The 54,838-nt window shown below is 72.7% G+C and carries 55 protein-coding genes (1 of these 55 cut by a window edge); 26 read left to right on the top strand and 29 right to left on the bottom strand.

The genetic code is table 11. From position 1 onward, the window contains the following. The first annotated feature begins 330 nt into the window (after positions 1 to 330). Positions 331 to 1,335, top strand: a complete 1,005-nt coding sequence (locus tag AB0M93_RS13195) for a pirin family protein (RefSeq protein ID WP_364272198.1) — start codon at positions 331 to 333, stop codon at positions 1,333 to 1,335. Here AB0M93_RS13195 and AB0M93_RS13190 read toward each other — a convergent pair. After that, a complete protein-coding gene (locus AB0M93_RS13190; RefSeq protein WP_364272195.1) occupies positions 1,309 to 2,154 on the bottom strand; it encodes an alpha/beta hydrolase in 846 nt (281 codons plus the stop codon). The genes AB0M93_RS13195 and AB0M93_RS13190 overlap by 27 nt on opposite strands. Positions 2,155 to 2,199: 45 nt before the next feature. After that, positions 2,200 to 2,874, bottom strand: a complete 675-nt coding sequence (locus AB0M93_RS13185) for a GntR family transcriptional regulator (protein WP_364272192.1) — start codon at positions 2,872 to 2,874, stop codon at positions 2,200 to 2,202. 41 nt (positions 2,875 to 2,915) lie between these two features. On the opposite strand from AB0M93_RS13185, the gene AB0M93_RS13180 reads away from it, so the two are divergent. Continuing rightward, positions 2,916 to 4,547, top strand: a complete 1,632-nt coding sequence (locus AB0M93_RS13180; protein WP_364272189.1) for a thiamine pyrophosphate-dependent enzyme — start codon at positions 2,916 to 2,918, stop codon at positions 4,545 to 4,547. Here AB0M93_RS13180 and AB0M93_RS13175 read toward each other — a convergent pair. Next, a complete protein-coding gene (locus AB0M93_RS13175; RefSeq protein WP_364272186.1) occupies positions 4,544 to 5,929 on the bottom strand; it encodes a pyridoxal-dependent decarboxylase in 1,386 nt (461 codons plus the stop codon). The genes AB0M93_RS13180 and AB0M93_RS13175 overlap by 4 nt on opposite strands. A gap of 294 nt (positions 5,930 to 6,223) precedes the next feature. Continuing rightward, positions 6,224 to 7,186, bottom strand: a complete 963-nt coding sequence (locus AB0M93_RS13170) for a phosphatase PAP2 family protein (RefSeq protein WP_364272882.1) — start codon at positions 7,184 to 7,186, stop codon at positions 6,224 to 6,226. A gap of 116 nt (positions 7,187 to 7,302) precedes the next feature. Between AB0M93_RS13170 and AB0M93_RS13165 the strand changes: the two genes are divergently transcribed. The 3 genes from AB0M93_RS13165 to AB0M93_RS13155 are packed head-to-tail and all read left to right on the top strand — an operon-like array spanning position 7,303 to position 9,880. Continuing rightward, complete coding sequence (locus AB0M93_RS13165) at positions 7,303 to 7,992, top strand: response regulator transcription factor (RefSeq protein WP_364272183.1); 690 nt, start codon at positions 7,303 to 7,305, stop codon at positions 7,990 to 7,992. Then, positions 7,989 to 9,398, top strand: coding sequence for a HAMP domain-containing sensor histidine kinase (locus tag AB0M93_RS13160; protein ID WP_364272180.1), 1,410 nt, complete (start codon positions 7,989 to 7,991; stop codon positions 9,396 to 9,398). The genes AB0M93_RS13165 and AB0M93_RS13160 overlap by 4 nt, the downstream gene beginning before the upstream one ends. After that, a complete protein-coding gene (locus AB0M93_RS13155) occupies positions 9,395 to 9,880 on the top strand; it encodes a hypothetical protein (RefSeq protein ID WP_364272177.1) in 486 nt (161 codons plus the stop codon). Before AB0M93_RS13160 ends, AB0M93_RS13155 begins: the two co-directional genes overlap by 4 nt. A gap of 25 nt (positions 9,881 to 9,905) precedes the next feature. Here the strand turns inward: AB0M93_RS13155 and AB0M93_RS13150 are convergent, their stop codons facing one another. Then, complete coding sequence (locus tag AB0M93_RS13150; protein WP_364272174.1) at positions 9,906 to 10,496, bottom strand: NAD(P)H-dependent oxidoreductase; 591 nt, start codon at positions 10,494 to 10,496, stop codon at positions 9,906 to 9,908. A gap of 94 nt (positions 10,497 to 10,590) precedes the next feature. Here AB0M93_RS13150 and soxR point away from each other — a divergent pair, with 94 nt between their 5' ends. Beyond that, positions 10,591 to 11,073 (top strand): redox-sensitive transcriptional activator SoxR, encoded by a 483-nt coding sequence (soxR, locus tag AB0M93_RS13145; protein ID WP_364272171.1) that lies wholly within the window; start codon positions 10,591 to 10,593, stop codon positions 11,071 to 11,073. A 2-nt stretch (positions 11,074 to 11,075) separates the two neighbouring features. Here soxR and AB0M93_RS13140 read toward each other — a convergent pair whose 3' ends face one another. The 3 genes from AB0M93_RS13140 to AB0M93_RS13130 form a co-directional block, all read right to left on the bottom strand. Continuing rightward, positions 11,076 to 11,585 (bottom strand): DUF664 domain-containing protein, encoded by a 510-nt coding sequence (locus AB0M93_RS13140; RefSeq protein ID WP_364272168.1) that lies wholly within the window; start codon positions 11,583 to 11,585, stop codon positions 11,076 to 11,078. A 71-nt stretch (positions 11,586 to 11,656) separates the two neighbouring features. Further along, positions 11,657 to 12,235: a hypothetical protein gene (locus AB0M93_RS13135; RefSeq protein ID WP_364272165.1), complete on the bottom strand. Its 579-nt coding sequence runs from the start codon at positions 12,233 to 12,235 to the stop codon at positions 11,657 to 11,659. A gap of 2 nt (positions 12,236 to 12,237) precedes the next feature. Then, positions 12,238 to 12,963: a hypothetical protein gene (locus AB0M93_RS13130; RefSeq protein ID WP_364272162.1), complete on the bottom strand. Its 726-nt coding sequence runs from the start codon at positions 12,961 to 12,963 to the stop codon at positions 12,238 to 12,240. A 253-nt stretch (positions 12,964 to 13,216) separates the two neighbouring features. On the opposite strand from AB0M93_RS13130, the gene AB0M93_RS13125 reads away from it, so the two are divergent. After that, on the top strand, positions 13,217 to 13,957 hold the full coding sequence (locus AB0M93_RS13125; RefSeq protein WP_364272159.1) for an SDR family oxidoreductase: 741 nt from the start codon (positions 13,217 to 13,219) through the stop codon (positions 13,955 to 13,957). Here AB0M93_RS13125 and AB0M93_RS13120 read toward each other — a convergent pair. Then, positions 13,954 to 14,382 carry a DUF6314 family protein gene (locus AB0M93_RS13120; protein ID WP_364272156.1) on the bottom strand — a complete coding sequence of 143 codons (429 nt, stop codon included), beginning with the start codon at positions 14,380 to 14,382 and terminating at the stop codon, positions 13,954 to 13,956. The two genes, AB0M93_RS13125 and AB0M93_RS13120, sit on opposite strands and share 4 nt — an antisense overlap. Positions 14,383 to 14,450: 68 nt before the next feature. Here AB0M93_RS13120 and recQ point away from each other — a divergent pair, with 68 nt between their 5' ends. Further along, positions 14,451 to 16,289 carry a DNA helicase RecQ gene (gene recQ, locus AB0M93_RS13115; protein ID WP_364272153.1) on the top strand — a complete coding sequence of 613 codons (1,839 nt, stop codon included), beginning with the start codon at positions 14,451 to 14,453 and terminating at the stop codon, positions 16,287 to 16,289. A 1-nt stretch (position 16,290) separates the two neighbouring features. On the opposite strand, the gene AB0M93_RS13110 is transcribed toward recQ, so the two are convergent. Continuing rightward, positions 16,291 to 16,512, bottom strand: coding sequence for an antitoxin (locus tag AB0M93_RS13110; RefSeq protein WP_364272150.1), 222 nt, complete (start codon positions 16,510 to 16,512; stop codon positions 16,291 to 16,293). Between the two features lie 153 nt (positions 16,513 to 16,665). On the opposite strand from AB0M93_RS13110, the gene add reads away from it, so the two are divergent. After that, complete coding sequence (add, locus tag AB0M93_RS13105) at positions 16,666 to 17,640, top strand: adenosine deaminase (RefSeq protein ID WP_364272147.1); 975 nt, start codon at positions 16,666 to 16,668, stop codon at positions 17,638 to 17,640. Here the strand turns inward: add and AB0M93_RS13100 are convergent. Next, positions 17,618 to 18,985, bottom strand: a complete 1,368-nt coding sequence (locus tag AB0M93_RS13100; protein ID WP_364272145.1) for a VWA domain-containing protein — start codon at positions 18,983 to 18,985, stop codon at positions 17,618 to 17,620. The two genes, add and AB0M93_RS13100, sit on opposite strands and share 23 nt — an antisense overlap. Then, positions 18,982 to 19,863 (bottom strand): MoxR family ATPase, encoded by an 882-nt coding sequence (locus AB0M93_RS13095; RefSeq protein ID WP_364272142.1) that lies wholly within the window; start codon positions 19,861 to 19,863, stop codon positions 18,982 to 18,984. Before AB0M93_RS13095 ends, AB0M93_RS13100 begins: the two co-directional genes overlap by 4 nt. 167 nt (positions 19,864 to 20,030) lie before the next feature. On the opposite strand from AB0M93_RS13095, the gene mgrA reads away from it, so the two are divergent. Together mgrA and AB0M93_RS13085 are read left to right on the top strand one after the other, a co-directional pair. After that, on the top strand, positions 20,031 to 21,059 hold the full coding sequence (gene mgrA, locus AB0M93_RS13090) for an L-glyceraldehyde 3-phosphate reductase (RefSeq protein ID WP_364272139.1): 1,029 nt from the start codon (positions 20,031 to 20,033) through the stop codon (positions 21,057 to 21,059). A gap of 58 nt (positions 21,060 to 21,117) precedes the next feature. Then, positions 21,118 to 21,270, top strand: coding sequence for a hypothetical protein (locus AB0M93_RS13085; protein ID WP_364272136.1), 153 nt, complete (start codon positions 21,118 to 21,120; stop codon positions 21,268 to 21,270). 35 nt (positions 21,271 to 21,305) lie between these two features. Here the strand turns inward: AB0M93_RS13085 and AB0M93_RS13080 are convergent, their stop codons facing one another. After that, positions 21,306 to 22,169: an SDR family NAD(P)-dependent oxidoreductase gene (locus tag AB0M93_RS13080; protein ID WP_364272133.1), complete on the bottom strand. Its 864-nt coding sequence runs from the start codon at positions 22,167 to 22,169 to the stop codon at positions 21,306 to 21,308. 113 nt (positions 22,170 to 22,282) lie between these two features. Here AB0M93_RS13080 and AB0M93_RS13075 point away from each other — a divergent pair, with 113 nt between their 5' ends. From AB0M93_RS13075 to AB0M93_RS13065, 3 genes are all read left to right on the top strand, one after another. Next, entirely contained in the window at positions 22,283 to 22,948 is a 666-nt protein-coding gene (locus AB0M93_RS13075) for a helix-turn-helix domain-containing protein (RefSeq protein ID WP_364272130.1), read from the top strand. Positions 22,949 to 22,966: 18 nt separating this feature from the next. After that, positions 22,967 to 23,836 (top strand): TIGR03564 family F420-dependent LLM class oxidoreductase, encoded by an 870-nt coding sequence (locus AB0M93_RS13070; RefSeq protein ID WP_364272127.1) that lies wholly within the window; start codon positions 22,967 to 22,969, stop codon positions 23,834 to 23,836. 143 nt (positions 23,837 to 23,979) lie between these two features. Next, positions 23,980 to 24,102, top strand: coding sequence for a hypothetical protein (locus AB0M93_RS13065; RefSeq protein WP_364272124.1), 123 nt, complete (start codon positions 23,980 to 23,982; stop codon positions 24,100 to 24,102). On the opposite strand, the gene AB0M93_RS13060 is transcribed toward AB0M93_RS13065, so the two are convergent. The 4 genes from AB0M93_RS13060 to sigC all read right to left on the bottom strand — a co-directional run bounded on the left by AB0M93_RS13060 (position 24,099) and on the right by sigC (position 28,881). Continuing rightward, positions 24,099 to 25,322: a helix-turn-helix domain-containing protein gene (locus AB0M93_RS13060; protein WP_364272121.1), complete on the bottom strand. Its 1,224-nt coding sequence runs from the start codon at positions 25,320 to 25,322 to the stop codon at positions 24,099 to 24,101. The two genes, AB0M93_RS13065 and AB0M93_RS13060, sit on opposite strands and share 4 nt — an antisense overlap. 135 nt (positions 25,323 to 25,457) lie before the next feature. After that, positions 25,458 to 25,916, bottom strand: a complete 459-nt coding sequence (locus tag AB0M93_RS13055; RefSeq protein WP_003056009.1) for a (2Fe-2S)-binding protein — start codon at positions 25,914 to 25,916, stop codon at positions 25,458 to 25,460. 11 nt (positions 25,917 to 25,927) lie between these two features. Continuing rightward, on the bottom strand, positions 25,928 to 28,165 hold the full coding sequence (locus AB0M93_RS13050) for a molybdopterin cofactor-binding domain-containing protein (protein ID WP_364272118.1): 2,238 nt from the start codon (positions 28,163 to 28,165) through the stop codon (positions 25,928 to 25,930). A gap of 164 nt (positions 28,166 to 28,329) precedes the next feature. After that, on the bottom strand, positions 28,330 to 28,881 hold the full coding sequence (gene sigC, locus AB0M93_RS13045; RefSeq protein ID WP_364272116.1) for an RNA polymerase sigma factor SigC: 552 nt from the start codon (positions 28,879 to 28,881) through the stop codon (positions 28,330 to 28,332). 113 nt (positions 28,882 to 28,994) lie between these two features. On the opposite strand from sigC, the gene AB0M93_RS13040 reads away from it, so the two are divergent. Continuing rightward, the gene (locus AB0M93_RS13040) at positions 28,995 to 29,681 is read left to right on the top strand and encodes a hypothetical protein (protein WP_364272879.1); all 687 of its coding nucleotides are present in this window, start codon (positions 28,995 to 28,997) and stop codon (positions 29,679 to 29,681) included. A 31-nt stretch (positions 29,682 to 29,712) separates the two neighbouring features. On the opposite strand, the gene AB0M93_RS13035 is transcribed toward AB0M93_RS13040, so the two are convergent. After that, a complete protein-coding gene (locus tag AB0M93_RS13035) occupies positions 29,713 to 30,225 on the bottom strand; it encodes a helix-turn-helix transcriptional regulator (protein WP_364272113.1) in 513 nt (170 codons plus the stop codon). An 89-nt stretch (positions 30,226 to 30,314) separates the two neighbouring features. On the opposite strand from AB0M93_RS13035, the gene AB0M93_RS13030 reads away from it, so the two are divergent. Further along, the gene (locus tag AB0M93_RS13030; RefSeq protein WP_364272110.1) at positions 30,315 to 30,875 is read left to right on the top strand and encodes a hypothetical protein; all 561 of its coding nucleotides are present in this window, start codon (positions 30,315 to 30,317) and stop codon (positions 30,873 to 30,875) included. Beyond that, complete coding sequence (locus AB0M93_RS13025; RefSeq protein ID WP_364272107.1) at positions 30,872 to 32,152, top strand: carotenoid oxygenase family protein; 1,281 nt, start codon at positions 30,872 to 30,874, stop codon at positions 32,150 to 32,152. The genes AB0M93_RS13030 and AB0M93_RS13025 overlap by 4 nt, the downstream gene beginning before the upstream one ends. 4 nt (positions 32,153 to 32,156) lie before the next feature. On the opposite strand, the gene AB0M93_RS13020 is transcribed toward AB0M93_RS13025, so the two are convergent. Further along, the gene (locus AB0M93_RS13020) at positions 32,157 to 32,897 is read right to left on the bottom strand and encodes a DUF427 domain-containing protein (RefSeq protein ID WP_364272104.1); all 741 of its coding nucleotides are present in this window, start codon (positions 32,895 to 32,897) and stop codon (positions 32,157 to 32,159) included. A 100-nt stretch (positions 32,898 to 32,997) separates the two neighbouring features. Between AB0M93_RS13020 and AB0M93_RS13015 the strand changes: the two genes are divergently transcribed. The 3 genes from AB0M93_RS13015 (at position 32,998) to AB0M93_RS13005 (ending at position 35,915) form a co-directional block, all read left to right on the top strand. Next, entirely contained in the window at positions 32,998 to 34,197 is a 1,200-nt protein-coding gene (locus tag AB0M93_RS13015; RefSeq protein WP_364272101.1) for an ROK family protein, read from the top strand. Positions 34,198 to 34,290: 93 nt separating this feature from the next. Then, positions 34,291 to 34,728 carry a MarR family transcriptional regulator gene (locus AB0M93_RS13010; protein WP_364272098.1) on the top strand — a complete coding sequence of 146 codons (438 nt, stop codon included), beginning with the start codon at positions 34,291 to 34,293 and terminating at the stop codon, positions 34,726 to 34,728. After that, entirely contained in the window at positions 34,725 to 35,915 is a 1,191-nt protein-coding gene (locus tag AB0M93_RS13005) for a cytochrome P450 (protein ID WP_364272095.1), read from the top strand. Before AB0M93_RS13010 ends, AB0M93_RS13005 begins: the two co-directional genes overlap by 4 nt. Positions 35,916 to 35,922: 7 nt before the next feature. Here the strand turns inward: AB0M93_RS13005 and AB0M93_RS13000 are convergent, their stop codons facing one another. Beyond that, positions 35,923 to 36,384 (bottom strand): pyridoxamine 5'-phosphate oxidase family protein, encoded by a 462-nt coding sequence (locus AB0M93_RS13000; protein WP_364272092.1) that lies wholly within the window; start codon positions 36,382 to 36,384, stop codon positions 35,923 to 35,925. On the opposite strand from AB0M93_RS13000, the gene AB0M93_RS12995 reads away from it, so the two are divergent. Then, complete coding sequence (locus tag AB0M93_RS12995) at positions 36,383 to 36,859, top strand: MarR family transcriptional regulator (RefSeq protein WP_364272089.1); 477 nt, start codon at positions 36,383 to 36,385, stop codon at positions 36,857 to 36,859. The two genes, AB0M93_RS13000 and AB0M93_RS12995, sit on opposite strands and share 2 nt — an antisense overlap. 21 nt (positions 36,860 to 36,880) lie before the next feature. Here the strand turns inward: AB0M93_RS12995 and AB0M93_RS12990 are convergent, their stop codons facing one another. After that, the gene (locus AB0M93_RS12990) at positions 36,881 to 37,381 is read right to left on the bottom strand and encodes a PaaI family thioesterase (protein WP_364272086.1); all 501 of its coding nucleotides are present in this window, start codon (positions 37,379 to 37,381) and stop codon (positions 36,881 to 36,883) included. Positions 37,382 to 37,499: 118 nt separating this feature from the next. On the opposite strand from AB0M93_RS12990, the gene AB0M93_RS12985 reads away from it, so the two are divergent. Genes AB0M93_RS12985 through AB0M93_RS12975 form a run of 3 tightly spaced genes read left to right on the top strand, consistent with a single transcriptional unit; the run spans position 37,500 to position 40,996 of the window. After that, entirely contained in the window at positions 37,500 to 37,859 is a 360-nt protein-coding gene (locus AB0M93_RS12985) for a metalloregulator ArsR/SmtB family transcription factor (protein WP_364272083.1), read from the top strand. A gap of 9 nt (positions 37,860 to 37,868) precedes the next feature. Further along, a complete protein-coding gene (locus tag AB0M93_RS12980) occupies positions 37,869 to 38,600 on the top strand; it encodes a beta-phosphoglucomutase family hydrolase (RefSeq protein WP_364272080.1) in 732 nt (243 codons plus the stop codon). Beyond that, positions 38,597 to 40,996 carry a glycosyl hydrolase family 65 protein gene (locus AB0M93_RS12975; RefSeq protein WP_364272077.1) on the top strand — a complete coding sequence of 800 codons (2,400 nt, stop codon included), beginning with the start codon at positions 38,597 to 38,599 and terminating at the stop codon, positions 40,994 to 40,996. The genes AB0M93_RS12980 and AB0M93_RS12975 overlap by 4 nt, the downstream gene beginning before the upstream one ends. Here the strand turns inward: AB0M93_RS12975 and AB0M93_RS12970 are convergent. Both AB0M93_RS12970 and AB0M93_RS12965 read right to left on the bottom strand, forming a co-directional pair. After that, entirely contained in the window at positions 40,977 to 41,162 is a 186-nt protein-coding gene (locus AB0M93_RS12970; protein WP_364272074.1) for a hypothetical protein, read from the bottom strand. The genes AB0M93_RS12975 and AB0M93_RS12970 overlap by 20 nt on opposite strands. Positions 41,163 to 41,203: 41 nt before the next feature. Further along, entirely contained in the window at positions 41,204 to 42,142 is a 939-nt protein-coding gene (locus AB0M93_RS12965; RefSeq protein WP_364272071.1) for an exopolyphosphatase, read from the bottom strand. Positions 42,143 to 42,398: 256 nt separating this feature from the next. Here AB0M93_RS12965 and AB0M93_RS12960 point away from each other — a divergent pair, with 256 nt between their 5' ends. Then, positions 42,399 to 42,983, top strand: a complete 585-nt coding sequence (locus AB0M93_RS12960; protein ID WP_364272068.1) for a class F sortase — start codon at positions 42,399 to 42,401, stop codon at positions 42,981 to 42,983. A 248-nt stretch (positions 42,984 to 43,231) separates the two neighbouring features. Here AB0M93_RS12960 and AB0M93_RS12955 read toward each other — a convergent pair whose 3' ends face one another. From AB0M93_RS12955 to AB0M93_RS12940, 4 genes are all read right to left on the bottom strand, one after another. After that, a complete protein-coding gene (locus tag AB0M93_RS12955; protein ID WP_364272065.1) occupies positions 43,232 to 44,272 on the bottom strand; it encodes an LLM class F420-dependent oxidoreductase in 1,041 nt (346 codons plus the stop codon). Positions 44,273 to 44,356: 84 nt separating this feature from the next. Further along, positions 44,357 to 45,568 (bottom strand): fumarylacetoacetase, encoded by a 1,212-nt coding sequence (fahA, locus tag AB0M93_RS12950; protein ID WP_364272062.1) that lies wholly within the window; start codon positions 45,566 to 45,568, stop codon positions 44,357 to 44,359. Beyond that, entirely contained in the window at positions 45,565 to 45,729 is a 165-nt protein-coding gene (locus tag AB0M93_RS12945; protein WP_364272059.1) for a hypothetical protein, read from the bottom strand. The genes fahA and AB0M93_RS12945 overlap by 4 nt, the downstream gene beginning before the upstream one ends. 272 nt (positions 45,730 to 46,001) lie before the next feature. Then, positions 46,002 to 52,646 carry a DUF885 domain-containing protein gene (locus AB0M93_RS12940; protein WP_364272056.1) on the bottom strand — a complete coding sequence of 2,215 codons (6,645 nt, stop codon included), beginning with the start codon at positions 52,644 to 52,646 and terminating at the stop codon, positions 46,002 to 46,004. Positions 52,647 to 52,780: 134 nt separating this feature from the next. Between AB0M93_RS12940 and AB0M93_RS12935 the strand changes: the two genes are divergently transcribed. Then, positions 52,781 to 53,785, top strand: a complete 1,005-nt coding sequence (locus tag AB0M93_RS12935) for an AsnC family protein (RefSeq protein WP_364272053.1) — start codon at positions 52,781 to 52,783, stop codon at positions 53,783 to 53,785. Here the strand turns inward: AB0M93_RS12935 and AB0M93_RS12930 are convergent. Further along, positions 53,779 to 54,708: an RluA family pseudouridine synthase gene (locus AB0M93_RS12930; protein ID WP_364272050.1), complete on the bottom strand. Its 930-nt coding sequence runs from the start codon at positions 54,706 to 54,708 to the stop codon at positions 53,779 to 53,781. The two genes, AB0M93_RS12935 and AB0M93_RS12930, sit on opposite strands and share 7 nt — an antisense overlap. Next, positions 54,705 to 54,838 carry the end of a signal peptidase II gene (lspA, locus tag AB0M93_RS12925; protein ID WP_364272876.1) on the bottom strand. 439 nt of this gene lie beyond the right edge of the window, so the window shows 134 of its 573 coding nt (coding positions 440-573); its start codon lies beyond the right edge, outside the window; the stop codon is at positions 54,705 to 54,707. The genes AB0M93_RS12930 and lspA overlap by 4 nt, the downstream gene beginning before the upstream one ends.

Genomic DNA, 54,838 nt, shown 5'->3' with positions numbered 1-54,838 from the left:
CCCAGCCCCGCGCCCGACCCGCCCCGGCAGCCTCGACAGCAGGCCCAGCCCACGCCGGACCCGCCCCGGCAATCCCGACAACTGGGCCCACCCCACGCCCGACCCGCCCCGGCAATCCCGAGAACAAGGCCCGCCCCGGACCCGCCCCGCCAGTCCCGAGAACAGGGCCCGGCCCGTCCGCCAGTCGAACCGGCCCCCCGGAACCAGCGCCCGGTCCGCTCGGCAGCCACCGAAGACGGCGTCCGGCCCGTCCGGAAGCACCGGCCACCCGGCCGCCACCGGTCCGTGCCCCACCCACGCCCCAGCGGGATCGCGACTACCGTGGCGGGCATGAGCAACACCGAGGCCGCCCCCGCCGAGCTCGCCTGCGGCGACCGGCCCGCGACGGCCGACCCCGTCCGCCCGGCCGTCGAGGTCCTCACCCCGCGCGAGGTACCGCTGGGCGGCCCCCGGGCGATGCGCGTCCGCCGGACCCTCCCCCAGCGGTCGCGCTCCCTGATCGGCGCGTGGTGCTTCGCCGACCACTACGGCCCGGACGAGGTCGCCGGGCCTCGCGCGATGGACGTGGCCCCGCACCCGCACACCGGCTTGCAGACGGTGAGCTGGCTGTTCGCCGGCGAGATCGAGCACCGCGACAGCCTGGGCACGCACGCGATGGTCCGGCCCGGCGAGCTGAACCTGATGACCGGCGGCCACGGCATCTGTCACTCGGAGGTCTCGACCGCGGCCACGAAGACACTCCACGGCGTCCAGCTCTGGGTGGCCCTGCCCGAGCGGCACCGGCACACCGCACGGGCCTTCGACCACTACGTGCCGTCGGTGAACCGGATCGAAGGCGCGGAGATCCGGGTGTTCCTCGGGTCGCTGGCCGGGCGCACGTCCCCGATCCCGACGTTCACCCCGCTGCTGGGCGCGGAGGTCGTGCTGGGCCCGGACGCCCACATGTCCCTCGGCGTGGACCCGCGTTTCGAGCACGGTGTCCTGGTCGACACCGGCGACGTCGTCGTGGCCGGCACCCGCGTCCGCGCGGCGGAACTGGGGTACGTCGGCACCGGCGTGCGCTCCCTGACCCTGAGCAACCGCGGCACCGCCCCGGCCCGGTTCCTGCTGCTGGGCGGCACCCCGTTCGACGAAGAGATCCTGATGTGGTGGAACTTCGTCGGCCGCACCCACGAGGAGATCGCCGCGTTCCGCGAAGCGTGGCAGGCCGGGTCGGACCAGTTCGGCAGCGTCACGGGCTACCCGGGCGACCGGCTGCCCGCGCCGGCCCTGCCGGCGGTCCGCATCAAGCCCCGCCGCAACCCGGCCTCAGGCCAGGAACCCGTCCACGGCTGAGGTGAACGCGGCCGCGTCGTCCAGCCACGGGTAGTGCGCCACCCCGGGCAGCACGACGACCCGGCCGTCCGTGAACAACCCGGCGAGGCGCTCCGCGACCGCCGGGCTGGCGATCCAGTCCAGGTCGCCGGCCAGCACCAGCACCGGAGCGGTGACGGCGCCGAGCGCGGCGCGGGTGGGTTCGGGCTCGAACGCGCCCGCGGAGTTGTAGATCCGCGCGGCCTCGCCGTTGCGCTGGAGGCGTTCCCCGGCGTGGTGCCGCTGGGCCGCGGAGTCCCAGCGGCCGTAGTACAGCGGCGCGACGGCGGCCCAGTCGGCGCCGGTCGCCGTCTTCGCGGCGATCGCGTCGTAGGCGGCGGACGCGGCGGCGAACCAGGGCGCGCCGGCGCGCCGGGCCACGATCCGCCGTCGTTCGGCGGCGGGCAGTTCGAAGCCGACGGCCCGCGGGCTGGGCGCGATCAGCGCGAGCCGGCGCAGCCGCTCCGGGTACCGGGCCGCGTACCGGAGGGCCAGGCTCGCCCCGGCCGAGTGCCCGAGCAGGTCGAACCGTTCGAGGCCGAGGTGCTTGCGCAACGCCTCGACGTCTTCGACCTGCCGGTCGCACCGGTAGGTGGCCGGGTCGCGCGGCTCCTCGGAGTCACCGGTGCCCCGGAGGTCCAGCACGGCGACGCGGCGCCGGGCGGTCAACCCGCCGAGATCCCCGAGATAGCCGCCGGCCCGCATCGGCCCACCGGGCAGGCACACCAGCGGCGGCTCGGCACCGGCGCCGCGCAGCTGAACGGCGAGCCCGGTTCCGTCCGGGGCGGGGAAGATCGGCACGTTCCGACCCTGGCATCCGGCGAGCGGGGAAACAACCGGCCGCCCTCACCGATCCCGGGCGAGATAGGCCTCCAAGGTCGCCATGCGATGTCCCCGGGCGAACCGCTCGACCTCCTCCGGGCCGGCCCCGCCTTCGATCAGCGCGAGCAACTGGTCGTGCTCCTCGACCGACACGGGCGCACGCCCGGGCACCGAGGTGAACGTGCTGTCGCGGACGGCGGCCAGGCGGGTCCAGCAGCGCTGCACCAGGTCCACCAGGTTCGGGTTGGGGCAGGCGCTGAACAGCACCTCGTGGAACTCGGCGTTCAGCGCGGTGAACGCCAGCGGGTCGAACTCGGCGAGGCTGCGGCGCATCCGGTCGTTGAGTTCGCGGGCCCGCCCCAGGGCCTCCGCCGTGAGCAGCGGCGCGGCGAGTCCGGTGGCCGCGCCCTCGACGATCGCCACGGTCTGCATCGCGTGCTGGTAGGCGGTGGGGTCGATGGCCACCACCCGGGCTCCGACGTTGCGCTCGAACTCGATCAGCTCTTCGGCCTCCAGCCGGCGCAGCGCCTCGCGGACCGGCACCGCGCTGACGTCGAGCTCGCGGCCGATCTGGTCGAGCACCAGCCGGTAGCCCGGTCCGTACCGGCCGTCGAGGATCCGGGCCTTGATCGTCTCGTAGGCCAGCTGGGACTTGGTGACCGGTCTTCCCGAGGACGCGCTGATCATGTAGGAAACCATATATGGTTCCGTCGACGGACGACGCTCAGGAGGCCGCGCCGATGCCGATCCCCCCGCCTGCCCCGACCGCGGCCGACCTGATCGTCGACGGGCTGCGGGCCCACGGCGTGGACACCGTCTTCGGCCTGCCGGGCGTGCAGACCTACGACCTGTTCGACAGCCTCGCCCGCACCCGCGGCGAGATCCGGGTGATCGGCGCCCGGCACGAGCAGACCGTGGCCTACATGGCGTTCGGGTACGCCCAGGCGACCGGCCGCACCGGCGTCTACACCGTCGTGCCGGGCCCCGGCGTCCTCAACGCGTCGGCCGCGATGCTCTCGGCGCACGGGGCGAGCGCGCCGGTGCTGTGCCTGACGAGCGAGATCCCGCGCGCGTACCTCGGCCGCGGGCTCGGGCACCTGCACGAGATGCCGGACCAGCTGGCGACCCTGCGCACGATCACGAAGTGGTCCGCGCTGGTCGAGCACCCGTCGGCGGTCCCCGACGCACTGGCAACGGCGTTCCGGGAGGCAGCGGGCGGGCGGCCGCGGCCGGTCGCCCTCGCGGTGCCGTGGGACGTGCTGGGGCTGCGCGCGCCCGCCGAAGCCGCCGGCCCGCTGCCGCTGCCGTGCCCGGCCGTCGACCCGGACGCCGTCGGGAAGGCCGCCGAGCTCCTGGCCGGCGCGAAGCACCCGATGATCATGGTGGGCGGCGGCGCCCGGCACGCCGCCGCCGAGGTCCGGGCGCTGGCCGAGCGGCTGCAGGCGCCGGTGGTGCCGTTCCGCGGCGGGCGCGGCATCGTCGGCGACGACCACCCGCTCGGCTTCACCTGCGTCTCCGGCTTCGAGCGGTGGGCCGAGACCGACGTGGTGGTCGGCATCGGGTCGCGGATGGAGCTGTCGTGGTTCCGCTGGCCGGACAAGCCCGCGGGCCTGAAGACGATCCTGCTCGACATCGACCCGCGGCAGGCGACCCGGCTCGAAGCGGACGTCGCGATCGTCGCCGACGCGGCCGGCGCCACGGCCGCGCTGACCGCGGCCGTCGGTCCACAACGGACGGACCGGACGGCGGAGTTCACCGCGTTGAAGTCCGCCGTGGCGGCGCGGTTCGCCGACGTCGGACCGGAACTGGAGTACCTCCGGGCGATCCGGGACGTGCTGCCGCGCGACGGTTTCTTCGTCGAAGAGATCTGCCAGGTCGGCTTCGCGTCGTACTTCGGGTTCGAGGTGTACGCCCCACGCACCTTCGTCACCTGCGGCCACCAGGGCACGCTCGGCTTCGGCTACCCGACGGCGCTGGGCGTGCAGGCGGCGTTCCCGGGCCGTCCGGTGGTTTCGGTGGCCGGGGACGGCGGTTTCATGTTCGCCGCGCAGGAACTCGCCACGGCCGTCCAATACGGACTGAACGTGGTGGCGGTCGTGTTCGACAACGGCTCCTACGGCAACGTCCACCTCGACCAGGAGCGGCTCTTCGAGGGCCGCGCGCTGGGCGGCCGGCTGCGGAACCCGGACTTCGCCCGCCTCGCCGAGACGTTCGGCGCGCTCGGCCTGACCGCGCGCACCCCGGACGACCTGCGCGGCGCGCTGGACAAGGCGTTCGCGGCGGGCCGGCCGTCGCTGGTGCACGTCCCGTGCGAGCGGGGAGCCGGCGCGTCGCCGTGGAAATACCTGATGCCGAAGTCGGACCGCAGCTAGGCGGCGGCCAGCCGGTCCAGCACGGCGAAGATCCGGTCGACGTCGGCGGCGGTCGTCCGCCAGTTGCTGAAGGCGGCGCGCAGCGCAGGCCGGCCGTCGTACACCGTCGGGGTCAGGAACGTGGTCCCGTCCTCGGCGATCGCGCGGACGAGGGCGTCGATCCGAGCCTGGTCGACCTCCCCGGCCGGGGTGAAGCAGACGACGTTGAGCCGTACCGGCGCGAGCAGGTGCCAGCGGGGCGAGCCGTCGATCCGCGCGCCCAGGTCCCGGGCCAGCGAGACGCAGCGCTCGACGATCTCGCGGTGCCCGGCGCGGCCGTAGGCGACGAGCGAGCACCAGGCGGGCAGCGCGCGCAGCCGCCGGGAGTTCTCCGGGGTGAGGTGCAGGAAATCCGGGATCTCGCCGATTTCGCCGAGGTAGGCGGCGTTGTTGCTGAAGACCCGCAGCTGCAGATCGCGGCGGCGGGTGAACTGGACGGCCGAGTCGTAGGGCACGTTGAGCCACTTGTGCAGGTCGACGACCACCGAGTCGGCCAGTTCGAGCCCCGCGGTGAGGGCGGCGTGCTCCGGCGCGAGCGCGGCGAACCCGCCGAACGCGGCGTCGACGTGCAGCCAGAAGTCGTGCCGCTGCTTGAGCGCGGCGATCGCGCGCAGGTCGTCGAAGTCGACGGTGTTGACGGTCCCGGCGTTCGCGACGACGATCGCCGGACCGTCGAGCGTCTCGAGGACTTCGCCGAGCTTCGCGACATCGACGGCTTCGCGGCCCGGCAGCAGTGGCACCTTCCGCAGCGAAGAACGGCCCATTCCCAGGAACGACAACGCCTTCGAGATGCTCGAGTGCGGCGAACCGGAAAGCACGGTGACGGGCCCGAGCGCGGCGGCACCTTCGGCGGAGACCGTCACGCCGGCTCGTTCGCCGAGCCACTCGCGGGCGATGGCCAGGCCGGTCACCGTGGACATCGTGGCGCCGGTGACGAACGCACCGGAGAACTCCGGGCCCAGCCCGAAGAGTTCGGCCAGCCAGCCGACGGTCTCGCGTTCGAGGTCCTGCGCGGAGGAGTCCATCCCGCTGGCGGGGTTCTGGTCGTAGGCGGCGGTGAGCCAGTCCCCGGCCAGCGACGCGGGGGTCGCCCCGCCGGTCACGAACCCGAGGTACCGCGGCCCGGCACTGGCGGCGAAGCCGGGCTCCCACCGCCGCGAGAACTCCTCGAGCGCACCCCGCGCCCCGACACCTTCATCGGGAAGGGGCGCGGGCACCACGGCCCCGGGCGGAACGGCGGCGGCCCGTCCGGCCAGCCCGGCGAGCGCCGCACCGGCGAGTTTGCTTGCGGCATCGAGAAGATCGGGCAGGGAGTGCAGGTCATCGGCCAACCTCGGGTCCATCCACCCGACGCTAGGCCCACCAGTAACTCCTGTCGCGGTCCAATCCCCCGAAACTGGCCCTCCCCACCACGGCCCCCAACGTGATGCCCGCCCAATCACACGAGATGCCCCCGCAGTCACGCAAGATGTCCGCCCAATCACGGGAGATGCCCCCGCAGTCACGCGAACCGACCCTCCAAGCACGCGAACCGACCGTCCAGGTGCGCGAGCCGACCGTCCGGATACGCGAGCAGACGGCGGGTCGGGACAGCGGCTCAGCACCTCAGCGGCTCAATGGCTCCGCGGCTCGGCACCTCAGCGGTTCGACGACCCAGCAGCCCCAGCGGAGTACGCACCCCGCCCCTCCGGCCGCCGACCGCCCCCGCGACTCACCCGCCGGAGCCGGCGAACCCGCCCCTCCGCCGGGTCGAACGTCACCCGCCGCAGCGGCGCCGCCACCAGCAACACCACCACCTCCGCCGACAGCGCCGCCAGCACCAGCGCCGCCACGAACTGGGCCGCTGCCGATGTTGCCGTTGCCAGTACCGCGAAACCCGCCAGCACCACCACGGGCGGTGCCAGCAAACCCGTCAGCACCGGGATCCACGGCACCCGGTCACCGTCGGGGCGGCGGGCGGACACCACCGCCGCCCCGGCGCAGGTGACCGCTGCGACCAGCAAACAGCCGCCGACGGTGTCGCTCAACCGGTGCCAGCCCAGTGCCACCGCTGCCGCCGAGACCCAGGCGACGCCGAATCCGCCCGTCACCAGGGCCGTCGAGCGGACCCTGCGGGGCAGCACGATCGCCAGTGCCACCAGCACCGCCATCGCCGCGCTCACGTGGCCGCTCGGGAAACTGTTGTGGCTCGCCACGCCCAGGCGGTCGTCCGTGCTCGGGCGGTCCAGGACGTACAGCTTGAGCAGCTGCGCCACCATCAGTGGCGCCGCGAGCAGCAACAGCGCCGTCACGCCGAGGGCGAACCGGCGCCGGGCCAGGGCGATCACCACCAGCAGCACCGCCACGCCGCCGAGCACGACCACCAGGTCGGCTTCGCGCAGCGGGGCCGCCCACTCCACCGTCGTCGACTGGGCGCTGTGGACGACGCCGTTCTCCACGCCGCGGCCCGCCTGCGTGCGGACGAACAACAGGTAGGCCGCGACGAACGCGAGGGCGAACCCGGCCGCGCTCGCCGCCAGGACCGCCGTGCGGGACGCCGCCCGGGTCACGAGCGCGGGGGCCGCCGGGCGGGGCGCGGAGGGTGCGTCGGTGAGGATCACTGCCATGTCCCCGAGTCTGCGGCGCGCGTTTCGGGATCCCGTCAGGACGATGTCATGGTTTTGCTACAAGATCCGCCCGGGTCGCCATGACGTGCGCTTTTCCGAATAATGGCGCCGTGGCCGAGGTACTGGTGGTAGAGGACGACGCGGCGGTGCGGGAGGGTCTGCAGCTGGCCCTGCGCAGGCAGGGACACGTGGTGCACACCGCGGAATCGGGCGAGCTCGGCATCGAGGCGCTCGTGCAGCACCGGCCCGACCTCGTCGTGCTCGACCTGATGCTGCCCGGCATGGACGGCTTCGAGACCTGCCGCCGGATGCGGGCCTCGGGGGCCGTCCCGATCATCATGCTCACCGCCCGCAGTGACGACTTCGACATCGTCGCCGGGCTCGAAGCGGGCGCCGACGACTACGTCGCCAAGCCGGTCGAGCCGCGCGTGCTGGACGCGCGGATCCGGGCCGTCCTGCGCCGGGCCGTCGGCGAACGGCCGGGCGAGCCCGCTGCGGCCGAGGAACGGCACGGCGACCTCGTCATCGACCGCGCCGCGCTCGAGGTGACCAAGCGCGGCGCCCCGGTGTCGCTGACCCCGACCGAGCTGAAGCTGCTGCTGGAGCTCTCGCGCACGCCCGGGCAGGTGTACAGCCGCCAGCAGATCCTCTCCGCCGTGTGGGACCACGACTACCTCGGGGACTCCCGGCTCGTGGACGCCTGCGTGCAGCGGCTGCGCGCGAAGATCGAGGACGTGCCGGCGAAGCCGGAGCACGTGCAGACGGTCCGGGGGTTCGGTTACCGGTTCGGCCGGTCGTGACGGCGCCGCGGATCCGGTCGTGGCTCCCCGGCCTGCGGCCCCGCCTGGTCGCCGCCTTCGCCGTCATCATGATCCTCGGCGCCACCGCCGCCGCGGGCGCGAGCTACGTCTCCGCGCGCCGGGCCATCCTGGAAGGCATCCAGGACCAGACCATGCTGAAGCTGCGCGACCAGATCACCGCGTACCTGCCGACCGTTTCGGTGCCGCCGTCCGCGGGCACGCTCGACGCCTTCGCGACAGCCCTCAAACCCAGCAACGTGCTCGTCGTCTACCACGACCTGCACTCGTCGGCGGGGCTGACGCTCGACGCCGTGCCGGCCGGGCTGCGCCACGCGGTGGCCGTCACCACGAGCATCCAGTTCCAGCGCGTCGACCTCGACGGCGTCCCGACGTTCTTCGTCGGCTTCCCGGTGCAGACCACCAGTGGCCGGCCGAGCGGTCTCGAGGTCTACGCGATGGTGTTCCTGACCGACCAGCGGGACGCCATCGACGAGCTGGCCCGCAACGCCTGGCTGTACTCCGCGCTCGCCCTGCCCTTGGCCGTCGCCGTGGCGCTGCTGGCCGCCCGGCAGGTGCTGCGGCCGGTACGCGCGCTGAACACCGCGGCGAGCCAGCTCGGCCGCGGGCGGCTGGACGTCCGGCTGCGGGCCAAGGGATCCGACGAGCTCGCCCAGCTGGTCACCACCTTCAACCACACCGCCGCGGAGCTGGAGCGCACGATGGGCACGCTGCGCGCGATGGAGGCCGACGCGCGGCGGTTCGTCGCGGACGTCTCGCACGAGCTGCGGACGCCGCTGGCGGCGATGAACGCGGTCACCGACGTCCTCGACGAGGACGCCGAGCAGCTGCCGCCGGACACCGCGGTCGCCGCACGGCTGGTGTCGGCCGAGACCCGGCGGCTGACCCGGCTGGTGCAGGACCTGATCGAGATCTCCCGGTTCGACGCCGGGCGGGCGGAGCTGCGCCGGGAGGACCTGGACGTCGCCGCGGCGGTCGCCGACAGCTTCGCCGCGCGCGGCTGGGAACCCGGCGACGACCTGGTCGCGGACCTGCCGCCGGGGATCACCGCGCGGCTCGACCGGCGGCGGCTCGACATCGTCGTGGCGAACCTGGTCGGCAACGCGCTGCGGCACGGCGAGCCGCCGGTCGAGGTGGTGCTGCGGGAGGAGTTCGGTGACGTCGTGCTCACCGTCACCGACCACGGGCCGGGGATCCCCGCCGACGTGCTGCCGCGGGTCTTCGACCGCTTCACCAAGGCCGACACCGCCCGCGCCCGGTCCGAAGGCAGCGGCCTCGGGCTGTCCATCGCGCGGGAGAACGCGCGGCTGCACGGCGGCGACATCGTCGCGGCCGACACCGGCACCGGCGCCCGGTTCGAGCTGCGGCTGCCCCGGGAGGCGCGGTGAAGAAACTCCTCGTCCTGGCGGTGCTGCTGCTGGTGAGCGCGTGCGGGATCAAGCCGACGCCGGTGCTCGGGGCGGGTCCGGCGCCGACGCTGCGGAACCCGGTGAACGGCGGCCCCGGCACCGACGTGATCCTGTACTTCCTCCGCGACGGCCGCCCGGCCCCGGTGACGCGGCCGGGCGGCTTCCCGGTGACCGTCCAGTCGACCCTGGCGATGCTGCTGGAGGGGCCGTCCTCCGACGAGAAGGCCGACGGCTACACGACCGCGCTGCCGCGGCTGGTCGGCGGGATCACGGTGTCCCCCGGGCCGCCGGCGACGATCACCTTCTCGTCCCCGCTCCGGCCGATCGGCGCCGCCGGGATCAACCAGCTGGTCTGCACCACGTTCGCCGCGCTGACGCTGGACGGCGGGAGCTCCGTCAACGGCACCATCGCCCTGATCGGGCCGGACGTCCAGCTGCCGTACCAGACGTGCCAGGCGTGACGCCGAGTCGACATAGCGCCACGGGTCAGCCGGGATAGGGCCGCGCCGCCCGGGCCTCGGCCAGCGACCGGGCCCACCAGGCGAGCTGGTCGAGCATCGCCTTCGCCGCGACGCCCGCCGCGTCGTCGGTCGGCACGCCGTCGTCGCCGAAGCGCGCGTGGGCGCCGTGGAAGCTGACCGTCTCGCGGATGGTCACCGCGTGGAGTTCCGCGAAGACCGCGCGCAGGTGCTCGACCGCGCGCAGGCCGCCGGAAATCCCGCCGTAGGAAACGAAAGCGACCGGCTTGGCCCGCCATTCCGGCTGGTGCCAGTCGATGGCGTTCTTGAGCGACGCCGGATAGCTGTGGTTGTACTCCGGCGTGACCACGACGAACGCGTCGGCGGCCGCGAGCCGCGGGGCCACCTTCGCGACTTCGGCGACGACCGCCGGGCTCGGCGCGGCCCCGAACGCGGGCATCACCAGCGGGAGGTCGGGTTCGGCGAGGTCGACGACGTCGACCGCGAAACCGCCGTGCCGGCCGGCGACGCCGGCCAGCCAGTCCGCCACCACCGGGCCGAACCGTCCTTCCCGGACACTTCCCACGATCACCGCGACCCGGACCGGCACTTCCGACACGTTTCCTCCTCGGCACAGCGGAACATTGCTGGGCCCAGGATGAAACTTAAAGTTCCCTTGAAGTCAAGCCGGCGGCTGTGGTTGGCTGTCGGCCATGGCGAACGTCGCGGCCCGGCCGCTGCCCGACCTGACGGTAGGCGAACTTTCCCGGCGCAGCGGGGTACCCGCGTCGGCCCTGCGCTTCTACGAGGACGAAGGCCTCATCCACAGCCGCCGTACCGCGGGCAACCAGCGGCGCTACCGCCGCGACACGCTGCGCCGCGTGACCTTCATCCGGATGTCTCAGCGGGTCGGCATGCCGCTGTCGAAGATCCGGGAAGTGCTCGCCCTGCTGTCCGACGACCGGACGCCGACGCGCACCGACTGGGCGCGGATTTCCCAGTGCTGGCAGGAGGATCTGAACGCGCGGATCCGCCAGCTGGAACAGCTGCGCGACCAGCTGGTCAACTGCATCGGCTGCGGCTGCATGTCCATGGCCAGCTGCAAGCTCGCCAATCCGGACGACCGGCTCGGCGCCGCCGGGCCGGGGCCGCAGCGGCTGGCCGACCACCACGGCGACGGCTACGAGGACTGCTGAAACTACCGGCGCTCCAGCAGCCCGCGGACGTACATCGCCTGTCCGGCGTGCTGGATGTCGTCGTCGAGGACGCTGATCAGCCGCACGCCGAGGGACACCGGCGGGTCCCACGCCTCGTCGACGATCCGGTCGAGGGCGGCGGCGTCGAGGCCGGCGACGAACCGGAGAGTCTGTTCGTGCACGGCGTCGTAGTAGCCGGTCAGCAGGTCCGGCTTGGCGACCCGGACCGCTTCGACGTCGGCCGGGCGGTGGCCGTAGCCGGTGTCGCCCGCGGGGAAGGGGAGGCCGAACCGCGAAAGCCAGTCCTCGCCGGTCCACACCTGCTCGGTCCCGGCCACGTCGGCGACGTGGTCGTCCTGGACCCGGGTCAGGTGCCACACCAGCCAGGCGATCGAGTTGGCTTCGTCGTCCAACCGGGCGCCGAGCTGCTCGGCGGTCAGTCCTTCGACCGCCGCGTGCACCGTGCCCTGGACCCGGCTGAACCCATCCGTGAGCAGTTCGGCCACGTTCATTCGGCTGCCTCCCGTTGCTGACCCGTTTCCCGGCGGGCTACCCGATCATGCCCGCCGGGAAACGGTGTCCGCTAGCGGGGCAGCAGCTGGTCGAAGAAGGAGCGGTAGCGGCGCAGCGCGATCCGCAGCTCCTCGGTGGCCGGTTCACCCTGACGCCACTGGTTTTCCAGCTCGCTCTTGTGCTCGGCGAAGGTGTTGGCGAGCGCGCTGATCACGGCGGCGACGAGTTCGTCGGCCTGCTGGACCGCCTGCTTCGGGTCGTCGACGAAGCCGGTCTGGACGTTCTGCCAGCGGTCGCGGAACCCGGTGACCTTCTCCTCGTCGATCAGCGGCGGCGTCTCCACGTCCCCGCCCGACCCCGCGGGCGTCTCCACGTCGCCGCCCGAACCCTGGGGGGTGGTGGTTTCGCCGGTGTCCTGCCGCCCGGCCGAAGCGGAGGCCAGGTCGGCGGTGCTCAGGTTCTGGTCGTCGGCGGCGCGGTCGTCAGCGGTGTGCTCGTCCGCGGTGCCGGGCTCACGGAAGTCGGCCCGGTCCTGGTCCGGTACGTCGGTGCCGCTTTCGTCCCGGAAGCCGCCGGCCTCGTGCACGTCCTCACGGCCGGTGAAGTCCTGGTCGTCCTCGGCGTCGTGGCGCGTCAGGTGCTCGGTCATGGTCAACGTCCTCCGTTCCACTCGGTCCGCGGGTTCGCGGACGCCTGGCGCTCGGTCTCGTGGCGGTCCGCGTCGTGGCGGTCCGCGTCCGGCCGGCTGGTCTCGTGCCGGTCGGTGTCGTGCCGATCGGTCTCGTTCCGCTCGGTGCGGTCGTGGTCGTGGCCGTTCCGGCGGTCGTGGTGGTCGTGGTGCTGCTCGTCGGCGCCGTCGGTCAGCAGGTCCTCGAAGACGGTGCGGTAGCGCACCATCGCGTCGCGCAGGTCCTCAGTGGACGCTCCGTCGCGCTTCTGCTGCGTGGTGTGCGCGGCCCGGTAGTGCTCCAGGGTCTTGGCGTGCCGCACGGACAGGTCCGCCAGCTGCTGCTCGTAGCCTTCGGTGGGGTAGCCGCGTTCGGCCATCAGCGAGTTCAGGAGCTGGTCGGCTTCGGCGACCGCGTCGGACGGCTGGTCGACGAACTTTTCCTGCACCTGCGCCCATTCCCGGGCGTAGCGCTCGCGCGCCGACGCCGAAAGCGGGCGGATGTCGAGCTCCTTGTGCCGGCGTTCCCGCTCGGCGAGCTCCCGCTGCGCGGCACGGGGGCTGTCCTTCTCCGCGACCGTGCGGTCGTACTCGGGACCGAACCGCTGCTGCAACCGTTTTCGTTGCATCTCCTGCGTCACCAGCCAGATCACGGCGCCGAGCACCGCGACGGCCACGACGACGATCAACACGATCAGCCAAGTGGGCATCGCTCAAACTCCTTCAAGGATGTCAAGCCCCCGATGCGTCCGGTGTTCCCGGATCGCACGATCCGAAAACCGTCCGCACGTCGCTGACCTCGCGATTCGGCCGGTCGGCGGCGTCGATACGGCCGGATGCCGCGCGGCGCCACGGGGTGTGACGGCACCAACACGACGCTTATTAGCAGCGTTACCACGCCAGTGATATCATTGATAACAGAAGCGGCGGAGAGAACGCCGTCCCGACCGGAAGAAGGAACCGATGAGCACCACCGGCACCCGCGTCGCGATCGTCACCGGCGGCTCCCGCGGCATCGGCCGCGAGGTCGCCGAGCGCCTGGCCGCCGACGGCATGGCGGTCGTGGTCAACTACGCGGGCAACGAAACGGCGGCCGCGGCCGCCGTCGACGCCATCACCGCGAACGGCGGCCGGGCGATCGCGGTCCGCGCCGACGTGGCCGACCCCGCTGCGGTCGCGGAGCTGTTCGACACCGCGGAACGCACCTACGGCGGAGTGGACGTCGTCGCGCACCTGGCCGGCGTGATGAACCCGCCGACGCCGATCGCCGACACCGACTTCGACGTCCTCGACCGAGTCCACCGCACCAACATCCGCGGCACGTTCGCGGTCGCCCAGCAGGCGGCGCGGCGGGTGCGCGACGGCGGCGCGGTGATCACCACCTCGACGTCGGTGCTCGGGCTGAACCTGCCCGGCTACGGCGTCTACAACGCGACGAAGGGTGCGGTCGAGGCGATCACCATGATCCTGGCGCGCGAGCTGCGCGGCCGCGACATCACCGTGAACACCGTCGCGCCCGGCCCGACCGCGACCGCGCTGTTCCTCGACGGCAAGGACGAGGAGACGATCGCCCGGATGGCCGAGCAGCCGCCGCTGGAACGCCTCGGGCAGCCGGCGGACATCGCCGAGGTCGTCGCGTTCCTCGCCGGCCCGGCGCGCTGGGTGAACGGCCAGGTGCTGCGCGCCAACGGCGGCATCGTCTAACGGGTGAACCGGCTGACGATCACGTGGTCCTTCGCCGGGCCGCGCACCACCCACTCCTGCCGCCAGCGCCCGGCACCGGTCACCCGGTACTCCCCGCGGTAGCGGTCGGCGCGGCAGGGGTGGTCCGCCGTCCAGCGGCCTTCGCGCAGGTCGAGGTCGTGGAAGAAGCCGCCGTGGTCGAAGTGCACCGACGCGCGGCCGGGGCCGGCCGGGCGGTAGTGCAGCGTCCGCGTGACCGGCCCGGTGTGGCCGCCGAGGCGCAGCTCGCCCTCCTCGTGGTAGACGAGGACGCCCCCGGCTTCGGTGAAGGTGGCGGTCCCGGTGACCGCGCCCATCGGCTCGCCGTCCGCGGCGCGGATTTCCCGGTCCAGGCACCATTCGCCGCCGAAATACGCGGCGAGATCGGGAACCGGCCAGTACTGCACGCCCCCATTCTGGCACCCCGCGGCGGGGCGGGCCGGAACTGTCGGACCCCCGCTCTATAGTCGGGCGGGTGGCAGAGACCGACCTCGCACCCGCGTCCGACGCGCTGGAGACCCTCCGGCGCGTGTTCGGCTACGACAGCTTCCGCGGCGACCAGGCGGCGATCGTCGAGCACGTGATCGCCGGCGGCGACGCGCTCGTGCTGATGCCCACCGGCGGCGGGAAGTCGTTGTGCTACCAGATTCCCGCGCTCGTGCGCCCCGGTGTGGGCGTGGTCGTCTCGCCGCTGATCGCGCTGATGCAGGACCAGGTCGACGCGCTGCGCAACGCCGGCGTCCGCGCCGGTTTCCTCAACTCCACGCAGGACTACGCGGCCCGGCAGGAGGTGGAGACGGCGTTCCTGAACGGCGAGCTCGACCTGCTCTACCTGGCGCCGGAACGGCTTTCGGTGGAATCCACCGTGCGGCTGCTCGACCGCGGCAAGATCTCGCTGTTCGCGATCGACGAGGCGCACTGCGTCGCCCAGTGGGGCCACGACTTCCGGCCCGACTACCTCCAGCTCTCCGCACTGCACGAGCGCTGGCCGGACGTGCCGCGGATCGCGCTGACCGCCACCGCGACCGAGGCCACGCACAAGGAGATCGCGGCGCGGCTGAACCTCGGCGAGGCCCGGCACTTCGTCGCGAGCTTCGACCGGCCGAACATCCAGTACCGGATCGTCGGCAAGAACTCGCCGCAGCGGCAGCTGCTGGAGCTGCTGCGCACCGAGCACCAGGGCGACGCGGGGATCGTCTACTGCCTGTCGCGGAACTCGGTGGAGAAGACCGCGGAGTTCCTGGTGCAGAACGGAATCCCCGCGGTGCCGTACCACGCGGGGCTCGACGCGCGCACCCGCGCGAAGCACCAGTCGCGGTTCCTGCGGGAGGACGGGCTGATCGTCGTCGCGACGATCGCGTTCGGGATGGGCATCGACAAACCGGACGTCCGGTTCGTCGCGCACCTCGACCTGCCGAAGTCGGTCGAGGGCTACTACCAGGAGACCGGCCGCGCAGGGCGTGACGGCCTGCCGTCCACGGCGTGGCTGGCGTACGGGCTGCAGGACGTGGTGCAGCAGCGCAAGATGATCGACACGTCCGAAGGGGACGAGGCGCACCGCCGCCGGCTGGGCGCGCACCTGAACGCGATGCTCGCGCTGTGCGAGACGGTCGAATGCCGCCGGGTGCAGATCCTCAACTACTTCGGGCAGCAGGCGGCCCCGTGCGGCAACTGCGACACGTGCCTGAGCCCGCCGGAGAAGTGGGACGGCACGATCCCGGCGCAGAAGCTGCTGTCGACCGTCGTGCGGCTGCGCAACGAACGGCGCCAGAAGTTCGGCGCCGGCCAGGTCATCGACATCCTGCTCGGCAAGTCCACGCCCAAGGTCACGCAGTTCCAGCACGACACGCTCAAGACGTTCGGCATCGGCACCGAGCTGCGCGAGCCCGAGTGGCGGGCGGTGGTGCGGCAGCTGCTCGCCCAGGGCCTGCTCGCCGTCGAAGGCGACTACGGCTCGCTCGTGCTCACCGAGAGCAGCGCGGAGGTGCTCGGCGGTGATCGCCAGGTGCTGTTGCGCCGCGAACCCGAGCGGGCTGCCGCCGCCGCGAAGGTCCGCAGCACGCGGAAGGCCGCCGCCGCGGTGGACATGCCCGCGGAGGCGGCCCCGCTGTTCGAACGCCTGCGTGCCTGGCGGGCCGCCACCGCGAAGGAGCAGGGCGTGCCCGCGTACGTCGTCTTCCACGACGCGACCCTGCGCCAGATCGCCACGCAGCGGCCGTCGTCGCTGGCGGAGCTGGGCACGGTCAGCGGCGTCGGCGAGAACAAGCTCGCCAAGTACGGCGAGGGCGTCCTCGAGGCGTTGACGGCCGGGTGACCTACCGGGTGGCCGGCCCCGGGTGGCCCGGCTGCCCGGTCACCGAGCTGACCTTGCGGACCGCGCCGGCGATCTGCTGGTGGTACTTGCCCTTGGTCTTGTCGTCGACGAACTTCGCGGCCTTCCCGACGGCCTGATTCACCTTTTCGGGGTTCTTCTTGGCGTAGGCACGAGCCGCACCGGCGGCGCCGGCCAGCATGGTCAGCTTCTTCATCAGAGGCACGGTGGCCCTCCCTCGTCGGTTACGGTCATCCTGACAACGCGGACGAACCACCCGGAGGTTCCCCGCGTGACGAGGGCCAAAACCTGGGCCCGCCGCGGCCGGTCCCGGAAATTGCCACGCGGATCGCCGCCGGGCGGCTCTAGGCTCCCGATCATGCGCGACCTGGCCGCCCTGCCGAAAGCCCACCTGCACGTCCACCTGGAGAGCACGATCCGCCCGGGCACGCTCCGTGAGCTCGGCGAGGCCAACGGTGTCGCCGTCCCGGGCGAGCCCCCGGTGTTCGACGGCTTCCGCGCCTTCGCCGACCACAACGCGCTCATCCGCTCGTGCCTGCGGCGGCCGGAGGACTTCGAGCGCATCGCCCGCGAGTACGTCGAGGACGAAACCGCCCAGGGCACGCGCTATGCCGAAATCACCTTCACCGCCGCGTCGCACGGGGAACGCCTGGGCGATCCGGAAATGCCGCTGGCGTCTGTCCTCAAAGGACTTGGCGAAAGCCCGGGCCTCGAATGGCGGCTGCTGCTCGACCACTCGCGGCGCCGTTCGGTCGAACGCGCGGAGCGCACCCTCGACCTCGCGTTGAAGTACGGCGAAGTGTTCGCGATCGGTATGGCGGGCGAGGAAAACCACTCGCTCCGGCCGTTCGCGACGGTCTTCGAGAAGGCCCGCGCCGGCGGGCTCCACCTGCTGCACCACACCGGCGAGGACGCCGGCCCGGACAGCATCCGCGAGGCCCTCGAAGTGGGCCGCACCGAACGGCTCGGGCACGGCATCCGCGTCCTCGAAGACCCCGAACTGGTCGCCGAAGTCCGCGACCGGGGCCTCGCGCTCGAGGTCTGCCCGTCGTCCAACGTGACGCTCGGGCTGGTGCCCTCGCTCGCCGAGCACCCGCTCCCCCGGCTGCGTGAGGCCGGGCTGACCGTCACGCTCAACACCGACGTCCCGTCCGTCACCGGAGCGAACCTGGCCGGCGAGTACGCCCGCGTGCAGCAGGCGTTCGGTTACGACGACGCGACGATGGCGGACTTCGCCCGCGCAAGCGTCACGGCGTCCTTCGCCCCCGAAGCGACCAAGAAGGCGATCCTGCGCGACATCGACGCGTGGCTCACACCGGCAGCAAGCGGGTGACCAGCGCGCCGAGCTGGTGCACCGTGCGGCACTCGTGCATCTCCACGACTTCGGCGTACTCGAGGGCGGCCGAGTCGCCGGTCGACCACAGGGACCGCCGCTCCGGGTTGAGCCAGTAGACGTGCCGGGCGCGGGCCTTGATCGCCCGGACGGCGTCGAGGTTCGGGTCGCCGCCGTTCGTCCGGGCGTCGCCGAGGATCAGCACCGACGTGCGCGGGCCGACCGCGTCGAGCCAGTTCTCCGTGAACTGGCGCAGGGAGCCGCCGTAGTCGCTGTGGCCGTCCCAGCGGACCAGCGCGGCTTCGGCCAGCATGCGCGCGCCGAGGTGCTCGGGGTCGGCCGCGCCGTTGGTGACCAGGTGGGTGACCTCGTCGGCGCTGTCGACGAAGGCGAACACGCGGATCTTGCTGAACTGGTCGCGCAGCGCCTGCACCAGCAGCATGGTGAAGTTCGCGAACCCCGCCACCGACCCCGAGAGGTCGCACAGCAGCACGATCTCGGGCCGGCCCGGACGGCGGTGGCGGTAGGCCGGCCGCAGCGGCACCCCGCCGGTCGACAGCGACCGCCGCAGGGTGCGGCGCAGGTCGATCTGCCCGCGGGTGGTGCGCTTGCGGCGGGCGGCCAGGCGCGTCGCCAGCTTGCGGGACAGCGGCTGGATCGTCCGGCGCAGCTCGGCGAGCTGGTTGCGGCTCGCGATGAGAAAGTCGACCCGGTCGGGTGACGGCGCGATGGCGTGCTTGGCGACGCGCTCGCGGCCGCGGGCCTCGGCCGCGCGGCGGCGCGCCTCGGTGCGGACCTGCCCGCGGAAGCCTTCGACGCGGCGGCGGATCTCGTCGCGGTCGAGCCGGTCGGTGAACTCGCCGCGCGCGCCGCCGCCGCGGACCGCGGCCAGCACCCGCGCGATCAGGGTCTGCGGCTGGAGCCGTTCCAGGGTCTGGTGGGCGGAGAAGCCGCCGCCCGGTCCGGACGCCGAGCCGTACTGCCCGAGCAGCTCCACCGCGAGCCCGGCCAGCTGCCCCAGCGCCTGCTGGTCGCCCTCGGCCAGCGCGGCAGCCAGTTCCTCCCGCAGCTCTTCCAGCGTCGTCGGCCGGTCTTCGCGGGCTCGCTCGGGGGTGCCGATCCCGGCCGGGAAGTACAGGTCGAACGCGGCGTCGAAGACGGCGCGCTGCCCGCCGCGGCGGACCAGGGCCGCGGCCAAGCCCTCGCGGACGAGCGAGCGGTCGTCGAGGCCGAGCACCGCCAGCGCGGCCGCGGCGTCGACCGTCTCGCTCGGGCCCGCCGGGATGCCCTGGGCCCGCAGCGCCCTGACGAACTCCGCGAGCCGCTCGGGCACGCCGCCGGTCACGACGCGTCCAAGACCTGTTCGAGCTTCAGGCCGGCGCCCGCCTTGGCGATGTCGTCCTGGTGCTTGAGCACGACGCCGAGGCTCTCCCGCACGACCTGCTCGTCCAGCGTCGACGCGCCGAGCGCGAGCAGGGTGCGCGCCCAGTCGACGGTCTCCGCGACCGACGGCAGTTTGCGCAGGTCCATCGCCCGCAGCGCGGCGATCACCCGGACGACGGAATCGGCGAGCGCGGCGTCGATGCCCGGGACCTTGAGCCGGACAATGTCGCGTTCGAGGTCCTCGTCCGGGAAGCCGATGTGCAGGAACAGGCACCGGCGGCGCAGCGCCTCGGACAGCTCGCGCGTCGCGTTGGACGTCAGCACGGCGAACGGCGCGCGCGTGGCGGTGATCGTGCCGAGCTCGGGCATGGTCACCTGGAAGTCGCCGAGCACCTCGAGCAGCAGGCCCTCGACCTCCATGTCGGCCTTGTCGGTCTCGTCGATGAGCAGCACGGTCGGCTCGTCGGAGGAGATCGCGGTGAGCAGCGGGCGGCGCAGCAGGAACTCCTCGCCGAAGATGTCGGTGCGGGCCTGCTCCCACGTTTCGTCACGGCCGGCGGTGATCCGCAGCAGCTGCTTGGCGTGGTTCCACTCGTACAGCGCGCGGGCTTCGTCGATGCCCTCGTAGCACTGCAGCCGGACCAGCCGCGACCCGCTGACCTGGGCGACGGCCTTGGCGAGCTCGGTCTTCCCGACGCCGGCGGGCCCTTCGACCAGCAGCGGCTTGCCGAGCCGGTCGGCGAGGAACACGGTGGTCGCCACCGCGGTGGACGCGAGGTAGCCGGCCCCGGCCAGCTTGGCCGACACGTCGTCGACGGAGGTGAAGAATCCGGTGCCCACCACGTGCCTCCTAAGCGATCGCTCACCAGGAGAGTACCCGACGGGCCCCGGCGGCGATCCGGCCGAAAGCAGGCCGCCCCGGCGAACGTCACGCAGCCGTCACTGCGGGCCTGGTCGGCCGTGACTGTGGCCGGATCGCCGGCGAATGGCGCAGTAGCATCGGCCGCGTGACCTACGCTGCGGCTTCCGGCCGATACGACTCGATCCCCTACCGGCGCTGCGGGCGTTCCGGGCTGAAGTTGCCGGCGATCTCGCTCGGCCTGTGGCACAACTTCGGCCACGACCGCCCGCTGCAGACCCAGCGCGACATCACCCGCCGCGCGTTCGACCTCGGCATCACGCACTTCGACCTGGCGAACAACTACGGCCCGCCCTACGGCTCGGCGGAGGAGAACTTCGGCAGGCTGCTGGCCACCGACTTCCGGCCGTACCGCGACGAGCTGGTGATCTCGACCAAGGCCGGCTACGACATGTGGCCCGGGCCGTACGGCGAGTGGGGCTCGCGCAAGTACCTGCTGTCCTCCCTGGACCAGTCGCTCGGCCGGCTCGGCCTGGACTACGTCGACATCTTCTACTCCCACCGCTTCGACCCCGAGACGCCGCTGGAGGAGACCGTCGGAGCGCTCGACGCCGCGGTCCGCGCCGGGAAAGCGCTCTACGTCGGGATTTCGTCCTACAGTTCGGAGCGGACCGCCGAAGCGGCGCGGCTCCTGCGTGAGCTCGGCACGCCGCTGCTGATCCACCAGCCGTCGTACTCGATGCTCAACCGCTGGATCGAAGAGGACGGCCTGCTGGACACGCTCGAACAGGCGGGCGCGGGCTGCATCGCGTTCTCCCCGCTGGCGCAGGGCCTGCTGACCGACAAGTACCTGAAGGGCGTCCCCTCGGATTCGCGGGCGGCGCAGGGCAAGTCCCTCGACCCGGACACCCTCGACGAGAACCGCCTGGGCCGGGTCCGCGCGCTCAACGACATCGCGGCCCGGCGCGGTCAGTCGCTGGCGCAGCTCGCGCTCGCCTGGGCGCTGCGCGACCACCGGGTGACGTCGGTGCTGATCGGCGCGAGCAGCGTCCGGCAGCTCGAGGACAACGTCGGCGCCCTCGGCAACCTCGAGTTCTCCTCCGAGGAACTGACCGAGATCGACGGCCACGCGACCGACGCGGACATCAACCTCTGGAAGCGTTCTTCGGACTCCTGATCCCCGCCCTCACCGGCGCCGCCGCAACGTCCTGTTCGCCACCGAACGCGGAGGCAGCATGAAGAAGGTCCTGGTCCTGGGCCGCGGCGGCGCCGGAAGGTCCACCCTGGCCGCCCGCCTCGGCGCAGCCACCGGCCTGCCGCTGTCGAACTCGACAAGCAGCCCTCGTGAGGTCGACCGGTTCCTGTCGCAGGTCACCCGTTCCGTTTGACGGATGCCATTCGGGGGCGCCCCCCGTTTTCCACTTTACCGGCGGGCACCGACATTTTCGGCCGGAGGCGTGCCCTGCGCTTCCGCCGACAGCCCCTGCCACTCCGCCCAGGTCGCCAGCCGGTCCGCGTAGGCCTGCTGGATCATCGGGTAGAAGCCCTGGCCGAAGAGCACCCGCAGGGGCGGGTTGGCCGAGTCGACGACCTTGAGGAGGGCCTGGGCCGCGGCGGCCGGGTCCCCGGCCGGCTGCCGGCCCGCGACCTCGGCGAGCCGGCGGCGGAGCCCGTCGTAGACCGGGCTGGGCTCGGCGACGTGCCCGTTGGCGAGGGGGTCCGGGTTCCGGCCGTCGCGGGTGGCGTAGCCGCCCGGCTCGACGATCGTGACCTTGATGCCGAAACCGGCCACCTCCCCGGCCAGGGTCTCGTTCAACGCCTCGATCGCCCACCGCGACGCCTGGTAGGCCCCGCCGAGCGGCATCGCGAGGATCCCCGCGGCCGACGACAGCTGGACGAAGTGGCCGGCGCCCTGTTCGCGCAGGTAAGGCAGCGCAGCCTGGATGACCCACACCGGGCCGAACACGTTGGTCTCGAGCTGGTCGCGCAACTGGCCCTCGGTCAGTTCCTCGACGGCACCGATCTGCGCGTATCCGGCGTTGTTCACGACGACGTCGAGGCGGCCGAAGTGCCCGGCGGCCCGCTTCACCGTCTCGAAGACGGCGCCCTTGTCAGTCACGTCCAGCTTCAACGGGAGCACCGCGTCGCCGTAGGTCGCGACCAGCGCGTCGAAGCTCGCGGTGGACCGCGCGGTGGCGGCCACCCGATCGCCCCGGGACAGCGCCGCCTCGACGAAGCGGCGGCCCAAGCCGCGCGACGACCCCGTGACGAACCAGACCTTGCTCATGGGCTCTTCCGTTCTCTGCGGTGGCATCCGATCGCCCACAGGACACCGGGAGCCGGAGACTTGTGACGACCTGACGTTTGACCAAATTTCGAATTTGGTCATAAGATGGCGTCATGCCTCCTGCCGAAGATCGCGCCGAACGGGCCGAGCGCATCCTCGACGCCGCCGCCGAGCTGCTCCTGCGCGCCGGGTACCGGCGGACGACGATCGAAGACGTCGCCGAGCGGGCCGATGTCGGCAAGGGCACCGTCTACCTGCACTGGAAGAACCGCGAGGAGCTGTTCCTCGCGGTCCTGCTCCGCGATTCGGTCCGGGTGCTCGAAGAGCTCGTGACCACGATCGCGGCCGATCCGCTCAGCGTGCGGTTTTCGCGCCTGAGCGAGCTCCAGTACGCCAATGTGCTGAAGCGTCCGCTGCTGCGAGCCGGGTACGCCGACGACACCGAGACGCTCGGCAAGCTGCTGCCGAAGCTGCACGGCAAGCTCGACCCGCGGCACGCCGAGGCCTTCGTCGAGTACCTGGAGCTGCTGGCCGCCAACGACCTGCTCCGCACGGACCGGCCGGTCCGCGAGCTCGTCGTCGTCTTCCAGGCCGTGCTGCACGGGTTCCTCGCGGCCTCTCCGCCACCCGAACCCGCCCTGCTCGCCGACACGATCGCGCGCGCCTTCGAGCCGCTCGCCGTGTCGACGAGGCAGCTGCGCGCCGTGGCTCCGCGGGCACTGGAGCTCTTCATCGAAGCCGTCGCGCTCGACCGCAAACAGCTCGAACGCGCCTACTGAAATCCCTTGGGAGGATCCTTGCGCACCGGAATCCTGATCGACGAACTCGGCGTCGGCTTCGACGCCATGACGGCCCAAGCCCGCGAAGCGGCGAAGCTCGGCTACAGCACGCTCTGGGTCGCGCAGCGCGGCGGCTGGGACGCGCTCACGGCAATGCCGGCGCTCGCGGCGGCCGCGCCCGGCGTCGAGCTGGGCACGTGCGTCGTGCCGACGTACTCGCGGCACCCGATCACCATGGCCGCGCAGGCGCTGACCGCCCAGGCGGCCACCGGCGTGCCCGTCCACCTCGGTCTCGGGCTGAGCCACAAGTTCATCGTCGAAAACGAGTTCGGCTACTCCTACGACCGCCCGATCCGCCACCTGCGCGAGTACCTCCAGGCGCTGCACCCGTTGCTGCGCGGGGAAAAGGCAGACTTCCACGGCGAATCGCTGACCGCCGCGGGCGCGGTGAACGCACCCGGCGCGCAGCCGCCGGCCGTGCTGATCGGCTCGGTGAGCCCGCAGTCGACGCGGCTGGCCGGCGAGCTCGCCGACGGCGTCATCACGACCTGGGCCGGTCCGCGGGCGATCGGCGAGTTCGTGGTGCCGGCACTGGGAGCCGGCTCGCGCGTGGTCTCCGGTCAGCTGATCTGCGTGACGTCCGAAGTGGACGAAGCACGGAAGCGGATCGAGGAACTGTACGGCGCGGTGGGGAGCATCCCGGCGTACCGGGCGATCCTCGACCGCGAGGGCCACGAGCGGGTTTCGGACAGCGCGATCATCGGCGACGAGGAAACCGTGCGGCGCCAGGTGAAATCCCTCGAGGACGCGGGCGCGACGGAACTGCTGGTGATGCCGGTCGGCTCGGCGGAGGAGCAGGCCCGCACGCGCGAACTGCTGGCCGCGTGAGCGGTCTCCGGGCCGACGCCCCGCACGCGGCTCCGGACGCCTGAGCCCACCCGGCCGCGGGGGCGCCCCCCGTTTTCCACTCTACCGGCGAGCACCGACAATTCCGCGCTGTCCGGCGTCCGCCAAGGCGGCAGGCCCACCCGGTGGTGTTGTGGCTGCGCGGGCACGACCGCCGGCCGGCCGAGGTGCGCGGGCACGCCGCCGACCCGGTCGGCCGCGAGTGGCTGACCAGGATGGCGCACCGGTACGGCCCCGGCGTCCGTTAACGCGGGGCCGGCAGGTGGGTCGCCTCCGGGAACAGGTTCAGCGCCCGCAGCGCCGCGCCCAGCTCGGCGATGTCCGCCGGGTTCGTCAACGACCGGCCCAGCTCCTCCGTGATGCGCTTCAGCCGGTGCCGGATCGTGTTGGGGTGGCAGAACATCCGCTCCGACGTCAGCTTCGCCGATCCCTGGCAGTCGAACCACGCGCGCAGGGTCAGCAGCAGCACGTTGCGCTCGTCGCCCGGCAGGTCCAGCACCGGCTGGAGCACGTGGTGGGCCAGCTGCACCGACGCCTCCGGCGCGCTCGCCACCAGCCCGGCCAGCGGTGACTCGGTGAACTGGACCAGCCCCGGTGTTCCCGGCGTCATGCTCGACAGCGCCACCCGCGCGAGGTGCAGCGCGCGGGCGGTGTTGCCGAGGCCGGTGAACACCGGGCTCATCCCGACCCGGCCCACCGGGTGCTCGCGGACCAGCTCGACGATCGCCGCCGCGGCGGCCGGGTCGCGCAGGGACACCACGCCGACCTGCAGATCGGGGGTGAGCCGCCACGCCGACGCGTGCTGCCGCGCGCGCAGCCGCACCTCGACCTGCGGCAGCGGTTCCTGGCCCAGCCGCGGGGTTTCCGCCGCGACGACGACGAACGTGCCGTCCAGGGACAGGTCGAGCACGCGGGCGATGTCCCACAGCGTGCCCTCGGTCGCCGCCCCGCCCGCGAACAGCGCCTCGACGAGCGCCGATCGCCGGTTCTGGTGCGCCACCATGACTTCCGCGGTCGTGTCGCGGTAGGACGTCGTCAGCGCTTCGGCGAGGTCGTCGATCAGCGCCCAGATCGCCGTCGTCGCGGCGACCAGCGCGGCCAGGTCCTGGGCGGCGGCGGTCAGCTCGACGAACCGGTGCCAGACCTCGGTCAGCCCGATCCGGTAGGCGCGCAGCAGTTCCGGCAGCGGCGCACCCTGCAGGGCGCGGGCCCGGCCGGTCGCGCGGGCCTGGGACAGGTCCGGGACGTCGGAGCCGCGCAGCGTGCGCAGCACGTGCTCGAGGTTGGCGCGCACCGAGGTCCGCAGCTCGGTGTGCGTGACGAACCGGGCGTCGGCGTAGACCGGCATTTCGGCCCGGATCTGCCGCACGGTGCTCTCGATCAGCTCGGGCAGCTTCCGCTCGACCTCGGCGGCGAGGACGGCGACGCGCGGTGCGAGCCCGTCGGACAGAAGCGCCGGGTAGTGCATGGTGCCCTCCGGTCCCCGACCTCCTCGTCGAGGCCTGAGACCGACATCTAACCCGAACGGTGCCACCACGTTCGGGTGAACTTGCTACAGGAACCGCGAATGCGGAGGTTCTTTTGTCGAACCTCCGCATCCGCGTCAGGCCATCTTGGCCGCGGCGCTCTTGATCGCCTCCCGGATCCGGAAGTAGGTGCCGCAGCGGCAGACGTTCTGGATGGCGTCGATGTCGGCGTCCGTCGGGTTCTTGGTCTTCTTCAGCAGCGCGACCGCCGCCATGATCTGCCCCGGCTGACAGTAGCCGCACTGCGCCACGTCCTGCTCCAGCCACGCTTCCTGGACCGGGTGCAGCTCGTCGCCGTCGGCCAGCCCCTCGATCGTGGTGACCTCGCGCCCGGCGCACTCCGACACCGGCGTGACGCAGGGGTTGAACGCCTCGCCGTCGAGGTGGCTGGTGCATGCCTTGCAGACGTTGATGCCGCAGCCGTACTTCGGCCCGCGGACCTTGAGCTTGTCGCGCAGCGCCCACAGCATCGGCAGGTCGGCGGGCGCGTCGACGGTGACGGTCTTCCCGTTCACCACGAAGGTGTAGTTGGGCATGGGGACTCTCCTCAGCGCGGGAACGGGTCGAAGTCGACCGGGAAGGTGATCGGGAAGCTGCGGGGCTTGATCCCGGTCGCGCGGGCGTAGGCGTTCGCGATCGCGCCGACCGGCGCCGGCAGGCCCAGCTCACCCGCGCCGCCGATGTCCTCGCCGGTCGCCGGCATGACGTGCACGGTGACGTCCGCCGGCGAGTTCTTCTGCCGCGCGTAGTGGAACTGCGAGTAGCTGCCCTCCAGCGGCAGGCCCTTGTCGATGTGCAGGCCCGCGGTCAGCGTCGTCGAAATCGCGTCGGTCAGCCCGCCGAGCATCTGCGCCTGGATCCCCCGCGGGTTCACCGGCTTGCCGACGTCGACCGCGATGGTCGCCTTGGTGACGCGCGGATGCTTCGTGTCCCGGGCGTCGATCTCGACCAGGCAGGCGGTGTAGGACTTGTACTCGCCGTGCACGGCGATGCCCTGCGCGAACCCGGCGGGCATCTGCTTGCCCCACTCGCCGAGCTCGGCGACCTTGTCCAGCACCGCGCGCTGGCGCTCTTCCTTGATGAACTCACGGCGGAACGCCACCGGGTCCTTGCCGAGCTTCGCGGCGATCTCGTCGACCATGATCTCTTCGGCGCCGCGGGTGTTCGCGGAGTAGACCGAGCGCCACGCCGAGGTGTGGAACTTCAGCGGCACCTCGTTGAGCAGCTGCGTCGTGACGCCGAAGTTGTACGGCGACTTCACGGTCAGCAGGAACACCGTCTGCGCGAAGCTGAGGTTGCCGCCGACGGGCAGCTTCGCCGCGAACGCCGTGAGGATCTCGCCGAGCCCGTGGCTCCAGTCGGTTTCGACGCTCGCGACGCGGTGTTCGAACGTCAGCACCTGTCCCAGAGCGAAGGTCGCACGGATCCGGTGGTAGCTCGCCGCGCGCCCGCGGCCGTGGCGCATGTCGTCGATCCGGCTCCACATCAGCCGGACGGGCTTCTTCATCGCCTTCGAGATGTGCGCGGCTTCGAGGGCCGCATCGAAGAACAGCCGCCGCCCGAAGGACCCGCCGCCCTGCTGGACGTGCACGGTGACCTTGTTCTCCGGCAGGCCCAGCTCCTGGGCGATGGTCTGCTTGGCGACGATCGGCGATTTGAGCCCGGCCCAGATGGTCGCGCTGTCCTCGCGGACGTCGGCGACCGCGGAGTTCGACTCCATCGGCGCGTGGCTGGCGAAGGCGAAGTCGAACTCGCCGTCGACGTACTGCGTCAGCAGCGGCGGCACGACGAACGGCAGCGCGGCGGCCCGCAGCTTCTTCTTGATGGTCTCGTTGTTTTCGCCGTCGACCGTGCCCGGGCCCCAGCTGACGTCGAGGGCGTTCTTGCCGTCGAGGGCCTGGCCGAACGTCTCGGCCATCACCGCGACGCCGGTCTTCACGACGGCGATGTCGATGATCCCGGGCATGGCCCGGACGGCGGCCTCGTTGTTGACCTTCTGCACCGTGCCGTTGATGGTCGGCGGGCGCCGCACCATCACCGGGTTGGCACCGGGAACGTCCAGGTCGAGCGTGTAGACCTGCTTGCCGGTGACCATCGCGCGGGCGTCCTTGCGCGAGGTCGGCGTTCCGACGAGCGTGTGCGCCGACTCGGCCTTCGGCTGGATCGCCCCGACACTCAGGCCCGAGCGCGACGCGGGCCCGGCGAGGACACCGTAGGAGGCGCTGCGGCCGTCGGGCGCCCACACCGCACCGTCGCGTGTGGACAGCCGCGACGCGTCGGTCCCCCACTGCGCGGCGGCCGCGGCGACCATCCGGGCGCGGGCGGTCGCCGCGGTGGCGCGCACCGGGTCGTAGAGCGAACGCATCGTGTTGGACCCGCCGGTGAGCTGGTTGAACAGCAGCTCGGTGCGGGCGTCGGAGAGCACGACGTCGACGCGGTCGAGCGGCAGGTCCAGCTCTTCGGCGACGAGCATCGCCGTCGCCGTGGTGATGCCCTGGCCGACCTCGGCGCGCGGCAGCTGCAGCCGAGCCCGGCCGTCGGAGGTCAGTTCGAGCACGAGCATCCCGGCGGTCGGCGCGCACGACAGCGTCAGGACGTCGCCGAGGTCGAGGATCTCCGCCGGCTGCGGCAAGGTCGGGACGACGGCCTCGGCGCGGGCCGGGGCGACGGCGTCGGCGGTGAGCTTCGTGGCGACGGTGAGCGTGGGCGCGGCGACCAGGTAGGTCAGGAAGCGGCGGCGGCCGACCTGCCTTGGCTCGGGCTGTTCGGTGGTGGGACTGGCCATCGGGAATCCCTTGCTGGGAGGTGGCGGGGTGCGCGCCACGCTAAGGACCCCTTGACACGCCGTCAACGCGGAGTAGCCGGGTTCGCCCATCTCTGTGACGAGATGACAGCGGAAACCGCCGAATGTGTGCGCCGCCACAGTGCCGGACGGCGCAACGGGCTGGTTCAGCCGGCCCCGCGGGCGCGGCGGGCCTGGATCAGGTCTTCGCGGGCGCGGGCGACGCGGGAGCGGACGGTGCCGACCGGGCAGCCGCAGACGTCGGCGGCCTCGGCGTAGGACAGCCCGAGCACCTGCGTCAGGACGAGCACCTCGCGGCGTTCCGGCTCCAGCCCGTCGAGCAGCAGCCCGAGCTCGACGAGGTCCTCGAAGCCGGCCGCGGGGTCGCGGGTGCGTTCGGCGGCGGCTTCCCAGTCGGTGTCGGCGATCTTGGGCCGCGCACCGGCGGCCCGGATCTGGTCGACGACCACCCGGCGCGCGATGGCCAGCAGCCACGTCCGCGACGACGAGCGTCCCGCGAAGCGGTGAAGGCTGCCGAAGGCGCGAAGGTAGGTCTCCTGCGTCAGATCGTCGGCCGCGGCGGCATCGGTGAGGTGCGCGAGGAAGCGCCAGACGTCGGCCTGGGTGGCGCGGACCCACTCCTCCAGCGCACGCCGGTCGCCACGGCCGGCGGACAAGGCCAGAGCCGTGACGCGGTCGTCGTCCTCACGGTGGGTCATGATCCGGAAACATACAGCGGCGCGAAGCGCCTCCGTTGAGGGTGGTGGCGGGGAGGAAGGCGGAGCTAGCAGTGACGGGGAACTCCGCGGATCCGCCGTCCGACTACTGGGGCATGAGGTGCGAGGACTGCCGTGAAGCACTGTCGGCCCGCTTGGACGGTGAGGCCGAGCCGGTTTCCCCGGACGAGCACCTGGCGTCCTGCGTCGCCTGCCAGGAGTGGTTCGCGGGCGCGGAACGGCTGCGGCGCGCGATGCTGCTGCGCCCGGCGCCGCCGGTGCCGGACCTCACCGCGGCGATCCTCGAGCGCACGCCCGCGCCGTCCGGCGAAGGCTGGGGACTGCGGATCGCGCTGACCGTGGTGGCGATCGCCCAGCTGGGCCTGGCGTTCGCGGAACTGCTCGGGACGGCGCACAGCGGCGTCCACCTCGGCCACGAAAGCGGCGCGTGGAACCTGGCGGTGGGTGTCGGCCTGCTGACGGCGGCCCTACGCCCGAAGACGGCAGGCGGCCAGCTGCCGCTGCTCACCGGGTTCGTCGCTGTGCTCCTGCTGTGGTCGGCGAGCGACCTCGCGGCGGGCCAGGTGACGCTGTCCCGGCTGGCCACCCACCTGCTCGTGGTGCTCGGCCTGGCGTTGCTGTACGCGGTCCACCACGCGCACCGCGACCGGGGCACGCCGCTCCCCGCGGCGACGGCCGGCGACGGCACGCCGGCGTCCGGGTCCACTGTGGACGCTCCCGCGGCGGGACGGCCGCGGCCACGCGCCTTCCGGCGCCAAGCCCACGGCCGGCACGCGGCCTGAACGACCTGCCGCATAGGACGTTATACGCCGGTCATTCGACCTGCTTGACCGCCCACTCCGCCCACTCGCGCTGCATGACGGAGAAGCGCTTGCCCCACTCCAGGACGAGCCGGCCGTACAGCGACTGGTTGTCCTCGCCCCAGTCGATCGTGGTTTCCAGCTCCTCGAGCCGCCGCTCGCGCTCCCGCCCCGTCTCCCCCATCGAGGCGAGGTAGCCGCGAGCCTGGTCCGGGGTGACCGAGCCGAGGAAGTACACCCGCAACAGGGTGGCGCTGCGCGGCGGCCCGCCGGGTTCGACCTCGATCAGCCAGTGCCGCAGCTCCGCGAGCCCGGCTTCGGTGATCTCGTACTCCTTGCGCCCGCGCGGCCCCTCGGCGAGGACGCGGATCATGCCCGCGGCCTCCAGCTTGCCGAGCTCGCCGTAGAGCTGGCTCTGCGTCGCGGGCCAGACGCTGGCCATCGCCCGCTCGAACCGTTTCAGCAGGTCGTAGCCGCTTCCGGGCTCGTCGGCCAGCATCCCCAGCACCGCGTGTCGAAGGCTCATGCCCCCATTCTGACATTCCACTATTGACATGTCCAACCGGCACGTTCTAACTTCGACATGTCAAAGTTGGAACGTCAGGAAGGACCGTCGTGAACTACTTGAAGAGCCTGCTGCCGTGGATCGCGTTCGCCGTGGTCGCGACCCAGTTCGACTGGCGCTGGTCGGGGCTGACCGGCCTGGCGATCTCGGCCGTGCTGCTCCTGCTCGCCCGCCGCGACGGCCGCAAGGCCGACACGCTGATCATCGAATGGAGCGGGTTCGCCTTCTTCACGCTGCTCACCGCCCTCGCGTTCAGCGTCCCGGCGTCACCGCTGAAGACCTACACCGGCGCGCTCACCGACGCGTGGCTGGCGCTCACCGCCTGGGGCTCGCTCGCCATCGGCAAGCCGTTCACCCTCGGCATCGCCCGCACGTCGACCCCGGAGGCGCTCTGGGACAACCCGCTCTTCAAGCGCGTCAACGTGATCATCACGCTGGTCTGGGCGGCGAGCTTCACCGTCGGCGGGGTCGCGGGCATCGCCCTGCTGAACTTCGCGCCGCACGCCACCTTCGCGCTCATCGCGCTCAAGGTGCTCTGCTTCGCCGTCCCCGTCGCCTTCACCATCCGCTACCCGCGCATCGTGCGCGCCCGCGCCCGGGAAGCCGCATGACCACCTCGGAGTTCCACCTCACCGGCGCCTACGCCCCCGTCCACGACGAACTGACCGCGTTCGACCTCCCGGTGACGGGCACCCTGCCGCCCGAGCTGACCGGCTGGTACCTGCGCAACGGCCCGAACCCGCGCGGCGACAGCAAGCACTGGTTCACCGGCGACGGCATGGTCCACGGCGTCCGCCTCGAGCACGGCCGCGCCGCCTGGTACCGCAACCGCTGGGTGCGGACCGAGAGCTTCGAAAACCCGGACCTGGAGCTGTACAACGAAGACGGCACGCGGAACCTGCACAGCAGCGTCGCGAACACGCACGTCGTCAACCACGCCGGCCGCACGCTCGCGCTCGTCGAGTCGTCGCTGCCGTACGAGATCACGACGGACCTCGAAACCGTGGGCGTGTACGACTTCGGCGGCGAACTGGCCGACGCGATGACCGCACACCCGAAGATCTGCCCGGTGACCGGGGAATTGCACTTCTTCGGCTACGGCAGCATCACCGCGCCGCACGTGGGCTACTACCGCGCCGACGCGGCCGGGAAGCTCGTCGTCAAGCAGCCGATCGACGTGCCGGGGCTGACGATGATGCACGACTTCGCGCTCACCGGCGAGCACGTCGTGTTCTACGACCTGCCCGTGGTGTTCGACCGGGCGTCGGTCGGCCGGGGCATGCCCTACCGCTGGGACGCCGGCTACGGCGCCCGCCTCGGCGTGCTGCGCCGCGACCGGCCCGCGGCCGGCGTGCGCTGGCTGGAGATCGAGCCCTGCTACGTCTTCCACACGCTCAACGCGTTCGACACCCCGGACGGCCGGATCGTCGTGCACGTCATGCGCTACGACCACCAGTGGTGGGCCGGCCACGACGACCCGCCGGCGTCGCTGTGGCGCTGGACGATCGACCTCGCGGCCGGCACGGTGACCGAAGACCGGCTCGACGACCGGCCGGGCGAGTTCCCCCGCATCGACGACCGGCTCGCCGGGTCCGACGCGCGCTTCGGTCACGTCACCGGCCACGACGTCCTGCGCCGCTACGACCTGCACACGGGCACGGCCACCGAGCACGTCTTCGCGCCCGGCCGCGTTCCCGGCGAAGCGGTGTTCGTTCCCGCCGAGCACGGCGAAGGCTGGCTGCTCACCTACGTCCACGACGCGGCGGAGGACCGCAGCGACCTCGTCGTGCTCGACGCCGGGAACCTCGCCGCGGCGCCGGTGGCGGCGGTCCACCTCCCGCAGCGGGTGCCCGCGGGCTTCCACGGGAACTGGCTGCCGGACGCGTGAGTGCTCAGGCGAACTTCGTCTTCGGCCGGTCCTGCCGGACGCCGTCGACGTAGACGTCCACCTTCTCGTCGAGGAACGCCACCAAGCCGGCGACGCGGGTGCTCTCGGGCAGCGGCGTCGGGTAGCTCCAGGCGAGGTCCTCGTGCCCGGCGACGTCGAAGTGGTCGGCGGCGCCCTTGTACGGGCAGTGCGTCACGACCTCGATCTTCTCCAGCAGGTCCATCCGGACGTCGACGCGGGGCAGGTAGTAGCGGGTCGGCAGGCCGGTCTCGAACAGCAGGTGCGGGCGCACCGAGTCGGCGACGGTGACGCCGTCGACCTCGATCCGGACGTGCCGCGAGCTCGGCAAGATGTCGACGCGGACGCCGGGGTCGCGCGGGTGCGTGAAGATCTGTTCGTCCTCTTCGAACCAGTCGAACGCGCCGAACTCGAACCGGACGTGGCCGCGGAGCTCTTCGATCGGCGAATCCGGGTACTCCAGCGCGCCGTCCACCGCCTCGGCTCCGGCACCCTTTATCGTCGACAGAACAGCTTCTCCGCGGCTCGGCGAGTGCGCCGTCCGGCCGGAGGGGGTGAGAACGCCGCTCACGACGTCCGCGCGCGGGATGTAGTACGTGGGGTAGTACGGAACTTCCCACACCAGGAGGGGGTGCACCGTGTCCGCGACGACCTGCCCGCCGAGGAACACCCGTACCCGCTTCGCGCCTTGTGCCACGCGGACCCGGCCGCGTACCGGAGTGCTCATGATGCGGTCAACCGGCCCCGGAGTGCGCGTATTCCGGCGGGATCCGGGGCGGGACGGCTAGCGTGGCAGGCAGCACGAGGACGACAGGAGGCGGGCACGGGTGGCCGGCGTAGAAGTTCCCACGGTCGGTACCCCCGCCGGGATGCGCAAGATCAACCAGCGGGCGGTGCTGGACCTGCTGCGCCGCCGCGGCCCGGCGACCCGGCCGCAGGTGGCGAAGGACACCGGGCTGTCGAAGCCGACGGTCAGCCAGGCCCTGCTGGCGCTGGAGGCCGCCGGGCTGGCCCGGCCGACCGGGCAGACGTCCACCGGCACCGGCCGGTCGGCGGTGCTGTACGAGGCCGACCCGACCGCGGGGTACGTGCTGGGCGTCGACATCGGCCGCGAGCACCTGCGGGTCGCGGTGTCGGACCTCGGCCGCACGCTGGTGGCGCGCCGCGACGAGCGCAACACGGCCCGCTCCGGCGCGGCGCTGGTGACGGCGGTCGGCAAGATCGCGGCCGCGGCGGTCGCGGAGGCCGGTCTTGCGGCGGCCGACATCGTTGTCCGCGTGGTCGGCTCCCCCGGCGTCGCCGATCCGGAGAAGCGGTGCTTCCGGCACGCGCCGAACCTGCCGGGCTGGGGCCGCGCGGGCCTGATCGACGACCTCGAAGCAGCACTGGGCCCGGACCTGATGGTGGAGAACGACGCGAACCTCACCGCGGTCGGCGAGTGGGAGAGCGGCGCGGCCCGCGGCGCGTCGGTGTTCGGCTGCATCACGATCGGCACCGGCGTCGGCATGGGCATGATGGTCGACGGCCGGGTGTTCCGCGGCGCGACCGGCGCGGCGGGCGAGATCGGCTACCTCCCGTACGGCCGCACGCGCGCGGCCGACGAGCCCGGCACCCCGCCCGCCCGCGGCCACCTCGAAGAGGCGACGGCGGCCCAGTCGGTCGTCCAGGGCGCCCGCGAACTCGGCCTGGGCACGGCGAAATCGGCCCGCGAGGTGTTCCGCCTGGCCCGCGAAGGCGACGAGCTGGCCCGCCGCGCAGTGGAGACGGAAGCGGACCGCCTGGCGTACACGGTGGCCTCGGTGGCGGCGGTGATCGACCCCGAGCTGATCGTCCTGGGCGGCGGCATGGGCACGGCCGCGGACCTGCTGCTGGAGCCGATCGACCGCGCCCTGCGCGCGTTCACGCCGCTGGTGCCGAAGGTGGTCCAGGGCGAACTGGGCGAGGACGCGGTGCTGACGGGCGCGATCAGCGTGGGCCTGCGGGCGGCGGAAGGCCTGGTGTTCGAGCGCCGGGTCGGTGCCGCCTAGCCACCTGTCGCCCGAGAACTACTAACTATCTGACCAAGTCTCCCCCTGCACTCGCTTGCGCCCGAAAGTTAGTAAGCAATACAGTACTAACTCGTGGACGACGAGTCAGTGCAGGCGTTGCGCCGGAGTGTGCTCCGGCTCGCGCGGCGGTTGCGCGGCAGCCGCTCGGCGGGGGCACTGAGCCCCGCCAAGGTGGGCGTGCTGGCCTACCTCTCCCGGCACGGTGCGAGCAGCCCGGGCGAGATCGCCGCCGCCGACGCGCAGCGGCCGCAGGCGCTGACGAAAGTGTTCACCGAACTGGAGGCCGACGGGCTGATCAGCCGCTCGCCCAACGAAGACGACGGGCGCAGCGTCGTCCTCGGCCTCACCGCGCCCGGGGCAGCCGCCCTGGAAGCCGACATGCGGGAACGCGACGAGTGGCTGGCCGCCGCGTTCGGCACGCTCGGCGAGACCGAGCGCGGTGTCATCCGGCTGGCCGCTCCCCTGCTCGAGCGCCTCTGCGACCACCCCGCCCCGAAGGGGAAACCATGAGCGACGTCTTCCCGCCGCCCCGCGCGTGTCCGTACACGCCGCCGTCCCGGCTGACCGAACTGCAACGCGAGGCGCCGATCACCCGGGTCCGGATCTGGGACGGGAGCACGCCGTGGCTGCTGACCCGGTACGCCGACGTCCGCGCGGTGCTCGCCGATCGCCGGTTCAGCGTCGATCCCACCCGGCCCGGCTACCCCGCCCGCGGCCCGGCGAGCCGGGGCCGGCGGACCGGACGCGGTTCGTTCATCTCCATGGACGGGCCCGAGCACACCCGGTTGCGCCGGATGCTGATCAGCGAGTTCACCGTGCGCCGCGTCGAGGCCCTGCGGCCGGCGATCGAGCGGATCGCCGCCGGTCTGCTGGACGAACTGACCGCCGGGCCCCAGCCCGCCGACCTGGTCGGCCGGTACGCGCTGCCGCTGCCGTCCATCGTCATCAGCGAACTGCTCGGTGTGCCCTACGAAGACCACGCCTTCTTCGAAAACCGCGCCCGGGCGATGCTCGACGACTCGGCAGGCGGCGCGGCCAACCGGGCCGCCACCACGGAACTCGCCCGCTACCTCGGCACCCTGCTGCACCGGCGGAGCACCCACCCCACCGACGACCTGCTGGGCCGCCTGAGCGCGGAGCAGATCGCCACCGGCGCCCTTTCCCGGGCGGACGCGGTGGCCACGGCGATCCTGCTGCTGGTCGCCGGCCACGAAACCACCGCCAACCAGATCGCCCTCTCCACCGCGTTCCTGCTCGACAACCCCCAGCACGCCAACGCTTTCCGGGGACCGGGCGATCCCCCGTCGACCGCGGTCGACGAACTGCTGCGGCTGCTGACGATCACCCACTTCGGCCGCCGCCGCGTCGCGACCGAGGACGTGGCGCTCGGCGACGTCACCATCCGCGCCGGCGAGGGCGTCATCGCCGCCGCCGACGTGGCCAACCGCGATCCCGGCGAGTTCGCCGATCCGGACGAGGTGGACTTCGGCCGCAGCCCCAACCACCACCTCGCCTTCGGGCACGGCGAGCACCTGTGCCTCGGCCACCACCTCGCCCGCCTCGAACTCCAGGTCGCGCTGACCGCGCTGCTGCGGCGCCTGCCCCGGCTCCGGCTCGCCGTCCCCACCGGCGAACTGCCGTTCCGGCACGCCCACCCGATCTACGGCATCGACCGGGTCCCGGTCGCCTGGGACTGAGGGAGCGCTAAGCCGCCCGCCACGCCTCGCCGCCGGCCGACAACCGCCAGGGTGTCAGGCGCAGCACCGTGATCTTCGGGTCCCGGTGGTCCTCGCCGCCGAGGATCTTCGGGTCGTAGCCCAGCGGCTCCGGCGTCGACGCGAACGGGTCCCACAGGTACTTGCGCGTCTCCTCGTCGTCCGCGAACTCCGCGCGGCACTCCGCCACCGCCACTTCGTGCTGCGGATCCCAGTACGAGCACGACACGTACGGCGAGGCGGTCAGGTGCGCGACCTTCAACGGCGTCGGCCGGGTGAACAGCCAGCCCGTCAGGCCGTCGGGGCCGGTCTCCCAGATCGGGTGGACGACGCGGGAGCGCGGCCTCCCCCGCCGGTCGACGGTCACCAAGGTGCACCAGACGATCCGGTGCGCCACGCGGACGAACCCTTCGGCCAGCTCGGCGGGCACCCTGCTAGATTCCACAACCATGGTTGTGCATCCTAGCACCCTCGACCTGCCGCTGACGGCGCTCTTCGCGGGCTGGGCGATGACGGACGAGGTCCAGCGGCGGCTCGCGGGGCAGGGTTTCGGCGACCTGCGGTTCAACGACGGCGTGGTGATCCAGCACGTCCTGGCCGCGCCGCTGTCGATCACCGCGCTGGCCGAACGGATGGGCGTGACCCAGCAGGCGGCGTCGAAGGCCGTCGCGGACCTCGAACGCCGTGGCCTGCTGCGGCGTCAGGCGGATCCGGCGGACGCCCGCACGAAGCTGTTGCACCTGACCGAGCACGCGGTGGCCGCCGTCGAGGCGACGCGCGTGCTGCGGCGGGAACTCCAGGAGGAACTGGTCGCGGAGTACGGCGCCGAGCGCATCGACGACGCCCGGGACCTGCTGGCGGCGGTCATCGGCCGGTACGGCGGCGACGACGCGGTCCGCGGCCGCCGGGTCCGGCCGCCACGGTGACTCCCGGACGAGGCGACCGCGTCAGCGGGTGATCACACAGGTGCCCGACGCCGTGGCCAGCAGCTTGCCTTCGGCGTCGCGGATCTCGCCCTCCGCGAAGGCGATCCGCGAACCCTCCTTCACCACCCGGCCCGTCGCGCGGATCTCGCCGCGGCCGGCGTGGATCGCGCGCAGGTAGCTCACCTTCAGCTCCACCGACGCGTACCCCACCCCCGCCGGGAGGGTCGTGTGGACCGCGCAGCCGACCACCGAGTCCAGCATCGTCGCCGCCACGCCGCCGTGGACCATGCCGATCGGGTTGTACAGGGACTCGTCCGGCTCGGCGACCGCGACGACCTCGCCCGGTTCGACGCGCTCCCAGCGCATCCCGAAGTGCGCGGCGATCGGCGCCGGCGGGACGCGGCCGTCGGCGATCGCCCGCATGTACTCCAGACCGGACATCGTGGCGCCGAGACGAGCCGTCTCCAGCGGGTCCTGCCACGTGATGGTCTTCGAACGGACCTGTGCTGCGACGTCAGTCATCCCGGCTCCTCGACTATGACAACTGTCTTAAGCCTCGCCCGGGGGACGGCGAGCGTCAAGCGCCGCGTGACCCAGGCCACCGGTGGTCCGCCCGCCACGCGGATGGAATCATCCGGGGGTGAGCACCGACCGCAAGCTGATCGACCCGGAGCGCGTCGCGGCGGCGGTCGACGGGCTCGGCGACCGCGCCGTCATCGACGAGTGGGCGCGGCGCTTCTCCGTGGTCGCCGACCCGTCCCGGCTCGCCCTGCTGGTCTCCATCCACTACGCCCGCGAGATCAGCGTCACCGACCTGGCCGCGGCGACCGGTATGACCGACACCGCGGTGTCGCAGGCCCTGCGGCTGCTGCGGGCCCACGGGCTGGTCACGCCGCAGCGCGCCGGCCGGGTGGTCCGCTACCGCCTCGCGGACGCGACGGTGCACGAACTCATCCACCGCGTGCGCCCACATCCCGCGAACGATCCCTCGGACCGGTAGCGTGCGGGCATGACGGGATTGCCGGACACCATCACCGCCTGCCTGTTCGACCTCGACGGAGTATTGACCGGCACGGCGATCCTCCACCGCGAAGCCTGGAAGCGGACATTCGACGAATTTCTCCGCGCCCGCGACGGCGCCGGGTTCGCGGAGTTCACCGACCACGACTACGCGGCCTTTGTGGACGGCCGCCCGCGCGCCGACGGCGTGCGGGAGTTCCTGCGGTCACGGGAGATCGTGCTGCCCGAGGGCGAGCCCGACGACCCGGTGGACGCCCCGACCGTCAACGGCGTGGGCAACCGCAAGAACGAACTGGTCCTCAAGATCATCGACGAGCGCGGCGTCAACCCGTACCCGGGTTCGGTGCGCTACCTCGAAGCCGTGAAAGCCGCCGGGCTGCGGATCGCCGTCGTGACGTCGTCGGCGAACGGCGCGAAGGTCCTCGACGGGGCCGACCTGAGCAAGTACGTCGAAGCGCGCATCGACGGCATCGTCATCCGCGAACAGCACCTGAAGGGCAAGCCCGCGCCGGACTCGTTCCTGGCCGGCGCCGCGGCGCTCGGCGTCGAGCCCGCGCACGCGGCCGTCTTCGAGGACGCCCAGTCCGGCGTCCAGGCCGGGAAGGCCGGCGGCTTCGGGTACGTGGTCGGCGTGAACCGCGCCGACCAGGCCGCGGAACTGCGGGCCCACGGGGCCGACATCGTCGTCGACGACCTCGCCGACCTCCTGGAGGACCGATGACCGAACCGCACGGCTACGAATGCTCGCCGTGGGAACTGCGGTGGCGCGGCATGGACGTCGACGCCCTGCAGCGCACCGAATCGGCGTTCGCCGTGTCCAACGGCCACATCGGGCTGCGCGGCACCCTCGAGGAGGCCGAGCCGCGCGGGCTGCCCGGCACGTACCTCAACGGGTTCTACGAACAGCACGAACTCCCCTACGCCGAGGCGGGCTACGGCTACCCCGAAGAGGGGCAGACCGTCGTCAACGTGACCGACGGCAAGATCATCCGGCTGCTCGTCGAGGACGAACCGCTCGACATGCGCTACGGCGCGGCCACCGCGCACGACCGGGTGCTGGACTTCCGCAAGGGCACGCTGTCGCGGACCACGGAGTGGTCGTCGCCGACCGGGCGGCGGGTCCGCGTGCGCACCGAACGGCTCGTGTCGTTCACCCAGCGCGCGATCGCCGCGATCCGGTACGAGGTCGAGCCGCTCGACGAGGACCTGCAGCTGGTCGTCCAGTCCGACCTGCTGGCCAACGAGCCGATCGAGTCCGACACGAGCGACCCGCGAGTGGCCGCCGCGCTGGAATCGCCGCTGGTCGGCGAGTTCCACCGCGCGTCGGACTACAACGCCGTGCTGGTGCACCAGACCCGCCGCTCCGGGCTGCGGATGGCCGCGGCCATGGACCACAAGATCGAGGTGGACGACGGGATCCGCGCCCGCATCCACTCCGAGGAGGACCTGGCGCGGCTGACCGTCGCGGTCGACGTGCCGAAGGGCGGCCGGCTGCGCATCACCAAGTTCCTCGCCTACGGCTGGTCCGCGCAGCGGTCGGTGCCCGCGCTGCGCGCGCAGGTCGAGGCGGCGCTGGCCGGCGCCCGCCAGACGGGCTGGAAGGGCCTGCTCACCGAGCAGCGCGAATTCTTGGACGACTACTGGCGGACGTCGGACATCGAGATCGAGGGCGACCCCGAACTGCAGCAGGCGGTCCGCTTCGCCCTGTTCCACATCCTGCAGGCCGGGGCCCGCGGCGAGAGCCGCGCGATCGCCGGCAAGGGGCTGACCGGGCCCGGCTACGACGGGCACGCCTTCTGGGACACCGAATCCTTCGTGCTGCCGGTGCTCACCTACACCATCCCGGACGCGGCGCGCGACGCCCTCCGCTGGCGACACTCCACAATGGACAAAGCGCGGGAACGCGCGCACCAGCTGGGGTTGCGCGGCGCGGCGTTCCCGTGGCGGTCGATCAACGGCGCCGAGTGCTCGGCGTACTGGCCGGCGGGCACGGCGGCGTTCCACGTCAGCGCGGACATCGCCGACGCCGTCCTGCGCTACCTCAACGCAACCGGCGACGAAGAGTTCGAACGTGCCTACGGCACCGAGCTGCTGCTGGAAACCGCGCGGCTGTGGGCGTCACTGGGCCACCACGACCGGCACGGCGCGTTCCGCATCGACGGCGTCACCGGGCCCGACGAGTACTCGGCGGTGGCGGACAACAACGTCTACACGAACCTGATGGCGCGGCGGAACCTGCAGGCGGCGGCGGAGTCGTGCGAGCGGCACCCGGACGTGGCCGCGCGGTTCGGCGTCGACACCGTCGAACTGGACTCCTGGCGCGCGGCCGCCGCGGCGATGTACCTGCCCTACGAAGCGGAACTCGGCGTGCACCCGCAGTCGGAGGGGTTCCTCGACCACGACGAGTGGGACTACGAGCACACCGATCCGGCGCAGTACCCGCTGCTGCTGCACTTCCCGTACTTCGACCTGTACCGCAAGCAGGTCGTGAAGCAGGCGGACCTGGTGCTGGCGCTGCACCTGTGCGGCGATTCCTTCAGCCAGGAGGAGAAAGCCCGGAACTTCGCCTACTACGAAGCACGGACCGTGCGTGATTCCTCGTTGTCGGCGGGAACGCAGGCGGTCATCGCGGCCGAGGTGGGCCACCTGGAGCTGGCCTACGACTACCTCGCCGAAGCCGCCCTGACCGACCTGCACGACGTGCACAACAACGTCCGCAACGGCCTGCACATGGCGTCGCTGGCCGGGGCGTGGCAGGGCGCCGTGGCCGGGTTCGGCGGCCTGCGCGACCACGGCGGGACGCTCGCGTTCGCGCCGCGGCTGCCCCCGCAGCTCGGGCGGATCACCTTCCGCCTGATGTTCCGCGGCACCCGGTTCCAGGTCGAGATCGACCCCGACCAGGCCACCTACCACGTGGTCGCCGGCGATCCCCTCGAAGTGCTGCACCACGGCGAGCGCATCACGATCACGGCGGAGCCGCGGCAGTACGCGATCCCGAAAATCGACGCCGGCCCGACACCGAAGCAGCCACCGGGGCGGGCGCCGATGCGCCGGGACTCGGAGGCGGTGCGTCAGTACGCCGAGCCGGCCAATCCCATCACTGAGGAAGGTCGCTGACGACGTCTTCCCGCGCGGGTGGGGCCGGGACTTCCTCGGTCCCACCCGGGTTGACGTCGGGGTCGGGGGCGGTCGGCACGTCGTGGGTCAGCTGCCCGGGCGTCGGGAGCTTCGGGAGCTCGTCGTCTTCGTCGTCACGGCCGTGGATGCGCTGCTGCTCGCTCATGCCTTCCGGGATACCCGGTTTTCCCGCGCGGGGCCAGCGGATCAGGCCGCGCTTTTCGCCGCCGCCCGCGCTTTGTCCTGCAGGCTGAGCAGCAGGCCGTCGCGGGTGGACCACGGGCAGATCGTCACTTTGCCGCCGGCCACCGTCAGCAGGGCTTCCGCGACGATGGCGCCGGCCAGGGCCTGGTGGGCGCGGCTGCGGGAGATGCCGGGCAGCTCGGCCCGCTTCGACGGCGGCAGCGCGGCGAGCCGCGGGATCCACGCGCGGAGGTCGTCGAGCCGCAGTTCCTTGCACTTGCCCGGCCGGGCGCCGGCGAGCCGCGCGAGCTGCTGCAGCACCTTCGAGCAGCCGACGACCCGCGGGTCGTCGACGTCGGCGGCCCCGAGCGTGGTGGTCACGACGTCGAGGGCGTGCGCGCGCAGCGCCTTGACCTGCTTGTTCGACACGCGCTCGGACGGCAGCCAATCCCGCGTCATCGACCGGGCGCCCAGCGGGAGCGAGCGCGCGAAGGTGGCCTTCTCGCCGCGGCCGGCGGCCAGCTCGACCGTCCCGCCGCCGATGTCGAGCACGAGCATCGGCCCGGCGTCCCGGGCGTACCAGCGGCGCGCGGCCAGGTAGGTCAGCTCGGCCTCGCAGCGGCCGGAGAGGAACCGCAGCTCGACGCCGGTTTCGCCGGCGACGTGCCGGACGACGTCCGCCGCGTTGGCCGCGTCGCGGATCGAAGAAGTGGCGAGCGGGTAGACGTCGCTCACGCCGTGGCGGTACGCGGTGGTCATGCCCGCGGCGACGGCGGCCGTGACGGCCTCGATGCCGCGGTCGGAGAGCCGGCCACGCGCGTCGAGCTCGCGATCGAGACGCAGCCGCGTCTGGTGGTTCACCAGCGGTTCCCGCGGCGAGCCGTCGACCGGCACCACCACGAGCCGGGCGCTGAACGACCCGACGTCCAGCACGCCCACCGCGGGCTCTTCGATTTTTCGCACAGCTCGGCGCACCTCCACTTCCGCCCGGTGAATATCCCCAGTCCAACGGTTTGAAACCAGTAATGATGGCTGATCTCACCGCCGCGTGCCGCGCATTTCCGCTAATGAGGCCCTCTGGACGCGCCTTTTGACGCGAAGGTCACAGTGCGATAACCCGATTGAGTGAACCTTTGTGCGTCTGGACACGATTCGGTAACGCCCACGCTCAGCCAGCGATTCAGGAGACATCGAAACCGGTGTGGGGCAGGGAAACGTGATGAGGCGACGCTCCGAGCTCATCCGGCCGGCGGCCGTCGTGCTCGCGGTCGTGGCCGGGCTGGGCTGCGTCCTGCTCGGGGTCACGTCGGTGCTGGCCCCGATCCCCTCGGTGACGCCGGGAGCGGAGGCGGCGGACCGCCCGGCCGGCGCCCCACCGGCGGAGCTGCGGATCCCCGACCTCGGCTTGCGCCTGGACCACCTGGTCGCGCTGGGCCACACGGCCGGCCGCCGCGAGCAACCGGGCACGGCCCTCGGAGCCGGCTGGTTCACCGACGGCCCGGCCCCGGGAGCACCGGGCGTCGCGGTGGTGTCGGGCCACGCGAGCTTCGGCTACGCAGCCGGCGCCTTCGCGCGCCTGGCGCGGCTCAAGCCGGGCGCAACGATCACGGTCCGCGACAGCGGCGGCCACGAGACGCGGTTCGCGGTCCGCCGGGTGGAGCTGTTCCCGGCGAACGAGCCGGACAGCACACTGGTCGCCCCGGAGGGCCCGGGACCGGAGCTGCGGCTGATCACGAGCGACGGAAGCTACGACAGCGCGGGCTTGGGCGGGGCGCGGGTGGCGGTGTACGCGGCGCCGGCCTGACGCTCGGGGTTGGGCAGTTGCCTCGGGGTGCGATTCGCCGCTCACCGAGTAGACGCCCCCGCGGGCTCCGTAGGCGCTCGCCGGGCGGCAGGGTTTGCGGCCCGACACCGCGCGAGGCTGGCGCCCCCGGCAACCACTCGCCGGACGGCAGGATTTGCTGCCCGGCACCCCGCCAAGCCGTCGCCTCGGCACCCTCTCGCCGGACGGCAGAGCCTGCGGGGACGCGGCACCGCGCCCCCGCACCGCACTCAGTCGATCAGCTCGCGCAGCTGCGACACCGCCGCCACGCGGGCCTCGCGGCCGGGCTGCAGCGGGTTCACCACCAGCGTCGTCGCGCCCGCCGCCGCGAAGGCCGCCAAGCGCTCCTTCACGTAGCCCGCCGGGCCCACCAGGGAAATTGCGCGCAGCAGGTCCAGCGGGACCGCCGCGGCCGCCTCCTCCTTCTTGCCGTCCAGGTACAGGTCCTGGATCAGCTTCGCTTCCGCCTCGTAGCCGTAGCGGCAGGCCAGGTCGTTGTAGAAGTTCTTGCCGCGCGCACCCATCCCGCCGACGTACAGGGCCACCACCGGCCGCACGTGGTCGAGCAGGGACTCCACGTCGTCGCCGATCGCCAGGGCCACCGAGACGAACGTGTCCAGCTCGCCCAGTGCCGCGTCGCGCTTGGCCTTGCCCTCGGCCAGGGACGCGCCCCAGACGTCGGCCGCCTTCTCCGGGTGGAAGAAGATCGGCTGCCAGCCCTCGGCGATCTCGGCCGTCAGTGCCACGTTCTTCGGCCCGAGCGAGGCCAGCAGCACCGGGATCCGCTCCCGCACCGGGTGGTTGATCAGCTTCAGCGGCTTGCCGAGCCCGGTGCCCTGCTCCGGCGGCAGCGGGATCGTGTAGTGCTTGCCCTCGTGCACCACGCGCTCGCGGCGCCACACCTGGCGGCACACCTCGACGATCTCGCGGGTGCGGGCCAGCGGCGCGTCGTACTTCACGCCGTGGAACCCCTCGATGACCTGCGGGCCGGACGCACCGAGCCCGAGGATGAACCGCCCGTCGGAGACGAAGTCGAGCCCGGCCGCCGTCATCGCGGTCAGCGTCGGCGTGCGGGTGTAGATCTGGAAGATGCCCGACGCCAGCTGGACGCGCTCGGTCTTCGCGGCCAGGTAGCCGAGCTGGCTGACCGCGTCGAACGAGTACGCCTCCGGCACGAAGACGACGTCGAGGCCGGCCTTCTCCAGTTCGACGACGTCCGCCACGCTGTCGGCGAAGCCTCCGGCGTAGCTGATCCCGGTCCCGATCCTCATCGGCGTCCTCCCGTGCTGAACAAGCGCTTAGTCGCAGGTCATTATGCGCGCTACCGGGCTTCGTCCGGTGTGGGCACCGCCACTTCAGCCCGCGACCACGGTCCCCCGCACGTCGCCGAACCCGATCCGCGTACCGCCCGGGCCCGGGGCGGTCGCGCTGATCACGACCTCGTCGCCGTCCTCGAGGAACGTCCGCGTCACCCCGCCCGGCAGGGCGAAGGGCTCGCGCCCGCCCCAGGACAGCTCCAGGAACGAACCGCGCTGCTCACGCTCCGGGCCGGTCACCGTGCCCGACGCGAACAGGTCGCCCGTGCGCAGGCTCGCGCCGTTGACCGTCATGTGCGCCAGCTGCTGCGGGGCCGTCCAGTACTGGGTCGCGAACGGCGGGCTCGACACGAGGTGGCCGTTGAGCCGGACCTCCAGGCTCAGGTCCAGGCCCCACTTCTCCCCGGTCCGCAGGTATTCGAACGGCTCCGGGTCCTGCGGCGGCCCGTCGACGCGCGCGTGTTCCAGCGCGGCGAGCGGGACGATCCACGGCGACACCGACGTCGCGAACGACTTGCCGAGGAACGGCCCCAGCGGCTGGTACTCCCAGGCCTGGATGTCGCGCGCCGACCAGTCGTTGACCAGGCAGACGCCGAACACGTGGTCCGCGAAGTCCGCTGTGGACACCGGAGTGCCCACAGTGGACGGAACGCCGACGACGAACCCGACCTCGGCCTCGATGTCCAGCCGCTGCGACGGGCCGAACGACGGCGCCTCGGCGGCGCGCGGCTTGCGCTGCCCGTGCGGCCGCACGACGGGCGTGCCGGACGTGACGACGGTCCCGGCCCGCCCGTGGTAGCCGATCGGCAGGTGCTTCCAGTTCGGCGGCAGCTCGTCCGCGTCCGGCCGGAAGATCTTGCCGGCGTTGAGGGCGTGGTGCTCGCTGGAGTAGAAGTCGACGTAGTCGGCGACGTCGAACGCGAGGTGGGTGGTCACCTCGCTCAGCGGCACCAGGTGCGGCCGCAGCTGATCGGCGTACCGGCGCTCGGTGAGCCATTCGGTGACGCTGGCGCGCACGACCCGCCAGGTGGCCGGCCCGGCGGCGAGCAGCGGGTTGAGCACCCCGGCGGTGAGCAGCGGAGCGAAGGCGGCGGCGGTCTCGGTGGCCGCGGCGGTCAGGTCGAGCACGTGGTCACCGACGGCCACGCCGACCCGCCGCTCGGGCGCCCCACCGGCGGAGAAGACACCGTAGGGCAGGTTGTCCAGGCCGAACGGCGTGTCGTCGGCAAGGTCGAGCCAGGTCACGTTCACTCCTCGTCCCGGGCGGCGCGCGCCGCCGAGTAGTCGGTGGACACCGCACCACCGGCGGCATCGAACCAGGCCACGGGCGGCCTGCGCTGCGCGCCTGCGGCGGGGGTCGCGACCGGTCGCCAGCCCCCGCTGCTCCGGCCGCCGGCGGGAGCAGCCGGCATCAGTTGCCAGCTGTTGCGGCCCAAGCTGCCATCCGCTGCCGCCATCGGTCGCCCACCGCTGCAGCTCCAGCTCCCCACCAGTCCGGCCGCCATGAGTCGCCCGCCGCTGCGGTCCCAGCCGCCGGCCGGAGCAGCCATCAGTTGCCCACCCCAGCGGCCCCGACCCCCAGCCGGAGCAGCCGCCGCCCCTCCGTGCCCGCCGCGGCCCGGACCGCCGATCCGGCCCTCCGCCGCCGCATCCCCACCGCCGCGAACTGCCCGGCAGGCCGTGGTCACCTGGCCTCCCCGGCTCGCGCCGCCACCCAGTCGGTCACCACGTCCGCCAGGACCGGGAGCGGCAGGGTTCCGCTGCCCAGCACCGTGTCGTGGAACTCGCGGATGTCGAACGCCTCGCCCAGCGCCCGCTCGGCCTCCGCGCGCAGCCGCTCGATCTCCAGGCGGCCCACCATGTAGCCGAGCGCCTGACCCGGGAGGCCCGCGTAGCGGTCGATCTCCGCGTCGATCTCGATCTGGGCCATCGGGGTGTTGTCGCGCAGGTAGTCCACCGCCTGCTGCCGGCTCCAGCCCAGCGCGTGCAGGCCCGTGTCGACCACCAGGCGCGCCGCGCGCATCGAGTCCTGCGTCAGGAGGCCGAGGCGGGCCACGTCGTCCGAGTACAGGCCCATTTCGTCCGCGAGGCGCTCGGCGTACAGGCCCCAGCCCTCCGCGTAGGCGTTGAACATCGCGATGCGGCGCAGCAGCGGCACGCCCGTCAGCTGCTGGGCGAGCACCAGCTGGAAGTGGTGCCCCGGCACGGCTTCGTGGAACGCGACCGCCTCCCCGAGGGTCCGCTGCCGCTGCTCCGCCTCCTGCGTGTTCGCGTAGTACGTGCCCGGCCGCGAACCGTCGAGCGACGGCTCGATGTAGTAGGCGATCGAGCCGCTTTCGGCCTCCGCGGCGGGCACCGGGGCGACCTGGCAGCGTTCCGCAGGCACCCGGGAAAACCATTGCGGCGCCACGGCTTCCGCACGCGTGATCGTCGCCCGGGCGGCTTCCAGCAGCTCCTCGCCGTCGCGCCAGCGCAGCGCCGGGTCCGTGCGGATCCGGTCGAAGATCTCCACGAGATCCGTGGTGCCGAACAGTTTCCCGCCCAGCTCGCGGTACTCCCCCGCCAGCTGCTCGATGATCGCCAGGCCCGTGTCGTGCAGGTCCTGGGGCGTGCGCTCGGTCGTCGTCTCCGCGCGGATCAGGGCCGCGTACCGCTCCGGGCCGCCCGGCAGGTCGCCGATGCCCGGCGACGTCTCGGGCCGGGCCACCGGGACGACCTCGCCGGCCAGGAAGTCCCGGTACCGCGCGTACGCGGGCCGGACCACCTCGGCCAGCAGCCGGTCGCGCTCGGCCTCCAGCCCGTGGATCGGCACCTTCAGCGGGTCGTTCTCCGGCGCGCCGAGGTACCGCTCGACGTAGCCGACGCCGATGCGCGCCAGGAACTCCGGCGGCGTCAGGCCCGCGGCGAGCGCGGCCCGCTGCCGCTCGATCAGCTGGTCCAGGTACGCGCCGATGGCGGCGAGCCGGCTCAGGTAGCCGCGGGCCTTGGCCTCGTCGTCGAGGATCGTCTGCGGCAGGATCATCAGCAGCTGGAGGGCCGGCGCGGCCAGCCCGTCGCTGACCGCGATGTCGGCCCGGCCGGAGTCCAGCTCGTCGAGCTGGGTCCGGGCCTGCCAGATCACGACGCCACGGGTCACCCGCTCGGCCGGCGACAGCGCCGCCGCGTCGATCGCTTCCGCCCGCGCGATGATCCCGGCGAGCCCGGCGCGGTACCGGGCGGCGGCTTCCGCGGTCTGGTCGGCGAGCTTGTCGTGCGTGCCCGGCAGCCCGTGCAGCGACGGGAGCAGCGGCTGTGCCTCGAACATCAGCTCCAGGCACTCGTCGGCGAGCCGGTCCGGGGTGTCCCGGCGCGCCGCCACCCACTCCGCGACGAGGCCGGCGAGCACCGGCAGCGGCACGGTTCCGCTGCCCAGCACGACGTCGTGGAATTCGCGGACGTCGAACGCCTCGCCCAGTGCCTGCTCGGCCTCCGCGCGCAGCCGCTGGATCTCCAGCCGCCCCACCATGTAGCCGAGCGCCTGCCCCGGATTGGCCACGTACCGGTCGATCTCCGCCTCGATCTCCAGCCGCGCCATCGGCGTGTGCTCGGCGAGGTAGTCGACCGCCTGCTGCCGGCTCCACCCGAGCGCGTGCAGCCCGGTGTCGACGACCAGCCGCCCGGCCCGCATCGAGTCCTGGGTCAGCATGCCGAGCCGCGAGACGTCGTCGGAGTACAGGCCCATCTCGTCGGCCAGCCGCTCGGCGTACAGGCCCCAGCCCTCGGCGTAGGCATTGACGTGGGCGATCCGGCGCAACACCGGCAGCCCGCCGAGGTCCTGTGCGAGGCACAGCTGGAAGTGGTGCCCCGGCACGGCTTCGTGGAACGCGACGGCCTCGCTGGTGAACCGCGGCCGCTTCTCCGCTTCGTGGGTGTTCGCGTAGTAGACGCCCGGGCGCGTGCCGTCGAGCGACGGCCGCAGGTAGTACGCGATCGTGCCGCTGGTGGCCTCGGCCGCCGGCACCGGCGCGACCTCGCACTTCTGCTCCGGCACGCGCGAGAACCACTGCCCGGCGACGGCTTCCGCGCGGGTGATGGCGGCGCGGGCCCCGGCCAGCAGCTCCTCGCCGTCACGCCAGCGCAGCGCCGGGTCCGTGCGGATCCGGTCGAAGATCTCGCCGAGATCCGTGGTGCCGAACAGCTTCCCGCCCAGCTCGCGGTACTCCTCGCCGAGCTTTTCGATCAGCGCCAGCCCGGTGTCGTGCAGGTCCTGGGCCGTGCGCTCGGTCGTCGTCTCCGCCCGGATCAGCGCCGCGTACCGCTCCGGCCCGCCCGGCAGGGCACCGATGCCCGGCGACGTCTCGGGCCGCGCCACCGGCGCGACCTCGTCGGCCAGGAAGGCGCGATACCGCGCATACGCGGGCCGGACGACCTCTTCGAGCAGCCGGTCGCGCTCGGCCTCGAAGCCGTCGAGCGCATACGGCGGTGTCACCCGCAGCGGGTCGCTTTCGGGCGCGCCGAGGTAGCGGTCGACGTAATCGACGCCGATGCGCACCAGGAAGCCCGGCGGCACCAGCCCTTCGCCCACCGCCGCGCGCTGACGGCCGATCAGCGCGTCGAGGTAGGCGCCGATGCCGGCGAGCCGGCTCAGGTAACCGCGGACCTTCGGCTCGTCGTCCAGCACCGTCTGCGGCAGGTAGAGCAGCAGCTGCAGGGCGGGCGCGGCGAGCCCGTCGCTGACCGCGAGGTCGGACCGGCCGGAGTCGATCGTGTCGATCTCCTGCTTCGCCTGGGAAATCACGACGTCCCGGGTGACGCGCTCGGCCGCCGGCAACGCGGTGGGGTCGATCGCTTCGGCGCGCGCGGCGATCGCCGCGTACTCGGCGCGGAACCGGGCTTCGGCTTCCGCGCTCGGGTCGGGCAGCCGGTCGTGCTCGCCGGGCAGGCCGAACACCGACGGGTAGATCGGCTGCCGCGCGAAGTTCACCGCCACCAGCTCGTCGGCGAGCCGGTCGGGCGTGTCGGGCGAGTCCGGCGTACCGAGCCGCTCGGCCACCCAGTCCTCGACCACCTTCGCCAGCGCGGACAGCGGCAGCATCCCGTGCCCGAGCACGACTTCGTGGAACCCGCGGATGTCGAACGCCGCACCCAGCGCCTGCTCGGCCTCGGCCCGCAGCCGCTGGATCTCCAGCCGCCCGACCATGTAGCCGAGCGCCTGGGCCGGCCACCCGATGTACCGGTCGATCTCCGCTTCGATCTCCAGCCGCGCCATCGGCGTGTGCTCGACGAGGAAGTCGATCGCCTGCTGCCGGCTCCAGCCCAGTGCGTGCAGCCCGGTGTCGACGACCAGCCGCCCGGCCCGCATCGAGTCCTGCGTGAGCATGCCCAGCCGCGAGACGTCGTCGGAGTACAGGCCCATCTCGTCCGCGAGCCGCTCGGCGTACAGCCCCCAGCCCTCGGCGTAGGCGTTGAACATGCCGATCCGCCGCAGCAGCGGGAGGTCCTGGAGTTCCTGGGCCAGGCTCAGCTGGAAGTGGTGCCCCGGCACGGCTTCGTGGAACGCGATCGCCTCGCTGGTGAACCGCGGCCGCTTGTCGGCCTCGTAGGTGTTCGCGTAGTACGTGCCCGGACGCGTGCCGTCGAGCGACGGCTGGAGGTAGTAGGCGATCGTGCCGCTCGCCGCGTCGGCCTCGGGCACCGGCGCGACCTCGCACTTCTCCGCCGGGATGCGCGAGAACCACTGCGGCGCGACGGCTTCGGCGCGGGCGATGGCGTCCCGGGCCGCCAGGAGCAGCTCTTCGCCGTCGCGCCAGCGCAGCGCCGGATCGGTGCGCAGGCGCTCGAAGATCTCGCCGAGCTCGGTGGTGCCGAACACCTTGGCGCCCAGCTCGCGGTACTCCTCGCCGAGCTGTTCGATGATCGCCAGGCCCGTGTCGTGCAGGTCCTGGGCCGTGCGCTCGGTCGTAGTCTCCGCCCGGATCAGCGCCGCGTAGCGCTCGGCCCCACCCGGCACGTGCGAGATCCCCGGCGCGGTGTCCGGCCGCCCGGCAGGCTCGACTTCAGCGCGAAGGAAGTCCCGGTACCGCGCGTACGCCGGGTGGACCACCTCCGCGAGCAGCCTGTCCCGCTCGGCTTCGAAGTCCTCGACGGCCGCCGTCGTGCCCACCTGCAGCGGGTCGGTGTCCGGCGCGGCGAGGTAGCGGTCGATGTACTCGACGCCGACGCGGGCGAGGTACGCCGGCGGCACCAGCCCGTCGGCCAGGCTTTCGCGCTGCCGCCCGGTCAGGTCGGCGAGGAACGGCTCGATCGCCGCGAGCCGGGCGAGGTAGCCGCGCGCCTTCTTTTCGTCGTCCAGCTTGTAGTACGGCAGGTACATCAGCAGCCCGAGCGCGGGCGAAGTGAGGCCGTCGCTGACCGCGAGGTCGGCGGTCCGCGCGCCGAGCCGGTCGGCTTCGACCTCGGCGGAGGCGATCACCACCTCGCGCGTGACGGCCTCCTCCGGCGTCAGGCCGTCGGTGGCCAGCGCCCGCGCGCGGGCGGCGAGGCCGGTGTACGCGGCCCGGAAGCGCTCCTGGGCGTCCCGGGTCTGGTCGGCGAGCCGGTCGTGGCCGCCGGGCAGGCCGAGCACCGACGGGTGCAGCGGTTCCTGCTCGAACGACAGCTCGACGAGCTCGCTCGCCAGGCCGTCGACGGTGTCGCCGTGCCCGGCCACCCACTCGTCGACGACGGAGGTGAGCACCGACAGCGGCAGCGGGCCGCCGGCCAGCACGAGGTCGTGGAACGCGCGGACGTCGAACCGCGAGCCGAGCCGCTGGGCGGCCCGGGTGCGCGCCCCCTGGATCTCCCGGCGGCCCACCAGGTACCCGAGCGCCTGGCCCGGCCACGCGATGTAGCGGTCGACCTCGGATTCGACCTCGGCCCGCGACTCCGGCGTGTGCTCCAGCAGGTAGTCGACGGCCTGCTGACGGCTCCACCCCAGCGCGTGCAGGCCGGTGTCGACGACCAGCCGCCCCGCCCGCAGCGAGTCGCCGGCCAGCATGCCGAGCCGGGCGACGTCGTCGGAGTAGAGCCCCATTTCGTCGGCGAGGCGCTCGCTGTAGAGCCCCCAGCCCTCGATGTAGGCGTTGAAGCCGCCGATGCGGCGCAGCAGCGGCAGCTCGGTGAGCCCCTGCGCGATGCTGAGCTGGAAGTGGTGGCCCGGCACGGCTTCGTGGAACGCGGTCGTCTCGGCCATGTGCCGGAACCGCTCGGTGGCCTCGTGGGTGTTCGCGAAGTAGATCCCCGGCCGGGAGCCGTCGGCGGCCGGGCGCAGGTAGTACGCCGCGGGCGCGCCGGGCGCGACCTCCGCCGGCACCGCCTCGACCGAGCACTGCTGCTCCGGGAGCCGGCCGAACCACTTCGGGGCTTCCGCGGCCGCGCGGGCGACGGCCGTGCGCGCGGTCTCCAGCAGCTCGTCGGCGCTGCGCCAGCGCAGCGCGGGATCGGTGCGCAGCCGCGCGAAGATCTCGGCGAGGTCGTCGGTGCCGTACACCTTCAGCCCGAGCTCGCGGTACTCGACGGCGAGCGCGGCGATGGTGTCGATGCCGATCCGGTGCAGCTCCTCAGGGGTGAGCTCGGTCGTCGTGTGCATCCGCGCCAGCCGGGCGTAGGTCTCCGTGCCGCCCGGCAGCCACGACAGGCCGGGCCGGTCCGCGGGCCGCCCGTGCGGCTTCACCTCGGCGACGAGGAACTCGCGGTACTCGGCGAAGGCCGGGCGCACGACGCCTTCGAGCAGCTCCTCACGACGCCGTTCGAACGCCTCGTCCGGGGCAGGCTGGCGGCGCAGCGGGTCGGCCGCCGGGTCGGCGAGGTAGCGGTCGAGGTGCGCGACCGCGGCGTCGACCAGGTGGGCCACCGGGAGCAGGCCGGCCGCGATGCCGTCGGCGTGCCGCCGCGCGGCCTGGCGCAGGTACTCCGGGATCGCGGCGAGCCTGCCGAGCTGGGCCTCCGCGGCCTCCCCCGCCGTCACCGTGGTCATCGGCAGCGCCATGAGCAGGCCGGCCGCGGTCCCGATGGACAGGTCGGTGACGGTGAACTCGGTCATCCGGCTGTCGATCGCCGCGATGCGGTTCTCGGCCGTGGTGATCAGGACTTCGCGCGTGACGCGGTCCTCGGCCGCGAGGCCGTCGGCGGCCAGTGCGCGGGCGCGGTCGAGGAACTCCGCCAGCCGCGCCCGGAACGCCTGCTCGGCCTCGCCGGACAGATCCGGCAGACCGGGCTCCGCCGGGCGCAGGCCCAGCAGCGCGGGCGTCAGCGGATCGGCGGCGAACAGCGCTTCGACGAACTCGTCGGCGAGTTCGGTGACCGCGGTCATGGCAGGCCCCCCAGGTTCGGCTGATGTGCTCCACGGCCGACCCTAACGGAGATCACCGACAGAATCGGCGGGCCGTTCGCCGGGGGCGGACGGCCTGCGGTACCGCGGATCGGCGAAGCGGTAGCGTTCGAGGGGTGGCCGTGACCGATCCCGTGGATACCCGCCTGCTCGCCGCGCTCGCCGACCTCGGCAAGGCGGCCGTGCACGAGCTCGCGGCGAAGGTCGGCATGGATCCCCGCGAGGTCGCCTACCGGCTGGTCGCCCTCTCGGGCAGCGGGCTGCCGCTGCTCGTCGGTGTCGAAAGCGACCCGAACGGCCTGCGCGCGGCGATCGCCGGTGCCCCGCCGTCGTGGGCGAACCGGCCGCCGTACCCGCCACCGCCGTCACAGCCGGTGCCGCAGCAGCCCGCCCCGCCGATGCCGCCGCCGGTCCAGGGCTCATCTTCGGGGCCCTACACCGTCCAAGGCGCGCCTTCGGGTCCGTACACCGTGCAGGGTGCACCTTCGGGGCCGTACACCGTCCAGGGCACGCCCTCCGGGCCCCACCAGGTCCAGGGCACGCCGTCCGGGCGGTACCCGGGCCCGCCACCGCAGCAGCGGCCACCCCGGCCGGTCACCCCGCCGGTGCCGCTCGATCCCGCCGTGAGCACGTGGGGCATCCCGCAGACGGCGTCCTGGGCCCGGGGCGACCAGCCGCCCGCCGCCCCGGCCGGCGGCAAGCGAGGCCGGCTCGGCGAGGTCATGGAGACCCAGGGCCTGGAGGGCGAGCAGCTGACGGTGCAGCTGCTGGAGGTCCAGGACCCGGCGGACTACCTGTTCAGCGCGGCCGGCTACCGCTTGGAGGAGGGGGAACGGGCGGTCGTGGTCCACACCGAGATCACCAACCGCGGCGCGATCCCGTTCGCGTCGCTGCCGGACAACTACCTCGAGCTGCTCGCCGCCGACGGCCAGGCGATCGGCAAGGCCCCGGTGTCGCTGACGTCCCGGCCGCCGCACAAGATCGGCGTCAAGCCGGGCGAGACGCTGGGCGGCCACACCGTGTACGTCCTGCCGGACGCCACGCGCGTGGTTTCGGTGCGCTGGAGCCCGCGGCCGGAGCCCGACGAGCGCACCATCACCTGGTCGATCGAGGATCAGTAGCTCTCGTCGCGCAGGATTTCCAGGGCCTTCGCCAGGTCGTCCGGGTACTCCGACTCGAACTCGACCCACCGGCCGTCCGCCGGGTGTGCGAACGCCAGCGTCTTCGCGTGCAGCCACTGCCGGCTGAGGCCGAGGTGGCGGGCCAGGACCGGGTCCGCGCCGTAGGTCAGGTCGCCGACGCAGGGGTGCCGCAACGCCGAGAAGTGGACGCGGATCTGGTGCGTCCGCCCGGTTTCGAGCTTGATGTGCGCGAGCGACGCCGCCCGGAACGCCTCGACGACCTCGTAGTGCGTCACGCTCGGGCGGCCGCCCTGGACGACGGCGAACTTGTAGTCGTGACGCGGGTGGCGGTCGATCGGCGCGTCGATCGTGCCGCGCATCGGGTCCGGGTGGCCCTGGACGATCGCGTGGTAGCCCTTGTCGACCGTGCGCTCCTTGAACGCCCGCTTCAGCACCGTGTACGCGTGCTCGCTCTTGGCCACCACCATCACGCCGGTGGTGCCCGCGTCGAGCCGGTGGACCACGCCCTGGCGCTCGGCCGCACCCGACGTCGCGATGCGCAGGCCGGCCGCGGCGAGGCCGCCGACGACCGTCGGGCCGGTCCAGCCCGGGCTCGGGTGCACCGCGACGCCGACCGGCTTGGAGATCACGACGATGTCGTCGTCGTCGTGCAGGATCTGCATGCCCGCGACCGGCTCTGCGACGACCTCCACCGGGTTCGCCGGCTCCGGCAGGGTGATCTCCAGGAGACCGCCGCCGGAGAGCCGGTCGGACTTGCCGGCGGGACGGCCGTCGAGCAGCACGTCCCCGGCTTCGGCGAGTTCGGCGACGACCGTGCGGGACAGCCCGAGCAGCTTGGCGAGGCCGGCGTCGACCCGCATCCCGTCGAGCCCGTCGGGCACCGGGAGCATCCGCGAGCTCACGCCTGCTCCTCCGCCGCGGCCTCGAGCTTCTTCTTGTCCTTGGTCGACGTGCCGTCGTAGTCCTTGCCCAGCAGCGACAGCAGCACGATGAGGGCGCCGCCGACGCAGATGGCGGAGTCGGCGATGTTGA

Source organism: Amycolatopsis sp. NPDC051102, assembly GCF_040682815.1.
Taxonomy (GTDB): Bacteria; Actinomycetota; Actinomycetes; order Mycobacteriales; family Pseudonocardiaceae; genus Amycolatopsis.
Note: the sequence above shows the minus strand (reverse complement) of the source record. Positions and strands in the feature narration are given on the sequence as shown.

What these genes read in the sequence shown, in the direction of transcription:
- AB0M93_RS13195 (WP_364272198.1), top strand. Translation starts at nt 331, where the DNA reads ATGAGCAACACCGAGGCCGCCCCCGCCGAGCTCGCCTGCGGCGACCGG.
- AB0M93_RS13185 (WP_364272192.1), bottom strand. Translation starts at nt 2,874, where the DNA reads ATGGTTTCCTACATGATCAGCGCGTCCTCGGGAAGACCGGTCACCAAG.
- AB0M93_RS13180 (WP_364272189.1), top strand. Translation starts at nt 2,916, where the DNA reads ATGCCGATCCCCCCGCCTGCCCCGACCGCGGCCGACCTGATCGTCGAC.
- AB0M93_RS13175 (WP_364272186.1), bottom strand. Translation starts at nt 5,929, where the DNA reads ATGGACCCGAGGTTGGCCGATGACCTGCACTCCCTGCCCGATCTTCTC.
- soxR (WP_364272171.1), top strand. Translation starts at nt 10,591, where the DNA reads ATGGCGAACGTCGCGGCCCGGCCGCTGCCCGACCTGACGGTAGGCGAA.
- AB0M93_RS13140 (WP_364272168.1), bottom strand. Translation starts at nt 11,585, where the DNA reads ATGAACGTGGCCGAACTGCTCACGGATGGGTTCAGCCGGGTCCAGGGC.
- AB0M93_RS13135 (WP_364272165.1), bottom strand. Translation starts at nt 12,235, where the DNA reads ATGACCGAGCACCTGACGCGCCACGACGCCGAGGACGACCAGGACTTC.
- AB0M93_RS13130 (WP_364272162.1), bottom strand. Translation starts at nt 12,963, where the DNA reads ATGCCCACTTGGCTGATCGTGTTGATCGTCGTCGTGGCCGTCGCGGTG.
- AB0M93_RS13125 (WP_364272159.1), top strand. Translation starts at nt 13,217, where the DNA reads ATGAGCACCACCGGCACCCGCGTCGCGATCGTCACCGGCGGCTCCCGC.
- add (WP_364272147.1), top strand. Translation starts at nt 16,666, where the DNA reads ATGCGCGACCTGGCCGCCCTGCCGAAAGCCCACCTGCACGTCCACCTG.
- AB0M93_RS13085 (WP_364272136.1), top strand. Translation starts at nt 21,118, where the DNA reads ATGAAGAAGGTCCTGGTCCTGGGCCGCGGCGGCGCCGGAAGGTCCACC.
- AB0M93_RS13080 (WP_364272133.1), bottom strand. Translation starts at nt 22,169, where the DNA reads ATGAGCAAGGTCTGGTTCGTCACGGGGTCGTCGCGCGGCTTGGGCCGC.
- AB0M93_RS13075 (WP_364272130.1), top strand. Translation starts at nt 22,283, where the DNA reads ATGCCTCCTGCCGAAGATCGCGCCGAACGGGCCGAGCGCATCCTCGAC.
- AB0M93_RS13060 (WP_364272121.1), bottom strand. Translation starts at nt 25,322, where the DNA reads ATGCACTACCCGGCGCTTCTGTCCGACGGGCTCGCACCGCGCGTCGCC.
- AB0M93_RS13055 (WP_003056009.1), bottom strand. Translation starts at nt 25,916, where the DNA reads ATGCCCAACTACACCTTCGTGGTGAACGGGAAGACCGTCACCGTCGAC.
- AB0M93_RS13050 (WP_364272118.1), bottom strand. Translation starts at nt 28,165, where the DNA reads ATGGCCAGTCCCACCACCGAACAGCCCGAGCCAAGGCAGGTCGGCCGC.
- sigC (WP_364272116.1), bottom strand. Translation starts at nt 28,881, where the DNA reads ATGACCCACCGTGAGGACGACGACCGCGTCACGGCTCTGGCCTTGTCC.
- AB0M93_RS13040 (WP_364272879.1), top strand. Translation starts at nt 28,995, where the DNA reads ATGAGGTGCGAGGACTGCCGTGAAGCACTGTCGGCCCGCTTGGACGGT.
- AB0M93_RS13035 (WP_364272113.1), bottom strand. Translation starts at nt 30,225, where the DNA reads ATGAGCCTTCGACACGCGGTGCTGGGGATGCTGGCCGACGAGCCCGGA.
- AB0M93_RS13025 (WP_364272107.1), top strand. Translation starts at nt 30,872, where the DNA reads ATGACCACCTCGGAGTTCCACCTCACCGGCGCCTACGCCCCCGTCCAC.
- AB0M93_RS13020 (WP_364272104.1), bottom strand. Translation starts at nt 32,897, where the DNA reads ATGAGCACTCCGGTACGCGGCCGGGTCCGCGTGGCACAAGGCGCGAAG.
- AB0M93_RS13005 (WP_364272095.1), top strand. Translation starts at nt 34,725, where the DNA reads ATGAGCGACGTCTTCCCGCCGCCCCGCGCGTGTCCGTACACGCCGCCG.
- AB0M93_RS12995 (WP_364272089.1), top strand. Translation starts at nt 36,383, where the DNA reads ATGGTTGTGCATCCTAGCACCCTCGACCTGCCGCTGACGGCGCTCTTC.
- AB0M93_RS13000 (WP_364272092.1), bottom strand. Translation starts at nt 36,384, where the DNA reads ATGGTTGTGGAATCTAGCAGGGTGCCCGCCGAGCTGGCCGAAGGGTTC.
- AB0M93_RS12990 (WP_364272086.1), bottom strand. Translation starts at nt 37,381, where the DNA reads ATGACTGACGTCGCAGCACAGGTCCGTTCGAAGACCATCACGTGGCAG.
- AB0M93_RS12980 (WP_364272080.1), top strand. Translation starts at nt 37,869, where the DNA reads ATGACGGGATTGCCGGACACCATCACCGCCTGCCTGTTCGACCTCGAC.
- AB0M93_RS12975 (WP_364272077.1), top strand. Translation starts at nt 38,597, where the DNA reads ATGACCGAACCGCACGGCTACGAATGCTCGCCGTGGGAACTGCGGTGG.
- AB0M93_RS12970 (WP_364272074.1), bottom strand. Translation starts at nt 41,162, where the DNA reads ATGAGCGAGCAGCAGCGCATCCACGGCCGTGACGACGAAGACGACGAG.
- AB0M93_RS12960 (WP_364272068.1), top strand. Translation starts at nt 42,399, where the DNA reads ATGAGGCGACGCTCCGAGCTCATCCGGCCGGCGGCCGTCGTGCTCGCG.
- AB0M93_RS12955 (WP_364272065.1), bottom strand. Translation starts at nt 44,272, where the DNA reads ATGAGGATCGGGACCGGGATCAGCTACGCCGGAGGCTTCGCCGACAGC.
- AB0M93_RS12945 (WP_364272059.1), bottom strand. Translation starts at nt 45,729, where the DNA reads ATGCCGGCTGCTCCCGCCGGCGGCCGGAGCAGCGGGGGCTGGCGACCG.
- AB0M93_RS12940 (WP_364272056.1), bottom strand. Translation starts at nt 52,646, where the DNA reads ATGACCGCGGTCACCGAACTCGCCGACGAGTTCGTCGAAGCGCTGTTC.